The sequence below is a fragment of the Streptomyces sp. SudanB5_2050 genome, assembly GCF_964272335.1.
GTDB lineage: Bacteria > Actinomycetota > Actinomycetes > Streptomycetales > Streptomycetaceae > Streptomyces > Streptomyces rochei.
This window is the reverse complement of sequence record NZ_OZ186760.1, coordinates 1,693,630-1,750,273: the sequence shown is the minus strand read 5'-3', so window position 1 is coordinate 1,750,273 and position 56,644 is coordinate 1,693,630. Positions and strand designations below refer to the sequence as shown.

Below are 56,644 nucleotides of genomic sequence, written 5' to 3'. Positions count from 1 at the left end.
CCCCGCCGGCACAGCCCTCACAGGAGACACTCCTCGTGCAGCACCCCGCCGTTCCGGACCTGTCCCACACGCACACCCGCCCCATCCACTGGGTCGCCACCGCCACAGCGCTCGCCGCGGTGGTCGCCCTCTCCTCGGTCCTGCAGCCCGACGCCGCGACGGCGGCCCAGCCCCACGGCACCGAGTCGAAGCAGGCCCCCGCGCACGCCGCGCCGCCCGACCCGGGCGCCGTCACGTTCCCCCTCCAGTGCGGCCCCGTCGACGCCGTGGTCCAGAAGAAGGCCACCGGCGACCTCGACGGCGACGGACGGCCCGAGACGGCGGCCGTCGTCCACTGCGACGCGCCCATGGGCACCCCGCCCGACGGCGTGTACGTCCTCACCCGCGCGGACGACGGCAAGCCCCGCGTCGTCGCCACCCTCGTGGATCCGGCCGACCGCCGGACGGTCACCGACTTCGCCCTGCGTGACGGCGAGATCCACGCCACGCTCCTCGGCTACTCCTCGGCCGACGTGCCCAGTTGCTGCCCCGACGTCACCGACGAGGTGAAGTGGCAGTGGAAGAACGGCACGTTCGTCCGCGACACACCCTCCCAGGCACGCACCGTCTGACCGGTGCCCCTGAGACAGATGGTGTGACCCGCCGCACACTCGTCACCGAGGGTGCGGATCGAGTCACGATTCGGTCACTCTGCGTCCGGGCCGAAGACCTCGGCCCTGTCCGAAACCCGACGTACGTGGATGCACTCGCCCGGACACTCCTTCACGGAGTCGACCACGTCCGTGAGAAGCGGCAGCGGCACGGGCGTTGCCGCCCCCGGGCTCTGCAGCAGCTCGTCGTCCGCGCCCTTCACATACGCCAGACCGTCGATGTCCAGCTCGAACACCTCCGGCGCGTACTGCGCGCAGATGCCGTCACCGGTACACAGGTCCTGGTCGATCCAGACCTCCAGGGCCTCGCCCTCGACTCCGGCCTCCTGCTGCACGCTCATGTCTTTCCTGCCGTTTCCTGCGTCGAGCCGTTCGGGAATCCGGCCAGCTCTGACGGGTGTTGAACACTTCGACCCTACCCCCGCCTGGGTTCCATCCACGTTCCGTGGGTATTCCCCTGGCGTGAGGGAGAGCGCAAGGGTGAAGATCGGACACACCCCGACAGTCTTTGTGATCTAGGGGTTTCAATCGACACCCACCCAGGTAGGGTCTGGAAGCGTCCAGCTCCCCTTGGAGGAGGTGAGGACCGTGGCAGCCCACGACGACGACATGAACCGCGGCATCCGCCCGGGACGCGGGTCCGACGACCCGGCCGGGCAGGTGGCCTACCTTGAGCAGGAGATCGCCGTCCTGCGACGCAAGCTCGCCGAATCTCCGCGACACACGAGAATTCTCGAAGAGCGGATCGTCGAACTGCAGACCAATCTGGCCGGCGTGTCCGCCCAGAACGAGCGACTCGCCAGCACCCTCCGCGAGGCCCGCGACCAGATCGTGGCCCTCAAGGAGGAAGTCGACCGGCTGGCCCAGCCACCGGCCGGCTTCGGCGTCTTCCTGCAGGCCAATGAGGACGACACCGCCGACATCTTCACCGGCGGCCGCAAACTCCGGGTGAACGTCAGCCCGAGCGTCGAGCTCGACGAGCTACGGCGCGGCCAGGAAGTGATGCTCAACGAAGCGCTCAACGTGGTCGAGGCCATGGAGTACGAGAGCGTCGGCGACATCGTCACCCTCAAGGAGATCCTGGAGGACGGCGAGCGAGCCCTCGTGCTCGGGCACACCGACGAAGAGCGCGTGGTACGACTCGCCGAGCCCCTGCTCGGCGTCACCATCCGCCCCGGCGACGCCCTCCTGCTCGAGCCCCGCTCCGGATACGTCTACGAGGTCGTCCCCAAGAGCGAGGTCGAGGAACTCGTCCTCGAAGAGGTTCCCGACATCGGCTACGAGCAGATCGGCGGCCTCGGCGGACAGATCGAGATGATCCGCGACGCGGTCGAGCTCCCCTATCTCTACCCCGACCTCTTCAAGGAGCACGAGCTGCGCCCGCCCAAGGGCGTCCTGCTCTACGGCCCCCCCGGATGCGGCAAGACACTCATCGCCAAGGCGGTCGCCAACTCGCTGGCCAAGAAGGTCGCCGAGGTCACCGGCCAGGCCGCCGGCAAGAGCTTCTTCCTCAACATCAAGGGACCCGAGCTCCTCAACAAGTACGTCGGCGAGACCGAGCGGCAGATCCGCCTCGTCTTCCAGCGAGCCCGCGAGAAGGCCAGCGAGGGCACCCCCGTCATCGTCTTCTTCGACGAGATGGAATCCCTCTTCCGCACCCGCGGCTCCGGCGTCAGCTCGGACGTGGAGAACACCATCGTCCCGCAGCTGCTCGCCGAGATCGACGGCGTCGAGGGCCTGCAGAACGTGGTGGTCATCGGTGCCTCCAACCGCGAGGACATGATCGACCCCGCCATCCTGCGCCCCGGCCGGCTCGACGTGAAGATCAAGATCGAACGTCCGGACGCCGAGGCGGCCAAGGACATCTTCGGCAAGTACCTCACCGAGCGCCTCCCGCTCCACGTCGACGACCTCGCCGAGCACGACAAGGACAAGGCGGCCACCGTCCAGAGCATGATCCAGACGGCGGTGGAACAGATGTACGCCGAATCCGAGGAGAATCGCTTCCTGGAAGTCACCTACGCCAACGGCGACAAGGAAGTCCTTTACTTCAAGGACTTCAATTCCGGCGCCATGATCGAGAACATCGTGGGCCGCGCCAAGAAGATGGCGATCAAGGACTTCCTCGAGAAGAACCAGAAGGGCCTCCGCGTCTCCCACCTCCTCCAGGCCTGCGTGGACGAGTTCAAGGAGAACGAGGACCTGCCCAACACCACCAACCCGGACGACTGGGCCCGCATCTCCGGAAAGAAGGGCGAACGGATCGTGTACATCCGTACGCTCGTCACCGGAAAGCAGGGCGCCGACACCGGACGCTCCATCGACACGGTGGCGAACACCGGACAATACCTGTAAAAGGCGGGGCGGCTGCGGGTGCCCTCGATGGGTACCCGCAGCCGACTGTTTTCCGGAGCCCCGACTGGAGCAAGGCAATGCCGCAAATGATCTCCCCACCAGCGCAAAGGCGTTCTAGGCTCTTCCGTACCGCCGAGTCGCGCAGTGCGGGGACGGGCACCGCACACGCATCGGAGCGCCAGCGGTACTTGAGCGGCGCCCACCACGGGCACCGCCGGGCAAGGAGGGCCGCATGACCGTACGGCGAGTAATGGGCATCGAGACCGAGTACGGGATCTCCGTCCCCGGCCACCCCAACGCCAATGCCATGCTCACCTCGTCCCAGATCGTCAACGCCTACGCGGCGGCGATGCACCGGGCCCGCCGGGCCCGCTGGGACTTCGAGGAGGAGAATCCGCTGCGGGACGCGCGAGGCTTCGACCTCGCCCGGGAGGCCGCCGACTCCAGCCAGCTCACCGACGAGGACATCGGCCTCGCCAACGTCATCCTCACCAACGGAGCACGGCTCTACGTCGACCACGCCCACCCCGAGTACAGCGCCCCCGAGGTCACCAACCCCCGCGACGCCGTCCTCTGGGACAAGGCCGGCGAACGGATCATGGCCGAGGCCGCGGAACGGGCCGCCCAGCTGCCCGGCGCCCAGCCCATCCACCTCTACAAGAACAACACCGACAACAAGGGCGCCTCCTACGGCACGCACGAGAACTACCTGATGAAGCGGGAGACCGCCTTCTCGGACATCGTGCGCCACCTGACGCCCTTCTTCGTCTCCCGCCAGGTCTTCACCGGCGCCGGCCGCGTCGGCATCGGCCAGGACGGCCACGAACACGGCTTCCAGATCAGTCAGCGCGCCGACTACTTCGAGGTCGAGGTCGGCCTCGAGACCACGCTCAAGCGGCCCATCATCAACACCCGCGACGAGCCCCACGCCGACGCCGAGAAGTACCGGCGCCTCCACGTGATCATCGGCGACGCCAACCTGTCGGAGATCTCCACCTACCTGAAACTGGGCACGACCGCCCTGGTCCTCTCCATGATCGAGGACGGCTTCATCGCCGTCGACCTCGCCGTCGACCAGCCCGTACGCACCCTCCACCAGGTCTCCCACGACCCGTCCCTGAAGCGCCTGGTCACCCTCCGCAGCGGCCGCACGCTCACCGCGGTACAGCTCCAGATGGAGTACTACGAGCTGGCCCGCAAATACGTGGAGGAACGCTACGGCGCCGACGTCGACGACCAGACCAAGGACGTCCTCGGCCGCTGGGAGGACACCCTCAACCGGCTCGAGAACGACCCGATGAGCCTCGCCGGCGAACTCGACTGGGTCGCCAAACGGGAACTCATGGAGGGCTACCGGCGCCGCGACGACCTCGACTGGGACGCCGCCCGGCTGCACCTCGTCGACCTCCAGTACGCCGACGTACGGCCCGACAAGGGCCTCTACAACCGACTGGTGGAGCGGGGCCGCATCAAGCGGCTCCTGGACGAGACCGAGGTCGAGCGGGCCCGCACCAAGCCGCCGGAGGACACCCGCGCCTACTTCCGCGGACGCTGCCTGGAGCAGTACGCGGACGACGTCGCGGCGGCCTCCTGGGACTCGGTGATCTTCGATCTGCCGGGCCGGGACTCCCTCCAGCGGGTCCCAACCCTGGAACCGCTTCGCGGAACGCGTAATCACGTCAAGGAGCTGCTGGACCGCTGCCGCACCGCGGAAGACCTGGTCAGGGTCCTGACCGGCGGGTGAGCGCGCGGAACGGGTACACGAACGAGATCGTCGGACGGGGTGGAAACCCACCCCGTCCGGGAACCATCGAGATGGCCCCCGTTCGTTGGAGAAACGCGGGGCCGATGTCGGACCCGGCTTGTAGGGTCTGATCTTGACCGAGCAACTGTGTCGGGCGAACCGAGCGGGGTGAGGGTTATGGCGACCAAGGACACCGGCGGCGGGCAGCAGAAGGCCACCCGGTCCAACGAGGAGGTCGAGGAGCAGGCGCAGGACGCGCAGGCTTCCGAGGACCTCAAGGAACGCCAGGAGAAGCTGAACGACGACGTGGACTCCGTCCTGGACGAGATCGACGATGTCTTGGAAGAGAACGCCGAGGACTTCGTGCGTTCCTTCGTGCAAAAGGGCGGCCAGTAGGCCGCGTCCGCCTTCGCGACGAAGGACGACTGTGGGGGTCAGTAGGGGAGGGGCACGTGGAGAAGCGCTGCTCGCGGTGGGGAGAGGTCACACCGCGGGCGGCCTTCGCCGCCGACCGAGCCGCGTGACGACCCGCGGACCCGCTGCCGCGCTCGCGTGGCTCGGTCCCGCGGCCCCCGCCGCACATGTGGATCACTGCCACGGGACGGGTAGGGTCCGTGGCGTACTGTGCTTCAGCTGCAACGCAGCCCTGGGGCAGTTCAAGGATCGGCCCGATGCCATAAGGCGGGCTGCAGCTTACGTGGAAGGAATCGCGTGGAAGCCAACACTCGTAGCACCGGGCGTCTACCAGCTGCCTTCCTGACGCCTGGGTCCTCCTCCTTCATGGACTTCCTCGGTGAGCACCAGCCCGAGCTGCTCCCGGGCAACCGGCAGCTGCCGCCGGTGCAGGGCGTCGTCGAGGCGCCGCACGGGACGACGATCGTGGCGGTGACGTTCCCCGGAGGCGTGGTCCTCGCCGGTGACCGGCGGGCCACGATGGGCAACATGATCGCCCAGCGGGACATCGAGAAGGTCTTCCCGGCCGACGAGTACTCGGCGGTGGGCATCGCCGGCACGGCGGGTCTGGCCGTGGAGATGGTGAAGCTGTTCCAGCTGGAGCTGGAGCACTTCGAGAAGGTCGAGGGCGCCCAGCTGTCCCTGGAGGGCAAGGCGAACCGTCTGTCGACGATGATCCGTTCGAATCTGGGCATGGCGATGCAGGGGCTGGCCGTGGTGCCGCTGTTCGCCGGTTACGACGTGGACCGCGGCCGGGGTCGCATCTTCTCGTACGACGTGACGGGCGGGCGGTCGGAGGAGCAGAGCTACGCGGCCACCGGGTCGGGGTCGATCTTCGCCCGTGGCGCTATGAAGAAGCTCTACCGGGACGACCTGACCGAGGAGCAGGCCACGACGCTCGTGGTGCAGGCGCTGTACGACGCGGCGGACGACGACTCGGCGACCGGTGGTCCCGATGTCGCGCGCCGGATCTACCCGATCATCACTGTGATCACCGAGGACGGCTTCCGCCGGCTGAGTGAGGACGAGGCTTCGGGACTCGCCCGCTCGGTGCTGGAGCGGCGGCTGGAGCAGCCCGACGGCCCGCGGGCCGCGTTGCTGTAGCGGGCGCGGTCGGTCGTGTTGTCAGGTGGTTCAGTGACTTCTCCAGAAAGGGACGGATAACCGGTGTCGACGCCGTTCTATGTCTCACCCCAGCAGGCGATGGCGGACCGGGCGGAGTACGCCCGCAAGGGCATCGCCCGTGGCCGCAGCCTGGTCGTGCTGCAGTACGCCGACGGCATCGTGTTCGTCGGCGAGAACCCGTCCCGTGCGCTGCACAAGTTCAGCGAGATCTATGACCGGATCGGCTTCGCGGCCGCCGGTAAGTACAACGAGTACGAGAATCTGCGGATCGGCGGTGTGCGCTACGCCGACCTGCGGGGTTACACCTATGACCGGGACGATGTGACGGCTCGCGGTCTGGCCAACGTCTACGCGCAGACGCTGGGCACGATCTTCTCCAGTCAGGCCGAGAAGCCGTACGAGGTGGAGCTGGTCGTCGCCGAGGTCGGTGACACCGCCGACGGGGACCAGATCTACCGGCTGCCGCACGACGGTTCGATCGTGGACGAGCACGGTTCGGTCGCGGTCGGGGGCAACGCCGAGCAGATCAGCGGCTACCTGGATCAGCGGCACCGTGACGACATGACGCTGGCCGAGGCGCTGAAGCTGGCGGTGCAGGCGCTGTCGCGGGACACGAACGGCAGTGAGCGGGAGATTCCGGCGGAGCGGCTGGAGGTCGCGGTGCTGGACCGTACGCGGCCGCAGAAGCGGAAGTTCAAGCGGATCGTGGGCGCGCAGCTGTCGCGGCTGCTGGACTCGGGTGCCGGTACGGAAGATCTGTCGCTGCCGGACGAGGACGAGGACGAGGACGGCGGCAAGGCCGAGGAGTAGCGGGAGCCGCTGGGTGAGGGCTTCGAGCGGCGTCGGGTGCCAGGGGTGCCCGGCGCCGCTCAGTCGTGCGGTGGCGGTGCGGTGGAGCCTCGTACGACCAGGTGGACGGGGATGTCGCCTTCCTCGGGCGTCTGCCCCTCCATGACGGCGAGCAGGGCGCGCATGCCGCGTTCGCCGAAGAGTTCCGCGTCGAGGCGGACGGTCGTCAGTTCGGGGTCGATGGCGGTGGCGAGGCCGAGGTCGTCGAGGCCGGTGACGGAGAGGTCGTCGGGGACGCGGAGTCCGGCGCGCCGGGCGGCCTTGTAGGCGCCGACGGCCAGTTTGTCGTCGTCGCAGACGAGTGCGGTGGGCCGGGGGCCGGGGGCGGCGAGCGCGGTCTCGGTGGCGGCCAGGGCGCCGTCGACGGAGATGGGGGCGCGGGCGGTGCGCAGGGTGGTGCCGGGGGTGTCCGCCAGTCGTGCGGCCAGTGCGCGGGCGCGGATCTCGAAGGTCCAGGAGGGGACGTCGGCCGCGAGGTGCAGGAAGCGGCGGTGGCCGAGGGCGAGCAGGTGTTCGGCGACCTGGCGGATGCCGTCGGTGATGTCGAGGTTGACGGTCGCGGCGCCGAGGCTGCCTTCGGGGTCGCTGTCCAGCATGACCAGGGGGAGCTGGTCGCCGCGGATGGCGGTGAGGGCGTCGGCGGCCATGGAGGAGGCGATGACGCCGTCGAGGGCGGCCTGGGCGGAGGCGAAGGGGTCTCTGGCGGGGCCGACGCCTTCGGGGGAGGGGTAGAGGACCACTCCGAAGCCGTGCTGGGCGGCGACGCGTGCGGCGCCGGTGTAGACCTCCGCGAAGAACTCCGTGGTGAGGGCGGGGACGACCAGCAGGACGGTGCGGGTGCGGCCGAGGCGGAGGTTGCGGGCGGCGAGGTTGGGGCGGTAGCCGAGCCGGCGGGCGGCGTCGCGGACCCGTTGTGCGGTGGGTTCCGAGACCCGGCCGCGCCACTTGTCGCCGAGGACCAGGGAGACGGCGGCCTGGGAGACGCCGGCGGCCTGGGCGACGTCCCGGCTGGTGGGGCGGGTGCTGCCTCGTGCCACCGTTCGCCTGCGCTTTCGTCTGGACTCGTGAACAGGCGCCATGGTACGTATGACGGAGCACGTTATACGTAAAACTTGATGGGGTTCGTCGGGAAGGGGCTGGTCGTGGTCGCCGGGTACCTGGACATTCTTCGGGCGCGGCACGCCGTCCGGCTGCTGGTCGGCACGCTCGTGGGGCGGCTGCCCAACGCGACGGCCGCGATCGCGATCGTGCTGTTCGTGCGCGCGGAGGGCGGTTCGTACAGCCTCGCGGGCGCGCTCGCCGCGGTGTACGGCGTCGCCAACGCGGTGGGCCAGCCGGTGCTGGGGCGGCTGGTGGACCTGTACGGGCAGCCGCGGGTGCAGTTGCCGGCCGCGGTGCTGTCGGCGCTGGCCATGGGCGTCTTCGCCCTCGCCGGGACCGATCCGGTGGCCGTGGCGTACCTCTCGGTGGGGGCCGCCGGCCTGTTCACGCCGCCGCTGGAGGGCGGCCTGCGGGCGCTGTGGCCCAGTGTGCTCCGCGAGGAGGACCAGGTGCACACGGCGTACGCGATGGACGCGGTGGCCCAGGAGGTCATGTTCACGGTCGGGCCGCTGCTGGTGACGGTGTGCGTGTCGCTGTGGTCGCCGCAGGCGGCGCTGCTGGTGCTGAACGCGGTGGGTGTCCTCGGGGCGCTGTCCGTGGTGGTGTCGCCGCCTTCGCGGGCGTGGCGGTCGGCGCCGCGGGAGGCGCACTGGCTGGGTGCTCTGCGGGCGCCGGGGCTGCTGGCGCTGCTGGGGGCCTTCCTGTTCATCGGGATGGCGCTCGGCTCCATCACCGTGGCGGCGGTGCCGTACGCGGACGAGCACGGTGGTGACGCCGTCTACGGCTGGCTGATGGCCGCTCTGGGGCTGGGCGCGCTGGTGGGCGGGGTCGTGTACGGGGCGCGGCGGTGGACCGGCGATCCGGCGCGGCGGCTGCGGCTGCTGGTGGCGCTTCTGGCGGTGTGCTACCTGCCGTTGACGCTGACGCCGGGGGTGGTGGCGATGGTGGCGCTCACCGTGGTCGCGGGGGTCTTCCTCGCGCCGTGCATCGCCTGTGCGTTCGTCCTCGTCGATCTGCACGCGCCGCGGGGGACGGTGACGGAGGCGTTCTCGTGGCTGGTGACGACCTTCACGGTGGGGGCCTCGGTGGGGACGGGCGTGGCGGGGCCGGTGGTGGAGCACGGCGGGGTGCTGTGGGGGTTCGCCGTGCCGGGCGCGGCGGGCGTCGTCTCCCTGCTCGTCCTGGCCGGTACCGGGCGGGTCCTCGCAGCTCCCGTGCGGGGGGCGGTGGTTGCGGCTTCATCGGAAAATGATCCGAACCGTGCCGTCGAACCCCGTTTCAGTTCGGGTCATCAGGCGTAATGTTCAGTCATGGACCGCCGCATTTTCGGGCTGGAGAACGAGTACGGCGTCACGTGCACGTTCAGGGGACAGCGCCGCCTGTCGCCTGACGAGGTGGCGCGGTACCTCTTCCGCCGTGTCGTGTCATGGGGCCGCAGCAGCAATGTCTTTCTGCGCAACGGGGCCCGCCTCTATCTCGACGTGGGATCGCATCCGGAATACGCCACACCCGAATGCGACAACGTGATCGAACTCGTCACCCACGACAAGGCGGGCGAGCGCATTCTCGAAGGACTCCTGGTGGACGCCGAACGACGCCTGCACGAGGAGGGAATCGCGGGCGACGTCTACCTCTTCAAGAACAACACCGACTCCGCCGGCAACTCCTACGGCTGTCACGAGAATTACCTCGTGGCCCGGCACGGGGAGTTCTCGCGGCTCGCGGACATCCTCATCCCGTTCCTGGTGACCAGGCAGCTGCTGTGCGGCGCGGGCAAGGTGCTGCAGACGCCGCGGGGTGCCGTGTACTGCGTCAGTCAGCGGGCCGAGCACATCTGGGAGGGGGTCTCCTCGGCGACCACCCGCTCGCGGCCCATCATCAACACGCGTGACGAGCCGCACGCGGACGCGGAGCGCTACCGGCGCCTGCACGTCATCGTGGGCGACTCGAACATGTCCGAGACGACCATGCTGCTGAAGGTCGGCGCCACCGATCTGGTGCTGCGCATGATCGAGGCGGGCACGGTGATGCGCGACCTGACCCTGGAGAACCCGATCCGGGCGATCCGCGAGGTCAGCCACGACATCACCGGTCGGCGGAAGGTGCGGCTGGCCAGCGGACGCGAGGCGTCCGCCCTGGAGGTGCAGCGGGAGTACTACGAGAAGGCGGTGGACTTCTGCGAGCGCCGCGGCATCCGCACCGGCACGGTGGAGCGGGTGCTGGAGCTGTGGGGCCGCACGCTGGAGGCGATCGAGAACGAGGACCTCGACCGCATCGACACCGAGATCGACTGGGTCATGAAGTACAAGCTCCTGGAGCGGTACCGGGCCAAGCACAACATGACCATGTCGCACCCGAGGGTCGCGCAGATAGACCTCGCCTACCACGACATCCACCGTCGTCGTGGTCTCTACTACCTGCTGGAGAAGAAGGGCCAGGCCGCCCGGGTCGCCAACGACCTGAAGATCTTCGAGGGCAAGTCCGTGCCGCCGCAGACCACCCGGGCGCGGCTGCGCGGCGACTTCATCCGGCGTGCGCAGGAGCAGCGGCGGGACTTCACCGTCGACTGGGTCCACCTCAAGCTCAACGACCAGGCGCAGCGCACCGTGTTGTGCAAGGACCCGTTCCGTTCGGTGGACGACCGGGTGGAGAAGCTGATCGCCGGGATGTGACCCCGGCACACGAGTGAGTCGGACGTTTCCCGGTGGAAAGGGCGGAACGTCACAGGGGCACCGTACGTTAGCCGTACGGTGCCCTTCTCACGCCGTAGAGTTGCGCGCACGCTCCTGACATGAACACCGACCGACACCGATACGAGGCCCCCACCGTGCGCCGACGCTCACTCCTCATCGCCGTACCCGCCGGACTGGTCACCCTCGCCGCCTGCGGCGACGAAGACTCCGGCTCGAGCAGCGCCGGCGACAGCGCGACGCCGGAGGCGTCGGCCACCTCGGCGGCCCCGTCGCCGAAGATCGTGGACGGGCCGCTGCCCGCGATCACGGCCGGGACGAAGTTCGACGAGAAGCCGACCGTCGCCAAGGGCAGCGGAGAGCCCTCCAAGGATCTCGCGGTGAAGACGGTCATCGCCGGCAGCGGCAGGACCGTCGCGGAGAACGACTTCGTCTCGGCGAACTACCTGGGCCAGGTCTGGGCGAGCGCGAAGGTCTTCGACAACTCCTACGACCGCGAGACCCCGCTGGTGATCCAGCTCGCCCAGGGCAGCATCATCGACGGCTGGCGGTACGCGCTCGCGGGCAAGAAGACGGGCAGCCGCGTCCAGTTCTCCGTCCCGCCCACCTGGGGGTACGGCGAGCAGGGCAATGAGCAGGCGGGTATCAAGGGCGACGACACGCTGGTCTTCGTCGTGGACGTGCGGGACACGTTCAACGCCAAGAGCTCGGCCCAGGGGAAGAAGGTCCCCCAGGACGACGCGGCGCTGCCGAAGGTCGGTACCGGCACGGACGGCAAGGCCCCCTCCATCGAGGTGCCGAAGGCCGACGCGCCGAAGAAGCTGGTCGCCGAGTACGTGCTGGAGGGCGACGGCGCGGAGGTGGGCGCCGAGGACAGCGTGCTCGTGCAGTACAAGGGCGTGACCTGGGACGGCGGCAAGGAGTTCGACTCGACGTACGGCAGGAAGCAGCTGACGTCGTTCTCGTTGCAGCAGGTCGTCAAGGGGTGGGCGCAGGGTCTGACCGGCAAGAAGGTCGGCAGCCGGGTCCTCATCGTCATCCCGCCGGACCTGGGCTACGGCGACAACCCGCCGCAGGGCAGCGGTATCGAGAAGGACTCCACGCTGGTGTTCTCGGTGGACATCCTCGCGAAGATGTGACGTCCCGGAGATGTAAGACTTGGGCCGTTGCCTTTCCGCAGACAAGCAGGAGCTGAACACGTGAGCATCGACAAGCCCGAGGTCGACTTCCCGGGCGGCGAGCCCCCGGCGGACCTCGAGATCAAGGACATCTGGGAGGGTGACGGCCCGGTTGCCGAGGCCGGTCAGACCGTGACCGTCCACTACGTGGGCGTGGCCTTCAGCACGGGCGAGGAGTTCGACGCCAGCTGGAACCGCGGTACGCCGTTCCGCTTCCCGCTCGGCGGCGGCCGCGTCATCGCGGGCTGGGACAAGGGCGTGCAGGGCATGAAGGTCGGCGGCCGTCGCCAGCTGACCATCCCCGCGCACCTGGCCTACGGCAACCAGAGCCCGACCCCGGCGATCAAGCCCGGCGAGACGCTGATCTTCGTGGTCGACCTTCTCGGAGTCTGAGCGGGGCCCGCACCCGATCGACGTCCGAAGTCCGATCACACTCCGAGCGGAGAGTGATCAGACCCGGTCACCTGGGGTCCATGCCCGTCCGGGCATGGACCCTCGGCTTTTGCCCCGCCACCGCGGGGCGGTACGGTCATCCGTCGTAAGCACCATAGGGAGAAGGGCGTCGATGGCCATTGCCAAGGCCGAGCGGCTGATGAACCTGGCGCTGTGTCTGCTCGGGACGCGGCGGCCGCTCAGCAAGCGTGAGCTGCGCCAGTCCATCGAGGCCTACCTGGAGGCGGGCTCCGACGACTCCTTCAACCGCATGTTCGAGCGGGACAAGGACGACCTGAGGGAACTCGGGCTCGTCATCGAGACGGTCGAGAGCCTGGACGGCGAGGTGGGCTATCTCGCCCGCCGTGACAGCAACCGGCTGCCGCCGATCACCCTGGACGCCGAGGAGGCAGCCGCGCTGGGGCTCGCCGCCAAGGTGTGGCAGCAGGCCCGGCTCGCCGGTGCCGCCAGCGGCGCGCTGCAGAAGCTGCGCGCGGCCGGGCTGCCCGAGGAGGTCGACCCGTACGAGCCGCACAGCGCGCTGGAGCCCCGCATCCCGGTGCACGAGGCGGCCTTCGAGCCGCTGATGCTGGCCTGCCGCGACCGCCGGCCGGTCGTCTTCGACTACCGCAAGGCGAACGCCGCGCAGCCCGAGGCCCGGCATGTGGAGCCCTGGGCGCTGGAGTGCTGGCGCGGCCACTGGTACCTGGCCGGGTTCGACCGCGACCGTGGTGCGGAGCGGGTCTTCCGGCTGTCGCGGATCACCGGCAAGGTGCGTTCGCGCGGGGCGCGGTTCACCGCCCCCGTGCCCGACGTGGTCACCGTCCGTGAGACGGTCGCGAGCTGGGCGGGGGAGACCGCCGACCGCTCCGCGCTGATCCGCCTGCGTACGGGCGCGGGTTACCCCCTCCGGGCGAAGGCCACCGCCGTGCGGGAACTCGGCGACGGCTGGGACGAGTTGGAGATTCCGTACGGGCACGGGCTGGACGCCTGGCTGGTGGAGTTCGGGCCGGACGTGGTGGTGCTGGAGCCGGCGGAGTTGCGCGCGGACGTGGTGGACCGGCTGCGTGCCGTGGCCAAGGGCTGAGGGGGAGCGGACAACACAGTGGCAGGCAAACCGGTCAGGCCCGTGAACGCCATCGACCAGACCCGGCGGATGCTGTCCTTGGTGACGTATCTGCGCGAGCGCCCCGGCGCCCGGGTCGAGGACGTGGCGCGCGCCTTCGGCATCACCGAGGACGAGCTGGTCTCCGACCTCGACGTGCTGCCCATGTGCGGCACCAGCTTCCGCGGCGGCGACCTCCTTGACATCGACACCGACGGCGAGCGCATCTGGTGGCACAACCCGGCCGCCCTGGGCGCGGACGCCGCCGAGCCGCTGCGGCTGGCCGCCGACGAGGCGACCGCGCTGCTGGTGGCCGCCCGCGCCGTCGCGACCCTGCCCGGGCTGCGCGAGAGCGACCGGCAGGCGCTGCTGCGGGCCACCGCCAAGGTGGAGACCGCGGCGGGCGAAGCCGCGGGAGCCAGTGCGCGCCTGTCCGTCACCTTCGAGTCCGAGGGCGGTGTCTTCGCCGACGTCGACCGGGCGATCTCGGAGCGCCGCCGGCTGTGGATCCGCTACTACTCGCCGGCCCGCGACGAGGTCACCGAGCGCGAGATCGACCCCATCCGCCTGGTCAGCGTCGGGCACACCTATGTGGAGGCATGGTGCCGCCGCTCCGAGGCCCGGCGCACCTTCCGGCTGGACCGGGTCGCCGAGATCCGCATCCTGGACGAGCCGTCGGCGCCGCCCGAGGTGGAGCTGCGGGACCTGTCGGAGGGGCTGGTGCAGCCCGCCGCCGAGGACCCCGAGGTCGTCGTCGAGGTCGGTCCCGGCGGACGCTGGGTCGCCGAGTACTACCCGCACGACAGCGCCGACGAACTCCCCGACGGCGGCCTGCGCATCAGCCTGCGCACCCCCGACCCGGCGTCCCTGCGGCGGCTGGCGCTGCGGCTGGGGCGCGACGGCCGGATCGTGTCCCCGCCCGAGCTGGCCGACAGCGCCCGCCGCGCGGCCCGCGAGGCCCTGGCGGCGTACGACGGGGTCGAGGCGGCCGGGACACCGCGCGGGCCGGGCGAGTCCGAGCGCGCGCACGACAGGCAGGAGCGAGGACTGTGAGCGAGTCCGGGGCGCCGGGTGCGCCGGGCGGCATGACGGCGGCGGTCGCGTTCGCCGGCATGAGACGTGTCTCACCGGTCGTCTTCAAGGCCGGCTGCCCGGACTGCCGCGGCCGCTTCGAACTCGCCGCGAGCGCCCTGCGCCTGGCCATCGGCGCCACGAGCCGCACCACCTTCTACTCCTTCACCTGCCCCGAATGCGGTTCCGCCGTCCGCAAACCGGCGGGGGAGCGGGTCGTGGAGCTGCTCACCGGCGGCGGGGTCAGGACGCTCCGGCTGCACTCCACCGTCTAGGCTCGGCGTCATGTTCTGGCCGATGTTCGCGGTTGCCGTGGGTTTCCTGGGTCTCGCCGTCCTCGCGGTGCTCGCCGTGAAGGTGTTCGTGGAGGCCCAGCGCCTGGGACGGCAGGTGACGGAGTCGGCCCGCCGGATCAACCGGGCCGCGGAGGACCTGGAACGCGCGACCGAGAGCGCCGCCCGCGCCGTGGACGCGCTCTGAGTTGCGATTTGGGGCACTTCGCCCTGTCACCTCGCAGGTCCCTGAAGGTACGCTGCTGGTCGCGGTCCGGAAAACGAGGCCCGGCCGCGGACGGGAGTACGCACGGGGATTGCCTCACGTTTACCCCCGAGCGTTACGATCGCTGCACAAGACGATCGATCGGACGCATGTCCGACCGGTCGGACAGCACCCCCACCCAGCCGCCTCGGTGAGAAGGTAAAGACTTATGTTCGGAAGGCTCGGCGCCCCCGAGATCATTCTCATCCTCGTCGTCATCATCCTGCTGTTCGGCGCGAAGAAGCTTCCGGACATGGCGCGGTCGCTCGGCAAGTCCGCCCGCATCCTCAAGAGCGAGGCCAAGGCGATGAAGAACGAGAGCAAGACCGACGACTCCGCCCCCGCCGACCCGCCGAGCCCCGAGCAGGCCGCGGCGCAGCGCACCATCCAGGCCGCCCCCGGCGACGTGACCAGCTCCCGGCCGGTCACCGAGCCGACGGACACGACCAAGCGCTGACGCAGGGCCGGTGACCTCCGGCCCGCCGCACGAGATGGGAACGTGGGTTGCTGAAGTCTGCCCGCAACAAGGAGAGGGACCCCGAGGGGCGGATGCCCCTCGCGGAGCACCTTCGTGAGCTCCGCAACCGGCTCGCGAAGGCGCTGCTGGCCATCGTCGTGGTCACGGTCGCGGCCGCCTTCTTCTACCAGGAGATCATCAACGTCCTCACCGAGCCGATCCTCGAGTCGGTCGGCTGTGACAAGTCGTTCGCGGAGCTGGCCCGGGCCGAGTCCGGCGCGGAGCCCTGCGCGCAGATCACCCTCAACGGTCTGCTCGGCCCCTTCACCCTGGCCCTGAAGGTGTCCCTGACGGCCGGCATCGTGCTGGCCTCCCCGGTCTGGCTGTACCAGCTGTGGGCGTTCGTCGCCCCGGGCCTGCACAAGAGCGAGAAGAAGTACGCCTACGCGTTCGTCGCGACCGGTGCGCCGCTCTTCCTCGTCGGTGCCTACTTCGCCTACGCGGTGCTGCCCACCTCGGCGAAGGTGCTGATCGAGTTCACGCCGAGCAACGTCGACAACCTGCTGCCGCTGGACGAGCTGCTCGACCTCGTCACCCGCATGGTGATCGTCTTCGGCCTCTCCTTCGAGCTTCCCCTGCTGCTGGTCATGCTCAACCTCACCGGAGTGCTGACCGGCAAGCGGATGCTCGGCTGGTGGCGCGCCATGATCATGGGCATCACGCTCTTCGCGGCCATCGCCACGCCGAGCACCGACCCCCTGACGATGATCATGCTGGCGGGGCCGATCTGGGTGCTGTACTTCGCCGCGGTCACCATCTCCCTGCTGAACGACCGCCGCAGGGCCCGTCGCGAGGCCCTGGAGCCCGACGACGACGAGGCGTCCGAGCTGGACCTCACGCCCGAGGACATCGGCGAGATCGAGCCCGTGACCACCGCCCGCGCCCTGCCCGAGCAGGCCACGAAGGACCGGGTCAACGGCTACGACGACGTGACCTGAGGCACACCGGGGCGGTGACGGCGCGCGTCGCCGCCCCCGGCAAGGGCCTCACGGAGCCTCGGCGCGGGCCCCGCGGAGCCGATCGCGATAATGATCGTCCTGTTGTCAGTGCGGCCCGGTACGCTCGAAAGCACGATGACAGAGGATCTCTCTCCGGCCGAGCGGTATGCGGCAGCGCGGCGGCGCGCTGCCGAGCAGGCCACCGCACTCGCCTCTTTCCGCGAGATGTACGACTTCGGCCTCGACCCCTTCCAGATCGAGGCCTGCCAGGCGCTCGAGGCCGGCAAGGGCGTGCTGGTGGCCGCGCCCACCGGCTCCGGCAAGACGATCGTCGGCGAGTTCGCCGTCCACCTCGCCCTCCAGCAGGGCAAGAAGTGCTTCTACACGACACCCATCAAGGCCCTGTCGAACCAGAAGTACGCCGACCTGTGCCGCCGCTACGGCGCGGACCGGGTGGGCCTGCTCACCGGCGACAACAGCGTGAACTCCGACGCCCCGGTGGTCGTGATGACCACCGAGGTCCTGCGGAACATGCTGTACGCGGGCTCGCAGACCCTCCTCGGCCTCGGATACGTGGTCATGGACGAGGTGCACTACCTCTCCGACCGGTTCCGCGGAGCCGTCTGGGAAGAGGTGATCATCCACCTCCCCGAGTCCGTGACCCTGGTGTCGCTCTCGGCCACCGTGTCCAACGCGGAGGAGTTCGGCGACTGGCTGGACACCGTGCGCGGCGACACCCAGGTGATCGTCTCCGAGCACCGGCCCGTGCCGCTGTTCCAGCACGTGCTGGCCGGGCGCCGGATGTACGACCTGTTCGAGGAGGGCGAGGGCCACAAGAAGGCCGTCAACCCGGACCTCACACGCATGGCCCGTCTGGAGGCCAGCCGCCCGTCGTACCAGGACCGGCGGCGCGGCCGGCACATGCGTGAGGCGGACCGGGAGCGGGAGCGCCGGCAGCGCTCGCGCATGTGGACGCCCGGCCGCCCCGAGGTCATAGAGCGGCTCGACGCCGAGGGCCTGCTGCCCGCGATCACCTTCATCTTCAGCCGGGCCGCCTGCGAGTCCGCGGTCCAGCAGTGCCTGTACGCGGGACTGCGGCTCAACGACGAGGAGGCGCGGCACAAGGTGCGCGCCCTGGTCGAGGAGCGCACCGCCTCCATCCCCGCCGAGGATTTGCACGTCCTGGGCTACTACGAGTGGCTGGAGGGCCTGGAGCGGGGCATCGCCGCCCACCACGCGGGCATGCTGCCGACCTTCAAGGAGGTCGTCGAGGAGCTGTTCGTCCGCGGACTGGTCAAGGCCGTGTTCGCCACCGAGACCCTCGCCCTCGGCATCAACATGCCCGCCCGCTCGGTCGTGCTGGAGAAGCTCGTCAAGTGGAACGGGGAGCAGCACGCCGACATCACCCCGGGCGAGTACACGCAGCTCACCGGCCGAGCGGGACGGCGCGGCATCGACGTGGAGGGCCACGCCGTAGTGCTGTGGCAGCGGGGCATGAACCCCGAGCACCTCGCGGGCCTGGCCGGCACCCGCACCTACCCGCTGCGCTCCAGCTTCCGGCCGTCGTACAACATGGCGGTCAATCTGGTCGAGCAGTTCGGCCGGCACCGCTCGCGGGAGCTGCTGGAGACGTCCTTCGCGCAGTTCCAGGCGGACAAGTCGGTCGTCGGCATCTCCCGGCAGGTGCAGCGCAACGAGGAGGGGCTGGAGGGCTACAAGGCCTCCATGACCTGCCACCTCGGCGACTTCGAGGAGTACGCGCGACTGCGCCGCGAGCTGAAGGACCGGGAGACGGAGCTGGCCCGGCAGGGCGCCAACCAGCGGCGCGCCGAGGCCGCCGTGGCGCTGGAGAAGCTGAAGCCCGGCGACGTCATCCACGTGCCGACGGGCAAGTACGCGGGCCTCGCGCTGGTGCTGGACCCGGGTCTGCCGGCCGGGCGGTCCAACGGCCACCGGGGCTTCGAGCACCACGACGGGCCCCGCCCGCTGGTGCTGACCGCCGAGCGCCAGGTCAAGCGGCTGGCGTCGATGGACTTCCCGGTGCCGGTGGAGGCGCTGGACCGGATGCGCATCCCGAAGTCCTTCAACCCGCGCTCGCCCCAGTCCCGCCGCGACCTCGCCTCCGCGCTGCGGACCAAGGCCGGGCACATCCCGCCGGAGCGGGCCCGCAAGAAGCGCTCCCAGGCCGCCGACGACCGGGAGATCGCCCGGTTGCGCAAGGCGCTGCGCGCGCACCCCTGCCACGGCTGCGAGGACCGCGAGGACCACGCCCGCTGGGCCGAGCGGTACCACCGGCTGCTGCGCGACACCTCGCAGCTGGAGCGGCGCATCGAGGGCCGGACGAACACCATCGCCCGCACCTTCGACCGGATCGTGGCGCTGCTGACGGAGATGGACTACCTGCGCGGCGACGAGGTCACCGAGCACGGCAAGCGCCTCGCGCGGCTCTACGGGGAGCTGGACCTGCTCGCCAGCGAGTGCCTGCGCGAGGGGGTCTGGGAGGGGCTGTCCCCGGCCGAGCTGGCCGCCTGCGTCTCGGCGCTGGTGTACGAGTCGCGGGCCGCCGACGACGCGATGGCGCCGAAGGTGCCCTCGGGCAAGGCCAAGGCCGCGCTCGGCGAGACCGTCCGCATCTGGGGCCGGCTCGACGCCCTGGAGGAGGAGTTCCGGATCAGCCAGACCGAGGGCGTGGGGCAGCGCGAGCCCGACCTCGGCTTCGCCTGGGCCGCGTACATGTGGGCCTCCGGCAAGGGACTCGACGAGGTGCTGCGCGAGGCGGAGATGCCGGCCGGCGACTTCGTGCGCTGGTGCAAGCAGGTCATCGACGTCCTCGGCCAGATCGCGGCGGCCGCGCCCGGCGAGGGCTCGACGGTCCCGAAGAACGCGCGCAAGGCGGTCGAGGGGCTGCTGCGCGGGGTGGTCGCCTACTCGTCCGTGGGCTAGCGCCCGGCCCCCGTCGGCCACGCGCCGTCCCTACGACCTGATCCGAACGACAAGACCGAGGCCCGGCGGTTCCACCGCCGGGCCTCGGTGTGTCGGAGCGTGTCGGGGCGCAGGGCAAGGGCGAGGGCCTCGCCTCGCTTTCCCTCCTCACGGTGAGTGAGATCCGCACGCCCGCATGCGCTTACCAAGCGTGTTCGAATGGTGTCCGAGCGTGTAAATGTTCCGAGGGTACTCCAGTCCTCGCGCCCGTTTCAGGCGCTTGCTGAATATGACACGGCGATGATCCGCTCGGACTAAGCTCGCCCGCAGCGCACCGAGTTGGGGTGAAATCGCGCGTTTGTTCCCAACGTGCCGAACATCCCGACAACTCCCAGAGATACCCCACCGCAAGCTCCCCCATCCCCGCCGATTCGTTTTCAGAGGGCCTACATGGTGAGTGTTGATTCCCCTCCAGGGCGCCGCGAACTTCCCTACGCGCGCACGCTGTTGCTGCCGGCCATACTGATGGCCGCGGCCACCGGGGCCGCCGTCGCCCTCGTGACGGAACCGGCCCGGCTCGCCGTCGGCCTGTGCGGCGCCCTCGCCACGCTGCTGGTGAGCCTCGCGGGCGCCCAAGTGGTGCGCCGCGGCCGTGAGATGCGGGTCATGCGCGAGGAGCACGCCCGTAACAGCGCGTATCTGGAGCGCCGGGCCGCGAGCCACTACGAGGAGATGGTCCGGCTCGGCGGCGAAGTCATCCCCAACGTCCTGCACTTCATGCGCCGGGGGAACACGCCCCACGAGGTGATGCGGCGCATCGGCGAGGTCGACCCCTCCTACACCGAACTCGGCGAACCCCAGCGCAAGCTGATCCGGATGGTCTGCGACATCGTCGACCACGAGGACTCCATGCGCGAGTCGGCCGAGCGCTCCTTCGTCGACATCGCCCGCCGCGTCCAGGCCATCGTCCACCAGCAGAACAAGGAACTCCGCGAGATGGAGGAGGACCACGGGCGCAACCCCGAGGTCTTCGACGACCTGCTGCGCATCGACCACGGCACCGCGCTGATCGGCCGCCTCGCCGACTCGATCTCCGTCATCGGCGGCGGCCGGCCCGGCCGCCAGTGGCCCGAACCGGTCGCCCTCTACAGCGTGCTGCGCGGCGCCATGTCCCGCATCCTCCAGTACGGCCGGATCAACCTGGCCTCCATCGCCAAGGTCAACGTCAAGGGGACCGCGGTGGAGCCGGTCATCCACGCCGCGGCCGAACTCCTCGACAACGCCACCCGCTACTCGCCTCCCGGGTCCAAGGTGCACGTCACCGCGACCGAGGTGCAGAGCGGCGTCTGCATCGAGATCGAGGACGCCGGGGTCAGCCTCAGCGAGGAGTCCCGCGCCCGCATCGAGGGCCTGCTCGAGGACGCCAAGCGCGGCACCGACGTGCAGGACCTCGCCCAGCACCCGCGCCTGGGCCTGTCCGTGGTCGGCCGGCTGTGCACCCAGTTCGGCATGGACGTCTCCCTGCGCGCCTCCGCGTACGGCGGAGTCCGGGCCATCCTCATCGTGCCCAGCAAGATGCTGACCACCGAGCCCGGCGTCGGACTCGCCCACGGCATCGGCGCCACCGCCATCGTCACCCCCGGCCCGGACGCCCTGCCCGGCCCCGAGCGCAAGCCCAAGAAGCGCCGTCCCACCAGCCCGCGCATCCCGGCGGGCGTCTCCTTCGAGGACGACGTGCCGGAGGTCACCGAATGGACGGCGGGCGGCCTTCCGCAGCGCCGCAGCCGGGTCAAGATGCCGCTCAGCCAGCGCCTGGCGGAACAGGCGAAGTGGGAGCGGGAGGACGCCGAGCGCGAGGCGCGCCTCGCCGCCGAGCGGGCCCGCAACGGCATCCCGGCCCCCGCCCCGGAACCCGAACCGGAGAAGACCGAGGAACTCCCGCCGGGTCACTGGATCGGCGCCTTCTGGGAGGGCCTCAAGCAGCACCCGGGCATCACCCAGGCCCACCAGCAGTCCAGCAGCAGCGAGCCGGCCCACGCCCCGGCCGACGACGAGGGGAACCTCAAGTGATCGAGCAGCAAGGCAAGTTCGACTGGATGCTCAAGGATCTCTACGACGGTGTACCGGGCATCGAGATGATCGTGGTGCTGTCCGCCGACGGCCTGCGCATCGCCCGCTACTCCGGTGACCCGGACGCCGCCGACCGGGTCGCCGCGGCCTGCGCGGGCCTGCAGAGCCTCGCCGGCGCGGTCGCCCAGGAGATCCCGACCAGCGACGGCGACATGAAGATGGTCCTGATCGAGATGAACGGGGGCTACTTCTACCTGATGGCCGCCGGCCCCAACGCCTACCTCGCCGTGCTCTCCGACGTCACCTGCGAGCCCGGCCGGATGGGCCTGAGCATGGCGGACCTGGTCGCCCGGATCGGGCCCCACCTGACGAGTCCCGCCAGGCGCACCGGGCAGACCGTATGACTCCTCCGCAGCGCCAGCGGCGATCCCCCGGGCAGCCCTCCGCCCCGTTACCCGCCTCCGGCCCGGCCAAGGAGGGCGAGAACCGCAACCCCGAGCGGCTGTTCGTCATCGGCGGGGACGAGGCCGGCGAGCGTGCCGACATCGACCTGGTGACGCTGATCGTCGCCCGCGCCGAACCTCCGGTGTCCGCCACCCCGGAACAGGCGGCCGTCCTGCGGCTGTGCGTCGCGCCCCTGTCCGCGGCCGAGCTGTCGGCCTATCTGAGCCTGCCGTTCAGCGTGCTGACCGTGCTGCTCACCGACCTGCTGGCGAAGGAACTGGTGCAGGCCCGCGCCCCCATCGTCCGCCAGAAGGTCGCCGACCGAAACCTCCTCGAAGCGGTGATGCATGGACTTCAAAAGCTCTGACACGATCCCGGGCCCGCGGACGGAGGACCGGCTGCCGCACACGGCCGAGGCCGCCGTGAAGATCGTCATCGTGGGCGGCTTCGGGGTCGGCAAGACCACCATGGTCGGCTCGGTCAGCGAGATCAGACCGCTGACCACCGAGGAGACGATGACCCAGGCGGGCATCGGCGTCGACGACAACTACGGCTCCGCCTCCAAGACCGCCACCACGGTGGCCATGGACTTCGGCCGCATCAGCATCACCGACGAACTCGTGCTGTACCTCTTCGGCACACCCGGTCAGGAACGCTTCTGGTTCCTGTGGAACGGGCTGTTCGAAGGGGCTCTCGGCGCGGTCGTGCTCGTCGACACCCGCCGCCTGGAGGTCAGCTTCGACGTCATGGGCCGCCTGGAGGAGCGCGGCGTGCCCTTCGTCGTCGCCGTCAACTCCTTCCCCGACGCGCCCCGTTACCCGATCGCGGAGCTGCGGACCGCGCTCGACCTGTCCGAGGAGATCCCCATCCTCGACTGCGACGTACGGCGCCGCGCCTCCAGCCGAGACGTGCTGCTCACCCTGATGCGCTTCCTGCACTCCCTCGCCATGAAGGGCGCGCTCACCTGACCCGGCGAGGCCGGCCCACCCCCGACCCACACCCCTTTCTCGCGGAGCGACACTGTGACGCCTGAACGCCACGCCCCCACCCGAACGGGCGAGCCCCTGCTCGAACCACCACCCGGCTGCCCCGCGCACGGCCTCGGGCCCGGCGGCCTGCGCCGGCTGCACGAGGCGGACGACCTGGAGGAGCTGTACGAGACGCTGCGCGAGCAGCACGGGCCGGTGGCACCGGCGCTGCTCCACGACGACGTACCGGTCTGGGTGGTCCTCGGCCACGCCGAGAACCTGCACATGGTGAGCACCCCGGCCCAGTTCTGCCGGGACAGCCGCATCTGGACGCCGCTCAACGAAGGCATGGTCAAGCCGGACCACCCGCTCATGCCGCACATCGCCTGGCAGCCCATCTGCTCGCACGCCGAGGGCGACGAGCACAAGCGGCTGCGCGGCGCGGTCACCAGCGCCATGTCCGACATCGACTACCGGGATCTGCGCCGCCACATCAAGCGCTACACCCAGCGCCTGGTCAACAGGTTCTGCGAGGAGGGCCGCGCCGACCTCGTCGGCCAGTTCGCCGAGCATCTGCCGATGGGCGTGATGTGCCACCTCCTGGGCATGCCCGACGAGTACAACGACCGGATGGTGGAAGCCGCGCGGGACGCCCTCAAGGGCACCGAGACCGCGCTCGCCAGCCACGCCTACCTCATGGAGGTCCTGGGACGGCTCGCCCTCGAGCGCCGGGCCCGTCCCGAGGACGACATCGCCGGCCGGCTCGTCACGCACCCGGCCGCACTCACCGACGACGAGGTCAGGGAGCACCTGCGGCTGGTCCTCCTCGCCGCCTACGAGGCGACCGTCAACCTCATCAGCAACGTGCTGCGCGTGGTGCTCACCCACCCGGGTTTCCGCGCCCAGCTCAGCGGTGGACAGATGCCGGTGTTCGAGGCGGTCGAGCAGTCCCTGTGGGACGAGCCGCCGTTCAGCACCGTCTTCGCGTACTTCGCCAAGCAGGACACCGAGCTGGGCGGTCAGCGCATCCGCGCGGGCGACGGTCTGCTGCTCGGCATCGCGCCCGGCAACGTCGACCCGCGCATCCGCCCCGACCTGGACGCGAGCATGCGGGGCAACCGCGCCCACCTCGCCTTCGGCGGCGGCCCGCACGAGTGCCCCGGCCAGGACATCGGACGCGCCATCGCCGACGCCGGCATCGACGCGCTGCTGATGCGGCTGCCCGATGTGCAGCTCGCCTGCGACGAGGACGACCTGCGGTGGCGGTCGTCGATCGCGTCCCGGCATCTGGTGGAGCTGCCGGTGCGCTTCGAGCCCAAGGCCCAGCAGGACATCAGGCAGCAGCCGAGCCACGCCCCGGCCCCGGCGCCCCGGCCCACCTGGCACATCGGCCTGCCCCGCCAGGAGGAGCGACCCGAGCCGACGGTACCGGCGCGCCCGCCGGAGCCGGTGGCCCCGGCGGCGGCGCAGCCCCAGCCGGGACCCGGGGAGCCGCCCCGTCCGCGCGGTGCCTGGCAGCGCTTCCTGCTCTGGTGGCGCGGCTACTGACGGCCGGACCCGTCCGCGGCGTACGCGGCCCAGTCCTCGTACGCCGCCCAGGCCTCCAGGGACCGGGTGCTGCGGAACCGGTGCTCGCGCCCCGTGACCGGATCGGTGAACGCCAGCTCCCGCGCCAGCAGTTGCAGCGGGCGCCGGAAGTCGCCGGCCGGCACGGGCGGGGCGACCTCGGGGTAGAGGGGGTCGCCGAGGATCGGCAGGCCCAGCGCGTTCATGTGGACGCGCAGTTGGTGGGTCTGTCCGGTGCGGGGGACCAGCCGGTACCGGCCCAGCCCGCGGTCGGGGCCGGGGCCGTCGGCCGGGCGGTGCCCGATCAGCTCGACACGGCTCACGGCGTTCGGCTCGCCCTCGACCTCCCGCGCGGCCAGCACCCCGCGCTCCTTCACGATCCGGCTGCGCACGGTCCGGGGCAGGGCGAGCGCGGGATCGTACGGGGCGACGGCCTCGTACGCCTTGTGCACCAGCCGGTCGCGGAACAGGCCCTGGTACGCGCCGCGTTCCTCGGGACGCACCGTGAACAGGACCAGTCCCGCGGTGAGCCGGTCCAGGCGGTGCGCCGCGCCGAGCGAGGGGACGCCCAGCTCGCGGCGGAGCCGGGCGAGCGCGGTCTCGGTGACGTGGCCGCCGCGCGGGGTGGTGGCCAGGAAGTGCGGCTTGTCGACGACGACGATGTGCTCGTCCCGGTACACGGTCCGAAGCGGGAAGGGCACCGGGACCTCGGCGGGCAGCTCCCGGTGGAACCACACGTACAGCCCGGGCTCGTACGGGGCGTCGCCCGGCACCGGCCGCCCGTCCGCGCCCACGACCGCCCCGGCCTCGAACATGCCCTCGACGACGCCCGGCCCCGCGCCGGACAGCCGCTGCGTCAGGTGCTCCCGCACCGTGGACCACGAACCGGTGGCGGGCAGTCGCACGCGCACCGCGTCGATCCCGTCGCGCTGGGGGAGGGGTGAGGGCGGGGGAGGTGTGCGGCGTCTCATCGCTGCCAGCGTACGAGGCGACGGGCCGGGCCCGGGCAACGACGGGCGGGCCGGGGAAAACCGCTGGGTCGCCGGGCGGCCCGGTTGGCAGGATGCGGTGCATGCCCTATCTGACACGCCCGGTCCTTCCCGCGGGCACCCTCTCCCGTTCCCCGCAGCCCACGATCCCCACCGGCGACGGCCTGCTGCTGCGCCCGTGGCGCGCCGAGGACGCATCCGCCGTCCACGCGGCCTTCCAGGACCCGGTGATGCACCAGTGGCACATCCGCGCCGCGGACTCCGAGGAGGAGGTGCGCGGCTGGATCAGCGAGTGGCAGCGGGGCTGGGAAGCGGAGCGGGACGTGCAGTGGGCCGTCGTCGACGCGACCGACGACCGGCTGCTCGGCCGGGTGGCGCTGCGGCAGGTGCAGTTGGGCGACGGAGTGGCCGAGGTCGCCTACTGGACCACGGCGGCGGCCCGCGGCCGGGGCGTCGCCGCCCGCGCCACCGGCGCGCTGTCGCGGTGGGCGCTGGACGGCATCGGCTTCCAGCGCCTGGAGCTGACCCACGCCGTGGCCAACGAGGCGTCCTGCCGGGTCGCGGCCAAGGCCGGTTTCGCCCTGGAGGGGACCAAGCGCCGCGCCCTGCTGCACCCCGACGGCTGGCACGACATGCACCTGCACGGACGGGTGCGCGGCGACTGAGCCGCCCGGGGCGCCGTCGCCGGCCGGCGACGCGGGGCGCTACGCGGCCGGCGCCGCGCCCTCCTGCTCCGCCTCGATGCGGGCGTTCCAGTCCCGCTTCGACGCCTGCCAGCCGTCCTCGTTGTGGCCGAGGCGCCAGTAGCCGGAGATGGAGAGGTCCTCGCGGGGGATCTCGCGCTCCACCCGCAGGAACCTGCGCAGCTCCTTCACGCAGCCCGCCTCGCCGTGCACGAACGCGTGCACCCGTCCCTCGGGGAAGTCCAGGCCGCGCACGGCCTCGACCAGGGCCCGGCCCACCGGACGGTCGCCGCGGTGCAGCCAGACCACCTCGACGTCGGAGTCGATCTTCTGCTCCTCCTGGGGCCCGTCGACCTCGATGAAGGCGAAGGCGCGGGCGCCGTCGGGCAGCGCCTCCAGGGACCGGGCGATCGCGGGCAGTGCGCTCTCGTCACCGGCGAGCAGGTGCCAGTCGGCGGCGGGGTCGGGCGCGTAGGCGCCGCCGGGGCCCATGAAGCGGACGGTCTCACCGGGCCGGACGCGCCTGGCCCACGGTCCCGCCAGGCCCTCGTCGCCGTGGATGACGAAGTCCAGCGTCAGCTCGCGGTGCTCGGCGTCCCACTGACGCACCGTGTACGTCCGGGTCACCGGCCAGTGCTCGCGCGGGAACTCCTCGCGGATGCGTTCCATGTCGAAGGGTTCCGGGTAGGTCACGCCCTCGGCCGGGAAGAGCAGCTTCACATAGTGGTCGGTGCAGGTGTCCGCCGAGAAGGCGGACAGCTCCTCGCCGCCGAGCACCACGCGCTGCATGTGCGGGGTGAGCCGCTCGGTGCGCACGACCCGCGCGGTGTGCGGCTTGCGTGGCTTGCGTCCCGGACGGTCTGCCATGGCGGCCTCCCTGCTCCCTGCGTGCGGTCCCTGAGTTAGGTAAACCTAAGTTAGCACCCGTGGCCCGCTCGTCGCTCCATGACGCCGGGCCGCACGGCACTCCCGCGCGCAGAGTACGGTTTCCCCTCCCCGGAACTCCGATGCACCGCCCGTGCCGCGCCCGGTCGCCACGGCACGGCACGGAACGGCCCCGCCTCAGGCGCCGAGCGTCGTCAGCAGCCGCTGCAGCGACCCGCCCAGTCCCCAGCGCGTCGCCAGTCCCTCCAGTGCCGCGGCGTCGCGCGGCGCACGCGGCAGCGTCATGTCCACGTCGGGCAGCGGGACGTCGTCGGCCACCCGGACCACCTTCGGGGCGACCGCGAGATACGGCGCGGCCTCGGTCAGGCGCTTGCGCTGGGTGGGGGTGAGCCGGGCCCGGGGGTCGTCGACGGCCGCCCGGATGCCGGCCAGGTCCCCGAACTCGGCGAGCAGCTTGGCGGCGGTCTTCTCGCCGATGCCCGCCACGCCGGGCAGGCCGTCGCTCGGGTCGCCGCGCAGCAGCGCCAGGTCGGCGTACCCGCGCCCGTCGACGCCGTACTTCTCCCGCAGTGCGGCCTCGTCGGTGAGGGCCAGGGTGCCGACGCCCTTGAGCGGATACAGCACCCGTACGCCCCGGGCGTCGTCCACCAACTGGTAGAGGTCGCGGTCGCCGGTGACGATGTCGACCGGGCCCGTCGCCCGCGCGGTGTACGTGCCGATGACGTCGTCCGCCTCGTAGCCGGCCACGCCCACCCGGGCGATGCCCAGCGCGTCGAGGACGGCCTCGATCACCGGGACCTGCGGCGAGAGCGTGTCGGGGACCTCCTCGGTGTCGGGGCCCGACGCCTGTTCCTCGGCGACGCGGTGCGCCTTGTAGGTGGGGATCAGCTCCACCCGCCACGCCGGACGCCAGTCGGCGTCCATGCAGGCGACCAGGTGGTCGGGCCGGTGGTCCTTCACCAGGCGGTCGATGAAGTCGAGGAGTCCGCGCACGGCGTTCACGGGGGTGCCGTCGGGTGCCTTCACGGAGTCCGGCACGCCGAAGTAGGCGCGGAAGTAGAGGGAGGCGGTGTCGAGGAGCATCAGTCGTCCGGTCACGCCTCGCATCATGCCGCAGGGAGTGCGGACGGGAGGCGGCGGGCGTGTGAGCTGGATCACTCATATGTTTGGGTCATAAGGATCGGGGCAGGCGCGCACCCGGGCCGAAGCTGGTTGATGCATTCAACTGTTAGCGAGACTTCGTATCTGACTCCGGGTCATTCTCCGTGTCAGTCCGCGCGTCACTTCTCGTGTCAGTCCTCGCGTCGACCGGACCTCGCGCCCCTGCCCCTGCCCCCGATCCAAGAGGTAAGCGTGTCAGCCAGGCTAGAGGCCGAGAACCTGTACAAGGTCTTCGGCAGAAAACCGGACCAGGCGGTCGAACGACTGCGCAAGGGAGCCGACCGGGAGGAACTGCGCGCGGACGGCACCACGGCCGCCGTCATCGACGCGTCCTTCACCGTGGAGCCCGGAGAGATCTTCGTGGTCATGGGGCTGTCCGGATCCGGTAAGTCCACGCTGCTGCGCATGCTCAACGGCCTGCTGGAGCCGACCGCCGGACACGTCCGCTTCGGCGGCCAGGACCTCACCGAGATCAGCGGGCGGCAGCTGCGCGAGGTCCGCTCCAAGAAGATCAGCATGGTCTTCCAGCACTTCGCGCTCTTCCCGCACCGCAGCGTCCGTGACAACGCTGCCTACGGCCTTGAAGTGCAGGGCGTGCCCCGCGCCGAGCGCGAACGCCGCGCCGACGAGGCGCTCGCCCTGTGCGGCCTGGCCGGCTGGGAGAAGTCCTGGCCGGACGAGCTGTCCGGCGGCATGCAGCAGCGCGTCGGCCTGGCCCGCGCGCTCGCCACCGACGCCGACCTGCTGCTGATGGACGAGTCCTTCAGCGCCCTCGACCCGCTGATCCGCCGCGACATGCAGGACCAGCTGATCGAGCTGCAGAAGACCCTGAAGAAGACCATCGTCTTCATCACCCACGACCTCAACGAGGCCATGCGCCTGGGTGACCGCATCGCCGTCATGCGGGACGGCGAGATCGTGCAGATAGGCACGGCGCAGGACATCCTCATACGCCCCGCCAACGACTACGTCGCCTCCTTCACCCAGGACGTCGACCGGTCCCGCGTGCTCACCGCCGGTGCCGTCATGGAGACCGACCTGCGCGGCGACGAGGCCGACTGCGGCTGCGAGACGGCGACGCCCGAGACGCCGTTCACCGAGCTGTGCGCGATCAGCGCGCGTGTGCCGCACGCCGTCGCGGTCGTGGACGGCGAAGGCGACCTCGTGGGCGTGGTCCCCTCACGCCGTCTCATCGGCTTCCTGGGCGACGAGCAGGCCGAGGCCGGCACCTGCGACTCCCCGCGCGACAAGGGCCCCGAGAAGGTGATGGCCCGTGCCTAGGATTCCGCTCGGCGACTGGGTCAACAACGCCGTCGACTGGCTGCTCGAACACGTCGCGTGGCTCTTCGACTTCCTCAAGACCGTCTTCACGGGCACCTACGACGGCATCAACGCCGTCCTCCAGGCGCCCGAACCGCTCCTCCTCGTCGGCATCTTCGCGGTCATCGCCTTCTGGCTGCGCGGCACGCTCGCCGGTGTTCTCACCTTCCTCGGATTCGCGTTCATCGTCTCCATGGAGCTGTGGGAGAACGCGATGATCACCCTGGCGCTGGTGCTCGTCGCGACCCTCATCGCGCTGGTCGTCGCGGTACCCGTCGGCATCTGGGCGGCCCGCTCCGACCGGGTCAGCGGCATCGTCCGGCCGGTGCTGGACTTCATGCAGACGCTGCCCGCGATGATCTACCTCATCCCGGCCATCCTGTTCTTCGGCACCGGCGCCTCCGCGGGCATCGTCGCCACCCTGATCTTCGCGCTCGCCCCGGGCGTGCGCATGACCGAGCTGGGCATCCGCCAGGTCGACAAGGAGCTGGTCGAGGCCGCCGAGGCGTTCGGCACCACTCCCCGCAACACCCTGCTGCGCGTCCAGCTGCCGCTGGCCCTGCCGACGGTGATGGCGGGCGTCAACCAGGTGATCATGCTCGGCCTGTCCATGGCCGCGATCGCCGGCATGGTCGGCACCGGCGGCCTCGGCGGCGACGTCAACGAGGCCATCGGCCAGCTCAACGTCGGCCTCGGCTCCGAGTCGGGCGTGGCCATCGTGATCCTCGCGATCTACCTGGACCGCATGACCAGCGCCCTGGGCACCCAGGTCTCGCCGCTCGGCCGCCGTGCCGCCGCCAAGGCCCGCAGCCTGGGCGGCATGAAGATCTGGTCCTACCGGCCCCGCCCGCAGGTCGCCGTCATCGGCGTCGTCATCCTCGGCCTGGTGGCCGGCGGCATGGGCGTGTTCGGCGGCTCGGGCGACTCCGAGTCCGTCGCGAGCGGCAAGAACGTCGGCCAGGGCAAGAAGATCACCCTCGGCTACGTGCCCTGGGACGAGGGCGTCGCCTCCACCTTCCTGTGGAAGGAGATCCTCGAGCAGCGCGGCTACGAGGCGGAGGCCAAGCAGTTCGACGCCGGACCGCTCTACACCTCCCTGGCGCAGGGCGACATCGACATCGTCACCAACGCGTGGCTGCCGACCACCCACGAGCAGTACTGGAAGAAGTACGGCGACCGCCTCGACGACCTCGGCTCCTGGTACGACGAGACGTCGCTGGAGCTGACCGTCCCCGCCTACATGAAGGACGTCAACACGCTGGCGGACCTCAAGGGCAAGGCCGACCTCTTCAAGGGCAGGATCACCGGCATCGAGTCCAGCGCCGGTGAGATGGCCCTGCTCAAGAGCAAGGTCATGGGCGCCTACGGCCTGGAGGACGAGTACAAGGTCGTCGACAGCTCCACCCCGGCGATGCTGGCCGAGCTGAAGCGGGCGATGAGCAAGAAGGAGCCCATCGTCGTCACGCTCTGGTCCCCGCACTGGGCGTACAACGACTACGACCTGAAGAAGCTGAAGGACCCCGAGGGCGCCTGGGGCAAGGGCGACGGCGTGCACACGCTCTCCCGCAAGGGCTTCGCCGCCGACGACCCCACCGCCGCCCGGTGGATGAAGGACTTCGAGCTCACCGAGAAGCAGCTCACCAGCCTCGAGGCCGAGATCAACAAGTCCGGCAAGGGCAAGCAGCAGGAGGCCGTGCGCACCTGGCTGAAGGCCAACCCGGGCCTCGTCGACAAGCTCGCCCCGGTCGAGGGCGGCTCCGGCGCCACCCCGGCCGAGGCCAAGCGTCCGCTGGACGTCGCCTGGTTCCCGTGGGAGGAGGACGTCGCCGTCACCTACCTGTGGAAGAACGTCCTGGAGCGGCGCGGCTACAAGCTGAACCTGAAGCAGATGGACGTCGGCCCGGTCTACACCGGCCTGGCCACCGGCGACCTGGACCTCAACTTCGACGCCTGGCTGCCCCACGCCCAGAAGAACTACTGGGAGAAGAACAAGGACGACCTGACCGACCTGGGCACCTGGTACGAACCGACCTCACTGGAGATCGCCGTCCCCTCGTACGTGAAGGACGTCAAGTCCCTCGCGGACCTGAAGGGCAAGGCCGACCTCTTCGACGGGAAGATCATCGGCATCGAGCCCGGCACCGGTCAGATGCAGCTGGTCAAGAACGACGTCCTGCCGGCCTACGGTCTGGAGGACGAGTACGAGGTCGTCGACGGCTCCACGCCGGCGATGCTGGCCGAGCTGAAGCGCGCGCTGGCCAAGAAGGAGCCGGTCGCGGTCACGCTCTGGTCCCCGCACTGGGCGTACAGCGAGTACGAGCTGACCAAGCTGAAGGACCCGAAGAAGTCCTTCGGCGAGAACAACACGATCCACACCATCTCCAGCAAGGCGTTCCCCGAGCAGTACCCGCAGCTCACCGAGTGGATCAAGAACTTCCGCATGAGCGAGGACGAGCTGGGCACGCTGGAGGCCGAGATCAAGGACCGCGGGCAGGGGCACGAGGAGGAAGCCGTGGCCGCGTGGCTCGAGGAGCACCCGGACATGGTGGGCCGGATGACCCCGCAGTAGGACGACCGTGACGGTCCGGCACGCCACACCGTGCCGGCCGCCCGAGGGGTGGGCCCGGGACGCGCCTTCGCGACGAAGCGCGCCCCGGGCCCACCCTTTTGACGTGTGCGCCCGGCGCACGGTAAGGATTCGGTCAACCACGGAGCGCCAACCCCCCGCCCGAGCCTGACTCCACCGGGGCGGGAGAGGCTGGCGGGAACACGCGGGACCGTCCCACCCTTGAAGCGGTAGGGCGTCCGGTACCGCGCGCACCCGGCGCGGGCCGTGGCGAGAACTGTGAGGTCGCGGCCACCGCACCGTGACGTCGATGTGACGGCCGCATGAAACGGTTTGCCGAACATGCGTAGGGTGCAGAGAACTCATCAGGGAGGCGGCGCCCGCACCGGGGCACCGCGGCGGTGACGACGACGGGCGAAGGAGGGAGCCGGAGCGATGGGCGACCACAAAGACCAGCACCTTCGGGTGGGCGCGGCCGTGCGGCGACGGCGCCGGGCCCTGGAGCTCACCCTCGCCGTCGTGGCCGAGCGCAGCGGCCTGTCCGTGCCCTTCCTGAGCCAGATCGAGAACGACCGGGCGCGGCCCAGCCAGAGTTCCCTGGAGAAGGTGGCCGACGCCCTGCGCACCACCGCCGTCGAGCTGCTGGCCGCCGCCGACCCCGCGTGCAGCGTGGACGTGGTCCGGGCCGAGGACCCCGACCCCGGGCTGGCCCCCAGGGTGCGCTCGCTGGTGCGGGGACACCACCAGATGCACGCCTCGGAGTTCACCGGCGACCACGACGCGGGCCGCGAACTCCAGTACCGCAACGACCAGTTGATGTTCGTCACCGAGGGCGCCGTGGAGATCGAGGCCGAGGGCCGCGCCTACCGGCTCGGGCGCGGGGACACCCTGTACCTCACCGGTGGTGTGCGGCACCGCTGGCGCGCGACGGTGCCCGACACCCGGCTGATCGTGGTCGCCGTCGCCGAGCACATCGAGGCGGTGCGGGAGGGGCCTCGCCGGTGAGGGTGGTCTCCCTGGTGCCGTCGCTGACCGAGGCCGTGGCCCGCACGGTCCCCGGCGCCCTGGTCGGCGCCACCGACTGGTGCACCCACCCGGCGGACCTGGACGTCGTGCGGGTCGGCGGGACCAAGAACCCGAAGACGGACCGCGTCCTCTCCCTCGCCCCCGACCTGGTGATCGCCAACGAGGAGGAGAACCGCGCCCCCGACCTGGACGTCCTGCGCGCGGCCGGCGTGGAGGTGCTGGTGACCGAGGTGCGCACGGTGGCCCGGGCCTTCGCCGAACTGACCCGCGTGCTCACCGCCTGCGGGGCGCCGGACCGGCCCCGGTGGCTGGACGAGGCGGAGGCCGCCTGGTCCTCCGTGCCCCGCCCCGAGCGGCGCACCACTGCCGTCGTACCGATCTGGCGCAGGCCCTGGATGGTCCTGGGCCGGGACACGTTCGCGGGCGACGTACTGGCCCGCCTGGGCGTCGACCACCTGTACGCCTCCCACCCCGAGCGCTACCCGAAGGTCCCCGTCGAGGAACTGCGGGCGGCCCGCCCCGGCCTCGTCGTCCTGCCGGACGAGCCGTACCGCTTCACCCCCGGCGACGGCCCGGAGGCGTTCCCCGGCCTGCCCTGCGCCCTCGTGGACGGGCGGTACCTCACCTGGTACGGGCCGTCGCTGACCGAGGCGCCCCGGGCGCTGGGCGCGGCCCTGCGAGCAGCGCTCCGCTGACCAGGCCCCGCGCGGTGTGCGCGGCGGCGACGGCCCAGGCGGTGACGAGGCCGGCGTACAGGACGACGCTCAGCCCGTCGTAGACGGCCAGCCCGGTGTGCCGGGCGAGCGCCTCGGCGCCGGTGACACAGGTGCCCACCGGGAAGGTGAACGACCACCACGTCATCGAGAAGCCCATGCCCTCCCGGCGCGCCCGCACGACGTGCGCGACGGCCAGACACAGCCACAGCAGCGCGAAGCCCATCACGGGCACGCCGTACAGGACGGCGAGCACCTCGAAACCCCCGGCGTACGGGGCCGGGACGACGCCCGGGGCGACGTCCGCGAACTTGCCCACGGCGGTCGTCGACTGCCCCAGCGGACCCAGCACCAGGAACAGCGACGGGGTCAGCGCGAGCGGCAGCGGACCGCCGGTGAGCAGCCGGCCGAAGATCAGCGGCAGTGTCGCCAGGGTGGCCAGCAGGCTCACCCCGAACAGCGCGACGCAGGCCAGGAGCAGCGTCTCGCGGGGCTGTCCCGCGGGGAGGTGCGGCACGAGCAGCGGCCCCACGGCCGCGGACACCATCGGCGCGACCAGCGGCAGCAGCCACACCGGACTGGCCTGCTCCGGTGCCGTCCGGTGCCGTACGGCCATCAGGTACGGCACGGCGACCGCCGCCGCCAGCCCGACGACCGTGCCGACGGTGAACAGCACGGCGTCCAGCGCCACCGCCGCCGGGGTGCCGAGCCAGTCCCGGCCGACGGTCAGGGCGCCGCCGCCGACGGCCAGCAGGGCCATCGACAGACAGCCGTAGAAGGGGGCCGCCGTCGGGTCCAGCAGATGGGCACGGGCCTGGTCGCGGTGGTGCCGCCAGTGCAGGGACCGGGCCACCAGCAGGACCGCCAGCAGCGCGAGCGACAGGGCCCAGACGGCGGTGCAGACGGCCCGCAGCCCGGACGCCTGCCAGGGGAGCGCGGCCCCCGCGGTGCCGACGATGGCGGTGCCCATGACGCAGGCGTACCAGTTGGGGCCGAGGTGACGGACGGCCGGGAGGCGCCGGGCGGGGGCGGTGGCGGGTGACAGGGGCTGGGCTGCGGTGACCATGCCTCCACCGTGCCCGGGGCCGAATCCGCTGACCAGGGACCATGTTCCTATGACGGCATAAGCTGGAGTTATGAGCAGGAGTGCGGGTGGTACGGGCGGCACGGACGACACGGAGGGCGGACAGGACCCACGGGGACGGCACGTGGCGGGCTCCCTGGCACACCGGGTGCCGGATCTCGGGGCCCTGGAGCTGCTGCTCGCCGTGGCGCGCCTGGGCAGTCTCGGCGGGGCGGCGCGGGAGCTGGGGATCACCCAGCCGGCCGCCAGCAGCCGGGTCCGCTCGATGGAGCGGCAGCTGGGGGTCGCCCTGGTGGACCGCTCACCGCGCGGCTCCCGGCTCACCGACGCCGGCGCGCTGGTCACGGACTGGGCGCGCCGGATCGTGGAGGCGGCCGAGGCCTTCGACGCGGGAGCCCAGGCGCTGCGGGACCGACGGGACTCCCGGCTGACGGTGGCGGCGAGCATGACGATCGCCGAGTACCTGCTGCCGGGCTGGCTGGTCGCGCTGCGCTCGCAACTGCCGGACACCGCGGTGTCCCTGCTCGCCGGGAACTCGACGGCGGTGGCGGAGCGGCTGCTGGCCGGTGAGGCCGACCTGGGCTTCGTGGAGGGCGTGAGCGTCCCGGCGGGTCTCGACTCGGCGGTCATCGCCCACGACCGGCTGATCGTCGTGGCGGCGCCCGGCCACCCGTGGGCCCGGCGCCGGCGTCCGCTCCGGGCGGCGGAACTGGCGGCGACGCCGCTGATCCTGCGGGAGAAGGGCTCGGGCACCCGGCAGGTCCTGGACGCGGCCCTCGGCGGTCTGGCCCGCCCCCTGATCGAGCTCTCGTCGACCACCGCGGTGAAGGCCGCGGCCGTCGGCGGCGCCGGCCCCTCCGTCCTGAGCGAACTCGCCGTCGGCGAGGAGCTGAGCACCCGGCGCCTGGTGAGCGTGCCGGTCGCGGACGTCGCCCTCGCCCGCGACCTGCGCGCGGTGTGGCCGACGGGCCACCGCCCCACCGGCCCGGCCCGGCAGCTCCTGTCCCTGACGCGGGCGTAGGACGCGGGCGCGGCGTCCCGGGCGGTGACCGGCCGGCCCCTCGGCGCGGATGCCGCCGGCCGGGTCAGGCCCGCCGCGCCGCCTCCACCAGCGCCCGCATCACCCGCACGTCCTCGCCCATCTCCGGGTGCCACTGCACCCCGAGGACCCAGCCGGCGGCCGACGGCAGCTCCAGGGCCTCCACCGTGCCGTCCGCCGCGTGGGCGGAGGGGACCAGACCCGTCCCCAGGCGGTCCACCGCCTGGTGGTGGTAGGTCGGGACGAACATCTCCTCCGGCACCACACCCGCGTACAGGGTCCCCGGCACCGGTGTGACCGGATGCCCGCCGAAGACGCCCACCACCTCGGCGTGGCCCTCGATGTGCTGGACGAGGGTGCCGCCGAGCGCCACGTTGAGCAGCTGCATGCCCCGGCAGACGCCCAGCAGCGGGACGCGCGCGGCCAGGGCCGCCTCGATGAGCGCCAGTTCCCAGGCGTCCCGGGCGCGGGCGGGAGGGCCGGTGCGCGCGTCGGGCGCGGCGCCGTAGCGCACCGGCTCCACGTCCGGGCCGCCCGCGATCACCAGGCCGTCGACGCGGGCCACGGCCGCGGCCGCGTGCTCCGGAGCGTCCGGCGGGAGCATCGCGGCCAGCCCGCCCGCCCGCTGCACCAGCCGCGGATACCCGGCCGGCAGCAGCGCCGCCTCCAGCTCCCACACACCCCAGCGCGCCCCGTGCTCCAGATACGTACTGACGCCGATCAGCGGCGTGCCCGCCATCCGACCTCCCGCGGCCTGTCCGCAATGGACCGTACTCATACCTTTGCCGGGTCACGCTCCCACGGCAAGACGCCCGCCCGCGCTCACGCCAGGAAGCCGCGCAGCAGCGCCGCCGTCCCCGCGCAGTGCTCCCGCGTGATCTCCCGGGCCCCGTCCGCGTCCCCGTCGAGCACCGCCTCCACCAGCGCGGTGTGCTGGCGCTGGGAGTGCTCCAGGTTGCGCACCAGCAGCGGGATGCAGTCCAGCAGGTCGTTCAGGGTGGCCCGGACAGCCGCGTACTGGGCGGCCAGGGCCGGTGAACCGCACAGCTCCGCCAGGGTGAGATGCAGCCGCGTGTCCAGCCGCCGGTACTCCGCCAGCGGCGCCTCGTGCGTGCCGGCCAGCGCCGCCCGCAGCCGCGCCGCCTGCGCGCCGGTCAGCCCGTGCGCCGCGCACAGCCCGGCCGCGCCCACCTCCAGCACCTCCCGGAAGCGCAGCACGTCCTCGATGTCGACCCCGGCGACCCGACGCCGCAGTTCGTCCTCGCCGGCCGCGTCCGTGCGCGGCAGCACGAACGTTCCGCCGTACCGACCGCGCCGTGCCTGGACCAGCCCCTGGTCCTGGAGCACCCGCAGCACCTCGCGCAGCGTCACCCGGCTGATCCCCAGCCGCTCCGCCAGCTCCCGCTCGGCCGGCAGCCGCTCGCCGCCGGACACCAGGCCCAACCTGACGACCTGGAGGATCTGTTCGAGCGCCTCCTCGAAACCGTTGCCCGCCCGGACCGGCCGCAGCACCGGGGCGAGCCGGTCCGCCACGCTCCCCGGGGATTCCTCCGGCATGCGGCCGCGCCCCCTTTCCAAGCAATGGTTCCCGGCAATACCTTATGGCTCCCGGCCGAAGGAGGCTCCCCCCGTGGCAGACCGCACACCCCCGCTCGGGGTCGAGGAACTGCACGCCCTCGTCGCCGCCGGTGACGTCGACACCGTCGTCCTGGCCTTCCCGGACATGCAGGGACGTCTCCAGGGCAAGCGCTTCGCCGCCCGCTTCTTCCTCGACGAGGTCCTGGCACACGGCACCGAGGGCTGCAACTACCTCCTCGCCGTCGACGCCGACATGAACACCGTCGACGGCTACGCGATGTCCTCCTGGGACCGCGGCTACGGCGACTTCGCCATGCACGCCGACCTGGCCACCCTGCGCCGCCTGCCGTGGCACGAGGGCACCGCGATGGTCGTCGCGGACCTCGCCTGGGAGGACGGCTCCCCGGTGCTCGCCGCGCCCCGCCAGATCCTGCGCCGGCAACTCGAACGCCTCGCGGAACACGGTCTCACCGCCCAGGTCGGCACCGAGCTGGAGTTCATCGTCTTCCGCGACACCTACGAACAGGCCTGGGACGCGGACTACCGCGGGCTGACCCCGGCCAACCAGTACAACGTCGACTACTCGGTCCTCGGCACCGGCCGGGTCGAACCCCTCCTGCGCCGCATCCGCAACGAGATGGCGGGCGCGGGCCTGACCGTCGAGTCCGCCAAGGGCGAATGCAACCCCGGCCAGCACGAGATCGCCTTCCGCTACGACGAGGCCCTGGTCACCTGCGACCAGCACGCCGTCTACAAGACCGGTGCCAAGGAGATCGCCGCCCAGGAGGGCATGTCCCTCACCTTCATGGCCAAGTACAACGAACGCGAGGGCAACTCCTGTCACATCCACCTCTCCCTCGCCGAAGCCGGTGCCGGTGCCGGTACCGATGCCGGCGCCGGCGCCGGCTCCGGCGGCACCAGCGTCATGGCCGGTGACGGGGAGCGCGGCATGTCCGAGACGATGCGCCACTTCCTCGCCGGACAACTGGCGGCCCTGCGCGAGTTCTCCCTCCTCTACGCCCCGCACATCAACTCCTACAAGCGCTTCCAGCCCGGCTCCTTCGCCCCCACCGCCGTCGCCTGGGGCCACGACAACCGGACCTGCGCCCTGCGCGTCGTCGGCCACGGCCGCTCGCTGCGCTTCGAGAACCGGCTCCCCGGCGGCGACGTCAACCCGTACCTCGCGGTGGCGGGCATGGTGGCGGCGGGACTGCACGGCCTGGAGCAGAGGCTGGAACTGCCCGGGCCCTGCGCGGGCAACGCCTACGCCGCCGACTTCGAGCACGTCCCGACCACCCTGCGCGAGGCCGCCGAGCTGTGGGAGAACAGCACCCTCGCCAAGGCCGCCTTCGGGGACGAGGTCGTCGCCCACTACCGCAACATGGCGCGCGTCGAACTCGACGCCTACGACGCCGCCGTCACGGACTGGGAACTGCGCCGCTCCTTCGAACGCATGTGAGGCACCGATTGTCCGAGGCACGGGAACTCCCCGACGAGCCACCCGCACTCCGCGTACTGAACCCCGCCACCGAAGAGGTCGTCGCCACCGTCCCCGCCGCCTCCGCGGCCGACGTGGACGCCGCCGTCGCACGGGCCGCGCGGGCGCAGACCGCCTGGGCCGCCCTCGCCCCCGGCGACCGCGCCCGGCTGCTGCGCCGCTTCGCCGCCGCCGTCGACGACCACCTGGACGAGCTGGCCCGGCTGGAGGTCACGGAGGCCGGCCACACCCTCGGCAACGCCCGCTGGGAGGCCGGCAACGTCCGCGACCTGCTCGACTACGCCGCCGGGGGAGTGGAGCGCCTCACCGGGCGGCAGATCCCGGTCGCCGGCGGCCTGGACGTGACGCTCCTCGAACCGCTCGGCGTGGTCGGCGTCATCGCCCCCTGGAACTTCCCGATGCCCATCGCGGCCTGGGGCGCCGCACCGGCGCTGGCCGCGGGCAACGCGGTCCTCCTCAAGCCCGCCGAGACCACCCCGCTGACGTCCCTGCGGCTGGCCGGACTGGCCCTGGAGGCGGGTCTTCCGGAGGGACTGTTCCAGGTCCTGCCGGGGCACGGACCGGTCGCGGGCGACGCGCTCGTGGAGCACCCGGGCGTGGCGAAGATCGTCTTCACCGGGTCGACGGCCGTGGGCCGGCGGGTGGCCGCCAAGGGCGCCGCCCTCCTCAAGCCCGTCACCCTCGAACTCGGCGGCAAGAGCCCCAACATCGTCTTCGCCGACGCCGACCTGGAGGCCGCCGCGGCCGTCACGCCCATGTCCTTCCTGGACAACTCCGGCCAGGACTGCTGCGCCCGCACCCGCATCCTCGTCCAGCGCCGGGTGTACGACCGCTTCCTGGGCCTGCTGGCCCCGGCGATCGAGGCCGTGCGGGTCGGCGACCCGGCCGACGAGGGCACCCAGATGGGCCCGCTGATCTCCCGCGCCCAGGTGGACCGCGTCCGCTCCTACGTCCCCGACGGCGCCGACGGTATCCGCGGCAAGGCACCCGAGGGGCCGGGCTTCTGGTTCCCGCCGACCGTCCTCACGGGCGTCGACGCGCGGGCCCGCGTGGCCGTCGAGGAGGTCTTCGGCCCGGTCGCCGTCGTCCTGCCCTTCGAGGACGAGGCCGACGCGGTGCGCCTGGCCAACGCCACCGACTACGGACTGTCCGGCTCGCTGTGGACCCGGGACGTCGGCCGCGCCCTGCGCGTGTCGGCAGCGGTGCGCGCCGGGAACCTGTCGGTCAACTCCCACTCCAGCGTGCGCTACTGGACCCCGTTCGGTGGCTTCAAGCAGTCCGGTCTCGGCCGTGAACTCGGCCCGGACGCGCTCACCGCCTTCACCGAGACCAAGAACGTCTTCATCAGCACGGAGGCATAGCCACACATGACCGAGGACATCATCTGCCGCCGCCTGGCCGGCCGCACCGCCGTCGTGACCGGGGCCGGCAGCGGCATCGGCCTCGCCTCCGCCCGCCGGCTCGCCTCCGAGGGCGCCCACGTCGTCTGCGGGGACGTGGACGAGAGCCGGGGCAAGGCGGCGGCCGAGGAGACCGGCGGCACCTTCGTGCGGGCCGACGTCACCGACCCGGAGCAGGTCGAGACCCTGTTCGAGACCGCGTACGACACCTACGGCAGCGTCGACATCGCCTTCAACAACGCCGGTATCTCGCCCCCCGACGACGACTCCATCCTGGAGACCGGTCTGGAGGCGTGGAAGCGTGTCCAGGAGGTCAACCTCACCTCCGTCTACCTGTGCTGCAAGGTGGCGATCCCCTACATGCGGCGCCAGGGCAGGGGCTCCATCATCAACACCGCGTCCTTCGTCGCGCGGATGGGCGCCGCCACCAGCCAGATCTCGTACACCGCCTCCAAGGGCGGCGTCCTCGCCATGTCCCGGGAACTCGGCGTGCAGTTCGCCCGCGAGGGGATCCGGGTCAACGCGCTGTGCCCCGGCCCGGTCAACACGCCGCTGCTGCGGGAGCTGTTCGCCAAGGACCCCGAGCGGGCCGCGCGCCGCCTGGTCCACATCCCGGTCGGGCGGTTCGCCGAGGCCGAGGAGATCGCCGCCGCCGTCGCCTTCCTGGCCAGCGACGACTCCTCCTTCGTCAACGCCACCGACTTCCTGGTGGACGGCGGCATTTCCGGGGCGTACGTCACACCGCTGTAGACCGGGGCGTGCGGCGTCCTACAGTGCCCGGATGAGCATGACGCCGCCGCCCGGCTGGTACCCCGATCCGTCGGCCCCGCACCAGGAACGCTGGTGGGACGGCACGGCCTGGACCGAGCACCGGCGCGCGCCCTGGGCCGCCCCTCCCGAGGTCCCGCAGCCTCCGCGGTCGTCGACCGTCCCGCTGTTCACGGGTGCCCCGGGACAGGGGCGGGAGGCGGGCGGCGGCGGTCGCGCGAAGGCGGTCGCCCTCACCACCGCCGCGGCCGTGCTGGTCGCGGCGATCGTCACCGGCGCCCTCCTCCTCGGCGACGAGGGCGACGAGGGCGACGGCGGCGCGCCCGCCGCCCGGACCCCGCCGGCCACCACCACCGGCCCGGCGCCGACGAGCGCGCCACCGTCCCCGTCACCGACCGCCTCCGAGCCCGCCGCGGACGACCCGGCCGTGGTCGAGGACCCGCTCAACGGCATCACCTTCCGGCTGCCGGACGGCTGGGTACGACCCCAGTACGTCAGCGAGGACGACGTCATGATGACCACCGACGGCACCTACGACTGCCCCGGCGACGGCGGCGTCTGCCGGCACGGCCTGGTCATCTCCCGCACCGTCACGGGCAACGCCGAGTCCTCCCCGAAGACCCTCGCCGAACAGGACATCGAGGACGCGGCCGACGACGCCTACGACCGCGACCCGGCCGGCGGCATGCCCTACGGCGGCATCGAGTCGCACGAGCAGGTCGGCGCCGGGCCGGTCGCGGTCGCCGGACGCGCCGGGTACTACGTGCGCTGGCGGGTGACGACGGCGAAGGGCCCCGGCGGCTACGTGCAGTCGCTGGTCTTCCCCTCCACCGTCGGCACCGAGTCCCCGATCCTCGTCCGCTACGTCTTCGACGCCGGCGAGGACGGACCGCCGCTCACCGTGATGGACGAGATCACCGACGGCATCCGGCCGGCCGGCGACGCGGACACGGGCGGCGGCGTGGGCAGCGGCATCGGCCCGACGGACTGAGCCGCCGGGCGGCCGGTCACAGGAAGGTGTGCCCCTCGCCCCGGTACGTCGGCACGGTCGCCGTCACCGTGTCCCCCTCCACCAGGTGCAGGGTGTCGAACCGCTCGCACAGCTCACCGGCCTTGGCGTGCCGGAACCACACCTTGTCGCCGATCAGCAGGTCGTCGGCGGGCGTGCCGAGCAGCGGCGTCTGCACCTCGCCGGGTCCCTCCTGGGGGTCGTAGCGCAGCCCCTCCGGCAGGTAGGGGACGGGCAGCCGGTCCTTCCCGGCCGCGCCGGAGGCCGGGTAGCCCCCGCCGAGCACGGTCACCACCCCGACCCCGGGGCGCCGCACGACGGGCTGGGCGAACAGGGCCGCCGGACGGCCCCGGAAGGACGTGTAGTTGTCGAACAGCCGCGGCACGTACAGCCCCGACCCGGCGGCGATCTCCGTCACCGCGTCCTCCGCGGCGGTGTGCTGCACGCTGCCCGTGCCGCCGCCGTTGACGAACTCCAGGCCGGGCGCCACGGCCCGGACCGCCCGCACCACCGCGGCGCGCCGCTCGGCCAGTTCCCGGCGGGCGGCGGCCTGCATCAGCCGCACCGCACGCGACCGCAGCGGCCGTCCCGCCACCGCGTCCCCGACCCCGGCCACATGCCCCTCGTACGCCATGACGCCGACGACCTCGAAGCCGGGCCTGCGGGCCACCGCGCGGGCCAGATCAGCGACCTCGGCCGGGGAGTGCAGCGGCGAGCGCCGGGCCCCGACCCGCACCCGTCCCCCGAACAGCTTCAGCGAGGTGTCCAACTCCAGGCAGACCCGCACGACTTCCCGGCCGCCGTCCCGCGCCGCGTCGACGAGGTCCAGCTGCGCCACGTCGTCGATCATCACGGTGACGGCGGAGGCGAGCTTGGGATCGGCGGTCAGCTCGGCGTACCGGGCACGGTCCGCCGAGGGGTAGGCGAGCAGCACGTCCTCGAAACCGGAGCGCGCCAGCCACAGGGACTCGGCCAGCGTGAACGACATGACGCCCGCGAAACCGTCCCTGGCCAGGACCCGTTCGAGCAGCGCACGGCAGCGTACGGACTTGCTGGCGACCCGGATCGGCTTCCCGCCGGCCCGGCGGAGCAGGTCGTCGGCGTTCGCGTCGAACGCCTCCAGGTCCACGATCGCCACGGGGGCGTCCAGATGGGCGGTGGCCCGGTCGTAGCGGGCCCGGTCGGCGGCGCGTGCGGTCATGACCGCAGCCTGCCAGACAGGATTACCGCAGGGTAGGGGGACGTTCCGGGCCAATGCCGCGGGCGCGCGGACTGGTTCCCCGCCGGGCGGGGTCACGCCGTAGAGTGACGCGCACGCACGGCGGAGACCCCGGCGGCCGGGGCTCCGGGCTCCGCGCCGGGATGGCGGCCCTCCCGTGCGGGTATGCGTGCCCGGGACGGAACGTTCCGCGCCGGGCCGGGGCAGGAGACCACATCACCGGCCCGCGCCGGAGAGCGGCCGGGCCCGAGGAAACGGGGGGTGCATGAGCACGGAAGCGCGCCGCACCTCCCTCCCGCCGCACCCGGACACCCCGCCCCGCCCCACGGCCCCGCCCCGCCCGACCACTCCACCGGCCCCTGGCGCGTCACCGCACCCAGGCGCGTCACCGGCCCCGGGCACGTCATCGGCGTCGGAGGGCCCGTCGCGCCCGGGTGGGGCGCCCCGCCCGGACACGCCGCCGGACCCGGGTGGTGCGCCGAGTCGGGCGGTTTCGTCGGGCCCGGAGCGTTCGCCGCGTCCGAACACGCCACCGCTCCCGGGCGCTTCGCCCCGCCCGGACACCCCGCCGCGTCCCGCGACTCCGCCGGCGGCGGAGGCGGCCCCGCCGCCTCGGGCCTCCGCCCGCTTCCCGGACGTCCCGCCGACCGTCGGCCGGGAGACGGGCGGCCGAGGCAGCGCGGGCGCCCGGGGCGTCGGCCGGGACGCCCCGGGCGAGAGCGCCACGCCGCGGCCGGAGCGCCCGGCGTCGCCCGCGTCCGCCCGCACCGGCGCGTCCTCGGCCCACGGACCCGGCGCTCCCGGAGCCCGCCCCTTCGCACCCGACGCTCCCGCACCCGGCACGTCCGGACTCGGCACGTCCGGACTCGGCACGTCCGGACCCGGTACCTCTGGACCCGGCGCCTCTGGACCCGGCAGCAACCCCGGCCCCGACGCCCCCGCCCGGCCCCCGCGGACGCCCGCCGTGTCCGGGACGGCGCCCCGCTTCCCCGCCGTGCCCGTGGAGAGCGCGTCCGAGACGACCAGGCGGCTCCGGCCGATCCCGGCGGAACCGGAACCGGAGCCGGAGCCCGGGCCCGAGAGGGCATCGGCGGCGGTACCGGCGACCGCGGCAGGGTCACACCCGGCGGGCGCCGGACCCGACCCCGCGCTGTCCTGGACGGCCCCGGCCGCCCCGACCGTGTCGGGCGACGGACGGCCCCGGGTGTCGTTCGGGGAGCCCGAGGGGTACGACGGGTACGCCAGGCCCCGCGCGCTCGGCGGGCGGCGGCGCCCGCAGGCCGTCGCCGCGGGCGTCTGCCTGGTGCTCGGGCTGGGCCTGGTCACCGGAGCCGTCACCGGCAGCTGGCTCGCCGGGGACTCCGGGGACGACGGCGCGCGCAGCGCCTTCACCGCGGCCGGGGACCTCTGGCACAGCGTGCCGGTCGACCAGCTCTTCCCGCCCACCGTCCAGGGCCGGGGAGCCGGCCCCGGCGGCGCCGACCGCACCTGGACCCGGGTCGCCGTCGCCCCGGACGGCGACTGCGCCGGTGCCTTCGACCCGCTGCTCGCCAAGGTCCTCGACCCGGTCGGGTGCACCCGCCTGCTGCGCGCCACCTACACCGACGCCACCCAGAGCCACGTCACCACCGTCGGCCTGCTCTTCGCCAAGGCCGACGCCGCCGCCATGACCGCGCTGGCCGGCCGGTTCGAGAAGGAGGACCTGGGCCGCCGCACCGACCTCATGCCGCTGCCGTACGCGGCGAAGGACACCGTCGCCGCCGGGTTCGGCGCGCCGCAGCGTGCCTCGTGGACGGTCTCGGTCCTCACCGACGCGCCCGTCGTCGTCTACGCCGTCTCCGGCTGGGCCGACGGCCGCACCGTCGACGAGCCCGAGCCCGCCGAGGAGGCCATGGAGACCGGCGCCGGCTCGGCCCCCGCCCAGGCCGGCCTCGGCCACGAGGCGCAGGGCCTCGCCGACCGCGTCGAACGCGCCCTGCGCAAGAACGTCGGCCCCGCCACGGAGCACCCCTCGTGAACCCCAACGGACCCCGTACGACGGGAGCCCTGAGCCTCCTCCTCGCCGCCGCGCTCGTCCTCGTCCCGGCGCCCGCCGCCCACGCCGACGGCATCCGCGCCCAGCAGTGGGCCCTGGACGCCATGCACACCCAGGAGGCGTGGCGCACCACCAAGGGCGCCGGCGTCACCGTCGCCGTCCTGGACACCGGCGTCGAGGCCGACCACCCGGACCTGGCCGGCAATGTCCTCGAAGGCAAGGACCTCGTCGGCTTCGGCGCGAGCGAGGGCGACCGCGCCTGGGCCCGGCACGGCACCGCCATGGCCGGGATCATCGCCGGACACGGCCACGGGCCCGGCAACTCCGAGGGCGTCATGGGCGTCGCCCCGGAGGCCAAGATCCTCCCCCTGCGCGTCATCCTGGAGGACGGCGACCCCTCCCGCACCCGGGCCCGCAAGACCCGCGGCAACGCCCTCGCCGACGGCATCCGCTGGGCCGCCGACCACGGTGCCGACGTCATCAACCTCTCCCTCGGCGACGACTCCGCCTCGGCCCACTCCGAACCCGCCGAGGACGAGGCCATCCAGTACGCCCTGAAGAAGGGCGTGGTCGTCGTCGCCTCGGCCGGCAACGGCGGCGAGAAGGGCGACCACGTCTCCTACCCGGCCGCCTACCCGGGCGTCATCGCCGCGACCGCCGTCGACCGCTACGGCACCCGCGCTTCCTTCTCCACCCGCCGCTGGTACGCCACCGTCAGCGCCCCCGGCGTCGACGTGATCATCGCCGACCCCGATCACCGCTACTACGAGGGCTGGGGCACCAGCGCCGCCTCCGCCTTCGTCTCCGGGGCCGCCGCCCTGGTGAAGTCGGCCCGCCCCGACCTCACCCCGGCCCAGGTCAAGAGCCTCCTGGAGGACACGGCCCGCAACGCCCCCGCCGACGGCCGCGACGACTCGCGCGGCTACGGCTTCGTCGACCCCGCCGCCGCGATCGAGGCGGCCGGACGGCTGAAGCCGCAGGGCCTGAAGTCGGCGGCGTACGGCGAGGAGTACTTCGGCCCGGGCCCGGACGCCCCCGCCTCCGACGACGGGACGTCGGCCTGGGCGGCGCCCCTGGCGGGCAGCGCGGGCGGCGTCCTGATCGTCGCGGCCGTCGTCCTGTGGCGGGGCCGCCGCGAACGCCCCGAGGACTACTGAGCGGCGCCGGACCCGTCCGTCCGCGCGAACACGGACACCGCCGCCCTCGCCGCCGCCTCGGTCAGCGCGATCCCCTCCTCCCGTGTCGCGCTGCCCCGCGACACGACCGCCACCAGACGCTCCCGGCCGTCGGCCGAGACCCGTCCGATGCTGTTGACCACCCACAGCCCCGTGGTGCCGCGGCGCAGCCAGCCGTTCTTCAGCGCCCACGCCGAACCGTCCGCGCCGCCGTCGGCCGCCGCCGACACACCCCACCGCTGCCCGTCCACGACGGACTCCATCAGCTCCCGCACCCAGGCGCGTGCGGACGCGCCCAGTGCCGAACCGTCCGCCACGAACACCTGCCGCAGCAGCGCGATCTGATCGGCGGCCGTGGTCCGCGTCAGCCCCCACAGCGGCCCCTCACCGCCCGAGGTCTCCGTGAGCCCGAGGCGCTCGTTCGCCGTGTCCAGCCCGTCGGCCTCCCCGATCGTCCGCCACAGCGCCGACGTCGCGTCGTTGTCGCTCTGCCCGATCATGGCGGCGGCGTACGCCCTCTCCGCGGCGGTCAGTGACCGGCCCGCGTCCTCGGCCTGGAGCAGCAGCGCCGCCAGCACGTCGACCTTGACGATGCTCGCCGTGTCGAACAAGCCGGTGCCGTACGCGGCCGCCCCGCCGGTCCCGGTGTCGAGCACCGCGACCGACACCTCGGCACCGTCCGGCACGGTCACCGACGCCATGGCGCCGGCCAGCAGCGCGTCCCGGTCCACGACCGGCTCGACCGTCTCCACCGATGCCTCCCGCCCACGGGTGCCGAGGCCGACGACGATACGGCGCCCCCGGGCCGGAGGGCGCGCGTGCCCCTGCCCGCACCCGGCCCCGGCCAACGCCTCTCGGAGTTCCCCGAGAGGCAGATGAAAGGCGTCCCGCGACCCCCGATAGGCTCAGGGACCGTGGCGAACAAGAACATCCCGGACTCCGCCTTCTCCGACGACGACGGCTCCGCCGACCCCCGGCTGAGCGCGGCGCTCGCCGCCTGGGCCGAGGACCGCACCGCCCTGGCACCCGTGCTGGAGGCGCTGAAGGGCGCCCGGCTGCTCGTGCCGGTGGTGGCCGTCCTCGGCGAAGTCGAGGAGGACGAGAACGGGCTGCGCCGCGAGAAGACCAGCGACATGGCCGTACCGACGCTGAAGGCGGGCGGCCGGACCGCCCTGCCCGCCTTCACCTCCACCGACTCGCTCGCCCGGTGGGACCCGCGGGCCCGCCCCGTCGCCGTACCCGTGCACCAGGCGCTCCAGGCCGCCGCGCACGAGAAGGCGGACACGGTCGTCCTCGACCTGGCCGGACCGGTCCCGTTCGAACTGACCGGCCGCGTGCTGCTGGCGCTGGCCGAGGGCCGCACGACGACCGACCCGCTCACCGACCCGGCCGTCGCCGAGGCGGTACGCGCCGCCCTGGCCGCCGAGCCCGCCGTGCTGCGCGCGCACCTCGGTCCGGGCCGGGCGGACGGCACCCTCGCGCTGCTCCTGGACCCCGGCGCCGAACCGGCGCGGGCCGCCCGCGCCGTGGCCGAGCGGCTGGCCGCCGACGAGACACTGAGGGCCCGCCTGGTGCGCGGCCTCGACCTGGCACTGCTGCCGGCCGGGGCGACGCCGCCGGGCGAGCCCTTGTACGTGCGGGGGTAACTCCGGGACGACCGGGGCCGGTCAGCTGTAGACCGGACCGGTGTACTTCTCGCCCGGACCCTGGCCCGGCTCGTCCGGGACCAGCGACGCCTCGCGGAAGGCCAGCTGGAGCGACTTCAGACCGTCGCGCAGCGGCGCCGCGTGGAAGGAGCTGATCTCGGTCGCCGTGGCGTCCAGCAGACCGGCCAGCGCGTGCACCAGCTTGCGGGCCTCGTCCAGGTCCTTGTGCGCCTCGCCCTCCTCGGTCAGTCCGAGCTTCACGGCGGCGGCGCTCATCAGGTTGACGGCGACCGTCACGATCACCTCGACCGCCGGTACCTCGGCGATGTCGCGGGTCATGGCGTCGAAGTCGGGATTCGCCGAGGATTCGGCAGGGGTCTCACTCATGCCGCTCACGATAGGCGCAGGACGGCCGGCCGCCCCACTCGGTCTCGGTTAGCCGTTCCCCCGCCGAGCTGCTAACCTTGTGTAACGACCGGTCGGACACGCGCGCCCCACGGCAGCGAGCCCGGCCCACAAGTGGAGGCTCCGCACTCCCACCTGGCCGTCCTCAGGACGGCGGGTCACCGGTCAGGCGGTCCCGTCCCAGCGGCGGCGACCAGCCCGAAATCGCGCCCCGCGATCACATCGCGGCGGTGCTCCGGTAGTAATGAGGAGCCCCGCCTGTGATCGTCCGGGGCATTTTTGTTGCACCGGCGCGGTTAGGTCTATCGAACACAGACGTAACGCGGCTGTCCGCCAGACCGTCGCGTGGTGCTACCGAGGAGGATCCATCAGCGCCGAGCCCCGCATCAACGACCGGATTCGCGTTCCCGAGGTGCGACTTGTCGGTCCCAGCGGCGAGCAGGTCGGGATTGTCCCGCTTGCCAAGGCCCTGGAGCTTGCGCAGGAGTACGACCTCGACCTCGTCGAGGTCGCGGCGAACGCCCGTCCGCCCGTGTGCAAGCTCATGGACTACGGGAAGTTCAAGTACGAGTCGGCCATGAAGGCCCGTGAGGCGCGCAAGAACCAGGCGCACACGGTCATCAAGGAGATGAAGCTCCGGCCGAAGATCGACCCGCACGACTATGACACCAAGAAGGGTCACGTCGTCCGGTTCCTCAAGCAGGGCGACAAGGTCAAGATCACGATCATGTTCCGTGGTCGCGAGCAGTCCCGGCCGGAGCTCGGCTACCGACTGCTGCAGCGTCTCGCGGAGGACGTCCAGGACCTCGGCTTCGTGGAGTCGAACCCGAAGCAGGACGGCCGCAACATGATCATGGTCCTCGGTCCGCACAAGAAGAAGACCGAGGCGATGGCCGAGGCTCGCCAGGCGCAGGAAGCCCGCAAGGCTGAGGCGAAGGCCAACCCCGGCAAGTCGCAGAACGCCGCGGACACCGAGGCCGCGGACGCCGAGGCTCCGGCCGAGGCTCCCGCCGAGGCGTGACTCCGGGGGACTCCGGTCCCCAGGACGTAACCGATACAAGAGCGACGCTCCACCGTGCCCGGTTTCACGACCGGGCATCGGAGCGCCACCGACGAGGAGAGAACGGCGCTATGCCGAAGAACAAGTCGCACAGCGGTGCCAGCAAGCGCTTCAAGATCACCGGCTCCGGCAAGGTGCTCCGTGAGCGCGCCGGCAAGCGCCACCTGCTCGAGCACAAGTCGTCCCGCGTGACGCGTCGCCTCACCGGCAACGCCGAGATGGCCCCGGGCGACGCCGCGAAGATCAAGAAGCTTCTCGGCAAGTGACGTACGGGCGCCACTGAGCGCCGTACGGCAGGACCGGGACCCATTCGATACCGGGCCGCGTGAGGACCACCGCGGCCCCGCTACAAGGAGTTAACAAGTGGCACGCGTCAAGCGGGCAGTCAACGCCCACAAGAAGCGCCGGGCGATCCTCGAGCAGGCCTCCGGCTACCGCGGTCAGCGTTCGCGCCTGTACCGCAAGGCCAAGGAGCAGGTCACCCACTCGCTGGTCTACAACTACAACGACCGCAAGAAGCGCAAGGGTGACTTCCGCCAGCTGTGGATCCAGCGCATCAACGCCGCTGCCCGCGCCAACGGCATCACGTACAACCGCTTCATCCAGGGTCTGAAGGCCGCCAACATCGAGGTGGACCGCAAGATCCTGGCCGAGCTGGCCGTCAACGACGCCGGCGCGTTCGCCGCGCTGGTCGAGGTCGCGCAGAAGGCGCTGCCGAGCGACGTCAACGCGCCGAAGGCCGCGTGACGCTGCGCCGGCTCTAGCCGACGTCGAAGGACCCGCAGGCTCTGAGCCTGCGGGTCCTTCGGTTGCCTGCCACCCGTCCTGTCGCTGTTCGGGTGCGGGTTCGTCGCGGCCGGTCGCGCGGTTCCCCGCCCCTGGGGCGTCGCTCCTTGCGGCGAGACAGTCGCACCCCGCGTTGAGACATTTGTGAAGGTGATGGAACACATGGCGCCCGCCACCCCCGAGCTGATCTCCCCCCGTTCCCCCCGTGTCCTCGCCGCGCGGCGGCTGGCCAAGCGGAACTTCCGGGGGAAGGAGCGGCTGTTCCTGGCCGAGGGGCCGCAGGCCGTGCGGGAGGCCGCGGGGTACGGGCAGACGCTGGTCGAACTGTTCGCCACCGTCGAGGCCGCCGAGCGGTACGCCGACATCGTCGGGGCCGCCCGGGAGGCCGGAGCCCGTGTCCACCTCGCCGCCGAGACGGTGATCGAGGACATCTCCACCACCGTCACCCCGCAGGGGCTCGTCGGGGTCTGCCGGTTCCTGGACACGCCGTTCGAGCAGATCCTCGCCGCCCGCCCCAAGCTGGTCGCCGTACTCGCGCACGTGCGGGACCCCGGCAACGCCGGCACCGTGCTGCGCTGCGCCGACGCCGCCGGCGCCGAGGCGGTCGTGCTCACCGACGCCTCCGTCGACCTGTACAACCCCAAGGCCGTACGCGCCTCCGTCGGCTCGCTGTTCCACCTGCCGGTGGCCGTCGGCGTCCCCGTCGATCGGGCCGTCGCCGGACTGCGCGAGGCCGGGGTGCGGGTCCTCGCCGCCGACGGGGCGGGCGAACACGACCTCGACTCCGAACTGGACGCGGGCACCATGGGCGGCCCCACCGCCTGGGTCTTCGGCAACGAGGCGTGGGGACTCCCGGAGGAGACCCGGGCCCTCGCCGACGCCGTCCTGCGCGTCCCGATCCACGGCAAGGCCGAGAGCCTGAACCTCGCCACCGCCGCCGCCGTATGTCTCTACGCGTCGGCGCGTGCACAGCGCGCCGCCACAGGGTGCCGCTCCGTCACCGACGCCTAGTAAGGTGACCAGCTCAGGGCCCCCGCAAAGCTGAGAGGTGGGGTACGGGGATGAGCGTCGGCACGAGCAGCGCACCGGGGACACGGGAGGCGCCGCGCCCGCCCGCGCCCCGCACGCCCGGTGATCTCGCCGATCTCGGCATCGACCCCGACCAGCTGCCCGACGGCCTCGTCGTCGCCGACGAGCACGGCCGCGTCGTCTGCTTCAACGCCGCCGCCGCACGGATCACCGCCGTGGCCGCCGCCGACGCCCTCGGACGACCGCTGGAGCAGGCGCTGCCCCTCGAGGACCTGGAGGGCCGGCGCTGGTGGCAGCTCACCGACCCCTACGGCGGCCTCGCCATCCGCGTCCGCCAGCCCGAGCGCAACCTCCTGCTGCCCGGCGGACGGGAAGTCCTCGTCACCGCCCGCTATGTGCGCACCGAACGCCTCGGCCCCGTCCACCGCGTCGTCGTCACCCTGCGCGACACCGAGGCCCGGCGCCGCACCGAGCGCAGCCACGCCGAGCTGATCGCCACCGTCGCCCACGAGCTGCGCTCCCCCCTCACCTCCGTGAAGGGCTTCACGGCGACGCTGCTGGCCAAGTGGGAGCGGTTCACCGACGACCAGAAGCGGCTGATGCTGGAGACCGTCGACGCCGACGCCGACCGCGTCACCCGGCTCATCGCCGAGCTGCTCGACATCTCCCGCATCGACTCGGGCCGGCTGGAGGTCCGCCGCCAGCCCGTCGACATCGGCGCCGCCGTCGGCCGCCACATCCAGGCGTACGTCGCCGCCGGTCAGGAGGCCGACCGCTTCCTGCTGCGCGTCGCCCAGCCGCTGCCCGACCTGTGGGCCGACCCCGACAAGATCGACCAGGTGCTCAGCAACCTGCTGGAAAATGCCGTGCGGCACGGCGAGGGAACCGTCACCATTGACGTCACGCCCACGGCGTCCCCCCGGGAAGGGGAGGACGTCGGCACGTCGGTCACGGTGAGCGACGAGGGGGCGGGCATCCCGGAGGAGTCCATGAACCGCGTCTTCACCCGCTTCTGGCGGGGCAGCAAGCGCGGCGGTACCGGCCTCGGGCTGTACATCGTCAAGGGCATCGTCGAGGCCCACGGCGGCACCATCACGGTCGGCCGCGCCCCCGGCGGCGGCGCCGAGTTCCGATTTACGTTGCCCGTGGCGGCACCGGCGTACCTCACCTGAGAAGCACCAGAGGCGGCCGACGACCCCCACGGGCGTAATCAGCGTTCCACAGCCCCGTTAGACTCGGTCTTTGGCACCTTTGCGTCCAGTTCCGCGGACGAAGCGTCTCCCGCTCCGTCTCCGGACCGTAGACGGGGCGTTCCAGCCAGCCAATCGGAAGCACGGGAAGAGATGTCGGCACCGAATAAGTCGTACGACCCTGTCGAGGTCGAGGCGTTGAAACCGGAAGAGATCGAGCGCATGCGGGACGAGGCGCTCGCCGCCTTCGCCGCCGCGGACTCCCTCGACGCGCTCCAGGAGGCCAAGGTCGCCCACACCGGCGGCACCTCCCCGCTGTCGCTGGCCAACCGCGAGATCGGCGCCCTGCCCCCGCACGCCAAGGCCGAGGCCGGCAAGCGCGTCGGCATGGCCCGCGGCGCCGTGAACAAGGCGCTGACCGCACGCCAGGAGGAGCTGGAGGCCGAGCGCGACGCGCGCGTCCTGGTCGAGGAGGCCGTGGACGTCACGCTGCCCCACGACCGCGTCCCGGCCGGCGCCCGCCACCCGCTCACCACGCTCTCCGAGCGCATCGAGGACGTCTTCGTGGCCATGGGCTACGAGGTCGCCGAGGGCCCCGAGGTCGAGGCCGAGTGGTTCAACTTCGACGCCCTCAACATCGGCCCGGACCACCCCGCCCGCGGCGAGGCCGACACCTTCTTCGTGCAGGGCCCCGAGGGCGGCACCGAGGCCGGCGTCGTGCTGCGCACCCACACCTCGCCCGTGCAGATCCGCTCCCTGCTCGACCGCGAGCTGCCGGTCTACGTGATCTGCCCCGGCCGGGTGTACCGCACCGACGAGCTGGACGCCACGCACACCCCCGTCTTCCACCAGGTCGAGCTGCTCGCCATCGACGAGGGCCTGACCATGGCGGACCTCAAGGGCACCCTGGACCACATGGTCCAGTCGCTGTTCGGCGCGGAGATGAAGACCCGGCTCCGGCCGAACTTCTTCCCCTTCACCGAGCCGTCCGCCGAGATGGACATGCTCTGCTACGTCTGCAAGGGCGCGTCCGTCGGCAACCCCGACCGCCCCTGCCGCACCTGCTCCAGCGAGGGCTGGATCGAGCTGGGCGGCTGCGGCATGGTCAACCCGCGGGTGCTCACCGCCTGCGGCGTCGACCCCGAGAAGTACAGCGGCTTCGCCTTCGGGTTCGGCATCGAGCGGATGCTGATGTTCCGCCACAACGTCGAGGACATGCGAGACATGGTCGAGGGTGACGTCCGGTTCACCCGGCCGTTCGGGATGGAGATCTGATGCGGGTCCCGCTTTCTTGGCTGCGGGAGTACGTCGACCTGCCGGCCACCGAGACCGGCCGCGACGTGCAGGCCAAGCTGATTTCGGCCGGCCTGGAGGTCGAGACCGTCGAGCACCTGGGCGCCGACCTCAAGGGTCCGCTCGTCGTCGGCCAGGTGCTGACCATCGAGGAGCTGGAGGGCTTCAAGAAGCCGATCCGCTTCTGCACCGTGGACGTCGGCCAGGCCAACGGCACCGGTGAGCCTCAGGAGATCGTCTGCGGCGCCCGGAACTTCTCCGTCGGCGACAAGGTCGTCGTGGTCCTGCCCGGCGCCACCCTGCCCGGCGGCTTCTCCATCAGCGCCCGCAAGACCTACGGCAAGACGTCCCACGGCATGATCTGCTCCAGCGACGAGCTGGGCATGGGCGACGACGGCACCCACGGCATCATCGTGCTGCCGCCGGAGACCGAGGTCGGCAAGGACGCCATCGAGCTGCTGGAGCTGGTCGACGAGGTCCTGGACATCGCCGTCACCGCCAACCGCGGCGACTGCCTGTCCATCCGCGGCGTGGCCCGCGAGACCGCCATCGCCTACGGCCTGCCGCTGCGCGACCCGGCCCTGCTGGACGTGCCCGCGCCGAACGCCTACGGCTACCCGGTGAAGATCGCCGACCCGAGCGGCTGCGACCGCTTCACCGCCCGCACGGTGACCGGCCTCAGCGCCGAGGCACGCTCCCCGATCTGGCTCCAGCGCCGGCTCCAGAAGGTCGGCATGCGCCCGATCTCCCTCGCCGTCGACGTCACGAACTACGTGATGATGGAGCTGGGCCAGCCCCTGCACGCCTACGACCGCTCCCTGGTCCAGGGCACCATCGGCGTCCGCCGCGCCGAGGAGGGCGAGAAGATCGTCACCCTCGACGGAGTCGAGCGGAAGCTGCACGCCGAGGACCTGGTCATCACCGACGACCGCGGTCCCATCGGCCTCGCCGGCGTCATGGGCGGCGCCAACACCGAGATCGCCGACCACTCCGACACCGAGAACGCGACGAGTGACGTCGTCATCGAGGCAGCCCACTTCGACCAGGTGGCCATCGCCCGCACCGCCCGCCGGCACAAGCTGTCCTCCGAGGCGTCCCGCCGCTTCGAGCGCGGCGTCGACCCGCAGGCCGCCGCCGCTGCCGCGCAGCGCACCGTCGACCTGCTGGTGCTGCTCGCGGGCGGCACCGCCGAAGCCGGCGTCACCGAGATCAGCGCCCCGCCCGTGCCGCACACCATCACCGTGGCGGCCGACCACCCGGACAAGGTCGCGGGTGTGACCTACGGCCGCGAGACCGTCGTACGGCGCCTCCAGGAGGTCGGCTGCGACGTGTACGGCCAGGACGAGCTGATCGTCACCGCGCCGTCCTGGCGGCCCGACCTCACCGACCCGAACGACCTGGCCGAAGAGGTCATCCGCCTGGAGGGCTACGAGAACCTGCCCTCCACGCTGCCCCGCCCGCCGGCGGGCCGCGGCCTCACCGCCCGTCAGCGGCTGCGCCGCCGGGTCGGCCGTGCCCTGGCCGGTGCCGGTTACGTCGAGGCGCCGAACTACCCGTTCGTCAGCGAGCAGGTCTTCGACCAGCTCGGCCTGGACGCCGACGACCCGGACCGCCGCGTCGTCAAGCTGGTCAACCCGCTCAGCGACGAGGAGCCCGCGCTGCGGACCTCGCTGCTGCCGGGCCTGCTCGGCGCCCTGCGCCGCAACGACGGCCGCGGCTCGCACGACCTGGCCCTCTTCGAGACGGGCCTGGTCTTCCACCCGCGCGACGAGCAGCGCATCGCCGCCGACCTGCCCGTGGACCGTCGTCCCAGCCAGGACGACCTCGCCGCGCTGGACGCCGCGCTGCCCGACCAGCCGCGGCACGTCGCCGTCGTCCTGGCCGGCGCCCGCGAGCAGGCCGGCTGGTGGGGCAAGGGCCGTCCGGCCGACTGGGCCGACGCGGTCGAGTCCGCCCGGACGGTGGCCCGCGAGGCCGGTGCCGAACTGGGCGTCCGCAAGGGTCAGTACGGGCCCTGGCACCCGGGCCGCTGCGCCGAGCTGTTCGTCACGGTGGACGGCGAGGAGCGCGTCGTCGGACACGCCGGTGAGCTGCACCCGCGCGTCGTGAAGACGCTGGGTCTGCCCGCGCGCACCTGCGCGATGGAGCTGGACCTCGACGCGGTGGCGGGCGTCGGCGACGGCACCCCGCAGGCGCCGGGCATCTCCACGTTCCCGGTCGCCACGCAGGACGTCGCCCTGGTGGTCGACGCGTTCGTCCCGGCGAGCGAGGTCGAGGCGGCGCTGCGCGAGGGCGCGGGCGAACTGCTGGAGTCCATCCGGCTGTTCGACGTCTACGACAACGCGGAGCAGCTGGGTGAGGGGCGCAAGTCC

The 56,644-nt window shown here is 72.2% G+C and carries 53 protein-coding genes and 1 pseudogene (1 of these 54 cut by a window edge); 43 read left to right on the top strand and 11 right to left on the bottom strand.

Features of this window, described 5'->3' with window-relative positions; all coding sequences use genetic code 11:
• Window positions 1-35: 35 nt before the first annotated feature.
• Window positions 36-611, top strand: a complete 576-nt coding sequence (locus tag ACFZP7_RS07765) for a hypothetical protein (RefSeq protein ID WP_019325233.1) — start codon at window positions 36-38, stop codon at window positions 609-611.
• 74 nt (window positions 612-685) lie between these two features.
• On the opposite strand, the gene ACFZP7_RS07760 is transcribed toward ACFZP7_RS07765, so the two are convergent.
• A complete protein-coding gene (locus ACFZP7_RS07760; protein ID WP_019325232.1) occupies window positions 686-991 on the bottom strand; it encodes a ferredoxin in 306 nt (101 codons plus the stop codon).
• A 247-nt stretch (window positions 992-1,238) separates the two neighbouring features.
• Here ACFZP7_RS07760 and arc point away from each other — a divergent pair, with 247 nt between their 5' ends.
• The 6 genes and pseudogenes from arc to prcA all read left to right on the top strand — a co-directional run bounded on the left by arc (window position 1,239) and on the right by prcA (window position 7,137).
• Window positions 1,239-3,005 carry a proteasome ATPase gene (gene arc / locus ACFZP7_RS07755; RefSeq protein ID WP_019325231.1) on the top strand — a complete coding sequence of 589 codons (1,767 nt, stop codon included), beginning with the start codon at window positions 1,239-1,241 and terminating at the stop codon, window positions 3,003-3,005.
• 232 nt (window positions 3,006-3,237) lie between these two features.
• Window positions 3,238-4,749 (top strand): depupylase/deamidase Dop, encoded by a 1,512-nt coding sequence (dop, locus tag ACFZP7_RS07750; RefSeq protein WP_175437946.1) that lies wholly within the window; start codon window positions 3,238-3,240, stop codon window positions 4,747-4,749.
• 177 nt (window positions 4,750-4,926) lie between these two features.
• Entirely contained in the window at window positions 4,927-5,145 is a 219-nt protein-coding gene (locus ACFZP7_RS07745) for a ubiquitin-like protein Pup (RefSeq protein ID WP_019325229.1), read from the top strand.
• A 169-nt stretch (window positions 5,146-5,314) separates the two neighbouring features.
• Window positions 5,315-5,509, top strand: a pseudogene (locus ACFZP7_RS07740) (endonuclease VII domain-containing protein); the annotation flags it as partial.
• Window positions 5,461-6,306 (top strand): proteasome subunit beta, encoded by an 846-nt coding sequence (prcB, locus tag ACFZP7_RS07735; protein WP_031016651.1) that lies wholly within the window; start codon window positions 5,461-5,463, stop codon window positions 6,304-6,306. The pseudogene ACFZP7_RS07740 and the gene prcB, both read left to right, overlap by 49 nt.
• 63 nt (window positions 6,307-6,369) lie before the next feature.
• Complete coding sequence (gene prcA, locus ACFZP7_RS07730) at window positions 6,370-7,137, top strand: proteasome subunit alpha (RefSeq protein ID WP_385634124.1); 768 nt, start codon at window positions 6,370-6,372, stop codon at window positions 7,135-7,137.
• Between the two features lie 59 nt (window positions 7,138-7,196).
• Here the strand turns inward: prcA and ACFZP7_RS07725 are convergent, their stop codons facing one another.
• A complete protein-coding gene (locus tag ACFZP7_RS07725) occupies window positions 7,197-8,213 on the bottom strand; it encodes a LacI family DNA-binding transcriptional regulator (protein WP_385634123.1) in 1,017 nt (338 codons plus the stop codon).
• Window positions 8,214-8,318: 105 nt separating this feature from the next.
• Here ACFZP7_RS07725 and ACFZP7_RS07720 point away from each other — a divergent pair, with 105 nt between their 5' ends.
• From ACFZP7_RS07720 to ACFZP7_RS07645, 16 genes are all read left to right on the top strand, one after another.
• Window positions 8,319-9,578, top strand: coding sequence for an MFS transporter (locus tag ACFZP7_RS07720; RefSeq protein ID WP_029393204.1), 1,260 nt, complete (start codon window positions 8,319-8,321; stop codon window positions 9,576-9,578).
• A 9-nt stretch (window positions 9,579-9,587) separates the two neighbouring features.
• Window positions 9,588-10,949, top strand: a complete 1,362-nt coding sequence (gene pafA / locus ACFZP7_RS07715) for a Pup--protein ligase (RefSeq protein WP_019325224.1) — start codon at window positions 9,588-9,590, stop codon at window positions 10,947-10,949.
• Between the two features lie 155 nt (window positions 10,950-11,104).
• Complete coding sequence (locus ACFZP7_RS07710; protein WP_030978867.1) at window positions 11,105-12,106, top strand: FKBP-type peptidyl-prolyl cis-trans isomerase; 1,002 nt, start codon at window positions 11,105-11,107, stop codon at window positions 12,104-12,106.
• 60 nt (window positions 12,107-12,166) lie between these two features.
• Window positions 12,167-12,538, top strand: a complete 372-nt coding sequence (locus ACFZP7_RS07705; protein ID WP_019325222.1) for an FKBP-type peptidyl-prolyl cis-trans isomerase — start codon at window positions 12,167-12,169, stop codon at window positions 12,536-12,538.
• A gap of 172 nt (window positions 12,539-12,710) precedes the next feature.
• Window positions 12,711-13,664: a YafY family protein gene (locus tag ACFZP7_RS07700; RefSeq protein ID WP_127432599.1), complete on the top strand. Its 954-nt coding sequence runs from the start codon at window positions 12,711-12,713 to the stop codon at window positions 13,662-13,664.
• Between the two features lie 18 nt (window positions 13,665-13,682).
• Window positions 13,683-14,735: a helix-turn-helix transcriptional regulator gene (locus ACFZP7_RS07695; RefSeq protein WP_385634122.1), complete on the top strand. Its 1,053-nt coding sequence runs from the start codon at window positions 13,683-13,685 to the stop codon at window positions 14,733-14,735.
• 32 nt (window positions 14,736-14,767) lie between these two features.
• Window positions 14,768-15,028 (top strand): hypothetical protein, encoded by a 261-nt coding sequence (locus ACFZP7_RS07690; protein WP_030870814.1) that lies wholly within the window; start codon window positions 14,768-14,770, stop codon window positions 15,026-15,028.
• A 10-nt stretch (window positions 15,029-15,038) separates the two neighbouring features.
• Window positions 15,039-15,233 carry a hypothetical protein gene (locus tag ACFZP7_RS07685; RefSeq protein ID WP_029393201.1) on the top strand — a complete coding sequence of 65 codons (195 nt, stop codon included), beginning with the start codon at window positions 15,039-15,041 and terminating at the stop codon, window positions 15,231-15,233.
• A gap of 226 nt (window positions 15,234-15,459) precedes the next feature.
• A complete protein-coding gene (gene tatA, locus ACFZP7_RS07680) occupies window positions 15,460-15,747 on the top strand; it encodes a Sec-independent protein translocase subunit TatA (protein WP_019325217.1) in 288 nt (95 codons plus the stop codon).
• A gap of 47 nt (window positions 15,748-15,794) precedes the next feature.
• Entirely contained in the window at window positions 15,795-16,745 is a 951-nt protein-coding gene (gene tatC / locus ACFZP7_RS07675; protein ID WP_029393200.1) for a twin-arginine translocase subunit TatC, read from the top strand.
• 90 nt (window positions 16,746-16,835) lie between these two features.
• Window positions 16,836-19,688 (top strand): RNA helicase, encoded by a 2,853-nt coding sequence (locus tag ACFZP7_RS07670; RefSeq protein WP_078494835.1) that lies wholly within the window; start codon window positions 16,836-16,838, stop codon window positions 19,686-19,688.
• A gap of 429 nt (window positions 19,689-20,117) precedes the next feature.
• Window positions 20,118-21,737: a sensor histidine kinase KdpD gene (locus ACFZP7_RS07665; RefSeq protein WP_109203266.1), complete on the top strand. Its 1,620-nt coding sequence runs from the start codon at window positions 20,118-20,120 to the stop codon at window positions 21,735-21,737.
• Window positions 21,738-21,763: 26 nt separating this feature from the next.
• A complete protein-coding gene (locus ACFZP7_RS07660) occupies window positions 21,764-22,141 on the top strand; it encodes a roadblock/LC7 domain-containing protein (protein ID WP_203613347.1) in 378 nt (125 codons plus the stop codon).
• Window positions 22,138-22,548, top strand: coding sequence for a DUF742 domain-containing protein (locus ACFZP7_RS07655; protein WP_019325211.1), 411 nt, complete (start codon window positions 22,138-22,140; stop codon window positions 22,546-22,548). The genes ACFZP7_RS07660 and ACFZP7_RS07655 overlap by 4 nt, the downstream gene beginning before the upstream one ends.
• Complete coding sequence (locus ACFZP7_RS07650; RefSeq protein ID WP_019325210.1) at window positions 22,529-23,149, top strand: ATP/GTP-binding protein; 621 nt, start codon at window positions 22,529-22,531, stop codon at window positions 23,147-23,149. Before ACFZP7_RS07655 ends, ACFZP7_RS07650 begins: the two co-directional genes overlap by 20 nt.
• A gap of 54 nt (window positions 23,150-23,203) precedes the next feature.
• Window positions 23,204-24,697: a cytochrome P450 gene (locus ACFZP7_RS07645; RefSeq protein ID WP_220671075.1), complete on the top strand. Its 1,494-nt coding sequence runs from the start codon at window positions 23,204-23,206 to the stop codon at window positions 24,695-24,697.
• Here the strand turns inward: ACFZP7_RS07645 and ACFZP7_RS07640 are convergent.
• Window positions 24,691-25,686: an RluA family pseudouridine synthase gene (locus ACFZP7_RS07640; RefSeq protein ID WP_127443024.1), complete on the bottom strand. Its 996-nt coding sequence runs from the start codon at window positions 25,684-25,686 to the stop codon at window positions 24,691-24,693. The genes ACFZP7_RS07645 and ACFZP7_RS07640 overlap by 7 nt on opposite strands.
• Window positions 25,687-25,787: 101 nt before the next feature.
• Here ACFZP7_RS07640 and ACFZP7_RS07635 point away from each other — a divergent pair, with 101 nt between their 5' ends.
• Window positions 25,788-26,369 (top strand): GNAT family N-acetyltransferase, encoded by a 582-nt coding sequence (locus ACFZP7_RS07635; protein ID WP_385634121.1) that lies wholly within the window; start codon window positions 25,788-25,790, stop codon window positions 26,367-26,369.
• 39 nt (window positions 26,370-26,408) lie between these two features.
• On the opposite strand, the gene ACFZP7_RS07630 is transcribed toward ACFZP7_RS07635, so the two are convergent.
• Window positions 26,409-27,254, bottom strand: a complete 846-nt coding sequence (locus tag ACFZP7_RS07630; protein ID WP_019325206.1) for a siderophore-interacting protein — start codon at window positions 27,252-27,254, stop codon at window positions 26,409-26,411.
• A gap of 195 nt (window positions 27,255-27,449) precedes the next feature.
• Window positions 27,450-28,355, bottom strand: coding sequence for a 5'-3' exonuclease H3TH domain-containing protein (locus ACFZP7_RS07625; RefSeq protein ID WP_385638376.1), 906 nt, complete (start codon window positions 28,353-28,355; stop codon window positions 27,450-27,452).
• A gap of 270 nt (window positions 28,356-28,625) precedes the next feature.
• Between ACFZP7_RS07625 and ACFZP7_RS07620 the strand changes: the two genes are divergently transcribed.
• The 4 genes from ACFZP7_RS07620 to ACFZP7_RS07605 all read left to right on the top strand — a co-directional run bounded on the left by ACFZP7_RS07620 (window position 28,626) and on the right by ACFZP7_RS07605 (window position 34,040).
• The gene (locus ACFZP7_RS07620; protein ID WP_385634120.1) at window positions 28,626-29,714 is read left to right on the top strand and encodes a glycine betaine/L-proline ABC transporter ATP-binding protein; all 1,089 of its coding nucleotides are present in this window, start codon (window positions 28,626-28,628) and stop codon (window positions 29,712-29,714) included.
• Entirely contained in the window at window positions 29,707-32,322 is a 2,616-nt protein-coding gene (locus ACFZP7_RS07615; protein ID WP_030973339.1) for an ABC transporter permease/substrate binding protein, read from the top strand. Before ACFZP7_RS07620 ends, ACFZP7_RS07615 begins: the two co-directional genes overlap by 8 nt.
• A gap of 432 nt (window positions 32,323-32,754) precedes the next feature.
• Window positions 32,755-33,324, top strand: a complete 570-nt coding sequence (locus ACFZP7_RS07610; RefSeq protein WP_030973336.1) for a helix-turn-helix domain-containing protein — start codon at window positions 32,755-32,757, stop codon at window positions 33,322-33,324.
• The gene (locus tag ACFZP7_RS07605) at window positions 33,321-34,040 is read left to right on the top strand and encodes a helical backbone metal receptor (RefSeq protein WP_385634119.1); all 720 of its coding nucleotides are present in this window, start codon (window positions 33,321-33,323) and stop codon (window positions 34,038-34,040) included. Before ACFZP7_RS07610 ends, ACFZP7_RS07605 begins: the two co-directional genes overlap by 4 nt.
• On the opposite strand, the gene ACFZP7_RS07600 is transcribed toward ACFZP7_RS07605, so the two are convergent.
• Window positions 33,967-35,124 carry a TDT family transporter gene (locus ACFZP7_RS07600; RefSeq protein ID WP_385634118.1) on the bottom strand — a complete coding sequence of 386 codons (1,158 nt, stop codon included), beginning with the start codon at window positions 35,122-35,124 and terminating at the stop codon, window positions 33,967-33,969. The genes ACFZP7_RS07605 and ACFZP7_RS07600 overlap by 74 nt on opposite strands.
• Before the next feature lie 70 nt (window positions 35,125-35,194).
• Here ACFZP7_RS07600 and ACFZP7_RS07595 point away from each other — a divergent pair, with 70 nt between their 5' ends.
• Entirely contained in the window at window positions 35,195-36,163 is a 969-nt protein-coding gene (locus tag ACFZP7_RS07595; RefSeq protein ID WP_385634117.1) for a LysR substrate-binding domain-containing protein, read from the top strand.
• Window positions 36,164-36,227: 64 nt separating this feature from the next.
• On the opposite strand, the gene ACFZP7_RS07590 is transcribed toward ACFZP7_RS07595, so the two are convergent.
• Together ACFZP7_RS07590 and ACFZP7_RS07585 are read right to left on the bottom strand one after the other, a co-directional pair.
• Window positions 36,228-36,920: a gamma-glutamyl-gamma-aminobutyrate hydrolase family protein gene (locus tag ACFZP7_RS07590; protein WP_062138466.1), complete on the bottom strand. Its 693-nt coding sequence runs from the start codon at window positions 36,918-36,920 to the stop codon at window positions 36,228-36,230.
• 83 nt (window positions 36,921-37,003) lie between these two features.
• Complete coding sequence (locus ACFZP7_RS07585) at window positions 37,004-37,738, bottom strand: FadR/GntR family transcriptional regulator (RefSeq protein ID WP_031016621.1); 735 nt, start codon at window positions 37,736-37,738, stop codon at window positions 37,004-37,006.
• 73 nt (window positions 37,739-37,811) lie between these two features.
• On the opposite strand from ACFZP7_RS07585, the gene ACFZP7_RS07580 reads away from it, so the two are divergent.
• From ACFZP7_RS07580 to ACFZP7_RS07565, 4 genes are read left to right on the top strand one after another with little or no spacing between them, the layout of a single operon-like run.
• On the top strand, window positions 37,812-39,218 hold the full coding sequence (locus ACFZP7_RS07580; RefSeq protein ID WP_385634116.1) for a glutamine synthetase family protein: 1,407 nt from the start codon (window positions 37,812-37,814) through the stop codon (window positions 39,216-39,218).
• Between the two features lie 8 nt (window positions 39,219-39,226).
• Window positions 39,227-40,618, top strand: a complete 1,392-nt coding sequence (locus tag ACFZP7_RS07575; RefSeq protein WP_385634115.1) for an aldehyde dehydrogenase family protein — start codon at window positions 39,227-39,229, stop codon at window positions 40,616-40,618.
• Window positions 40,619-40,624: 6 nt separating this feature from the next.
• On the top strand, window positions 40,625-41,407 hold the full coding sequence (locus tag ACFZP7_RS07570; protein WP_385634114.1) for a 3-oxoacyl-ACP reductase: 783 nt from the start codon (window positions 40,625-40,627) through the stop codon (window positions 41,405-41,407).
• Between the two features lie 37 nt (window positions 41,408-41,444).
• Window positions 41,445-42,416 carry a DUF2510 domain-containing protein gene (locus tag ACFZP7_RS07565; protein WP_385638374.1) on the top strand — a complete coding sequence of 324 codons (972 nt, stop codon included), beginning with the start codon at window positions 41,445-41,447 and terminating at the stop codon, window positions 42,414-42,416.
• Between the two features lie 16 nt (window positions 42,417-42,432).
• On the opposite strand, the gene ACFZP7_RS07560 is transcribed toward ACFZP7_RS07565, so the two are convergent.
• Window positions 42,433-43,635 carry an amino acid deaminase/aldolase gene (locus ACFZP7_RS07560; RefSeq protein ID WP_046251362.1) on the bottom strand — a complete coding sequence of 401 codons (1,203 nt, stop codon included), beginning with the start codon at window positions 43,633-43,635 and terminating at the stop codon, window positions 42,433-42,435.
• 1,222 nt (window positions 43,636-44,857) lie between these two features.
• Here ACFZP7_RS07560 and ACFZP7_RS07555 point away from each other — a divergent pair.
• Together ACFZP7_RS07555 and mycP are read left to right on the top strand one after the other, a co-directional pair.
• Window positions 44,858-45,670 carry a hypothetical protein gene (locus ACFZP7_RS07555; RefSeq protein ID WP_030973319.1) on the top strand — a complete coding sequence of 271 codons (813 nt, stop codon included), beginning with the start codon at window positions 44,858-44,860 and terminating at the stop codon, window positions 45,668-45,670.
• The gene (mycP, locus tag ACFZP7_RS07550; protein ID WP_385634113.1) at window positions 45,667-46,845 is read left to right on the top strand and encodes a type VII secretion-associated serine protease mycosin; all 1,179 of its coding nucleotides are present in this window, start codon (window positions 45,667-45,669) and stop codon (window positions 46,843-46,845) included. The genes ACFZP7_RS07555 and mycP overlap by 4 nt, the downstream gene beginning before the upstream one ends.
• Here the strand turns inward: mycP and ACFZP7_RS07545 are convergent.
• Window positions 46,839-47,615, bottom strand: a complete 777-nt coding sequence (locus ACFZP7_RS07545) for a serine hydrolase (RefSeq protein WP_385634112.1) — start codon at window positions 47,613-47,615, stop codon at window positions 46,839-46,841. The two genes, mycP and ACFZP7_RS07545, sit on opposite strands and share 7 nt — an antisense overlap.
• A 162-nt stretch (window positions 47,616-47,777) precedes the next feature.
• Between ACFZP7_RS07545 and ACFZP7_RS07540 the strand changes: the two genes are divergently transcribed.
• Window positions 47,778-48,509 carry an SseB family protein gene (locus ACFZP7_RS07540; RefSeq protein ID WP_019325187.1) on the top strand — a complete coding sequence of 244 codons (732 nt, stop codon included), beginning with the start codon at window positions 47,778-47,780 and terminating at the stop codon, window positions 48,507-48,509.
• A 21-nt stretch (window positions 48,510-48,530) separates the two neighbouring features.
• On the opposite strand, the gene ACFZP7_RS07535 is transcribed toward ACFZP7_RS07540, so the two are convergent.
• Window positions 48,531-48,896, bottom strand: coding sequence for a DUF1844 domain-containing protein (locus ACFZP7_RS07535; protein ID WP_019325186.1), 366 nt, complete (start codon window positions 48,894-48,896; stop codon window positions 48,531-48,533).
• A gap of 385 nt (window positions 48,897-49,281) precedes the next feature.
• Between ACFZP7_RS07535 and infC the strand changes: the two genes are divergently transcribed.
• The 7 genes from infC to pheT form a co-directional block, all read left to right on the top strand.
• Complete coding sequence (gene infC, locus ACFZP7_RS07530; RefSeq protein WP_078494830.1) at window positions 49,282-49,935, top strand: translation initiation factor IF-3; 654 nt, start codon at window positions 49,282-49,284, stop codon at window positions 49,933-49,935.
• Window positions 49,936-50,045: 110 nt separating this feature from the next.
• Complete coding sequence (rpmI, locus tag ACFZP7_RS07525) at window positions 50,046-50,240, top strand: 50S ribosomal protein L35 (protein ID WP_003977225.1); 195 nt, start codon at window positions 50,046-50,048, stop codon at window positions 50,238-50,240.
• Between the two features lie 97 nt (window positions 50,241-50,337).
• Window positions 50,338-50,721, top strand: a complete 384-nt coding sequence (gene rplT / locus ACFZP7_RS07520) for a 50S ribosomal protein L20 (RefSeq protein WP_019325184.1) — start codon at window positions 50,338-50,340, stop codon at window positions 50,719-50,721.
• A gap of 201 nt (window positions 50,722-50,922) precedes the next feature.
• Window positions 50,923-51,771, top strand: coding sequence for a TrmH family RNA methyltransferase (locus ACFZP7_RS07515; RefSeq protein WP_385634111.1), 849 nt, complete (start codon window positions 50,923-50,925; stop codon window positions 51,769-51,771).
• Window positions 51,772-51,821: 50 nt separating this feature from the next.
• Window positions 51,822-52,961, top strand: a complete 1,140-nt coding sequence (locus ACFZP7_RS07510) for an ATP-binding protein (protein ID WP_019325182.1) — start codon at window positions 51,822-51,824, stop codon at window positions 52,959-52,961.
• Between the two features lie 171 nt (window positions 52,962-53,132).
• A complete protein-coding gene (pheS, locus tag ACFZP7_RS07505; RefSeq protein WP_385634110.1) occupies window positions 53,133-54,254 on the top strand; it encodes a phenylalanine--tRNA ligase subunit alpha in 1,122 nt (373 codons plus the stop codon).
• Window positions 54,254-56,644 carry the 5' portion of a phenylalanine--tRNA ligase subunit beta gene (pheT, locus tag ACFZP7_RS07500; RefSeq protein ID WP_019325180.1) on the top strand. It continues 123 nt past the right edge of the window, so 2,391 of the gene's 2,514 nt are visible here — the first part of the coding sequence; the start codon lies at window positions 54,254-54,256; the stop codon falls past the right edge of the window. Before pheS ends, pheT begins: the two co-directional genes overlap by 1 nt.

Excerpts from the sequence above, each read along its gene's own strand:
- ACFZP7_RS07760 (WP_019325232.1), bottom strand. The coding sequence starts at position 991 with ATGAGCGTGCAGCAGGAGGCCGGAGTCGAGGGCGAGGCCCTGGAGGTC.
- dop (WP_175437946.1), top strand. The coding sequence starts at position 3,238 with ATGACCGTACGGCGAGTAATGGGCATCGAGACCGAGTACGGGATCTCC.
- ACFZP7_RS07745 (WP_019325229.1), top strand. The coding sequence starts at position 4,927 with ATGGCGACCAAGGACACCGGCGGCGGGCAGCAGAAGGCCACCCGGTCC.
- pafA (WP_019325224.1), top strand. The coding sequence starts at position 9,588 with ATGGACCGCCGCATTTTCGGGCTGGAGAACGAGTACGGCGTCACGTGC.
- ACFZP7_RS07700 (WP_127432599.1), top strand. The coding sequence starts at position 12,711 with ATGGCCATTGCCAAGGCCGAGCGGCTGATGAACCTGGCGCTGTGTCTG.
- ACFZP7_RS07690 (WP_030870814.1), top strand. The coding sequence starts at position 14,768 with ATGACGGCGGCGGTCGCGTTCGCCGGCATGAGACGTGTCTCACCGGTC.
- ACFZP7_RS07685 (WP_029393201.1), top strand. The coding sequence starts at position 15,039 with ATGTTCTGGCCGATGTTCGCGGTTGCCGTGGGTTTCCTGGGTCTCGCC.
- tatA (WP_019325217.1), top strand. The coding sequence starts at position 15,460 with ATGTTCGGAAGGCTCGGCGCCCCCGAGATCATTCTCATCCTCGTCGTC.
- ACFZP7_RS07670 (WP_078494835.1), top strand. The coding sequence starts at position 16,836 with ATGATCGTCCTGTTGTCAGTGCGGCCCGGTACGCTCGAAAGCACGATG.
- ACFZP7_RS07665 (WP_109203266.1), top strand. The coding sequence starts at position 20,118 with ATGGTGAGTGTTGATTCCCCTCCAGGGCGCCGCGAACTTCCCTACGCG.
- ACFZP7_RS07660 (WP_203613347.1), top strand. The coding sequence starts at position 21,764 with ATGCTCAAGGATCTCTACGACGGTGTACCGGGCATCGAGATGATCGTG.
- ACFZP7_RS07655 (WP_019325211.1), top strand. The coding sequence starts at position 22,138 with ATGACTCCTCCGCAGCGCCAGCGGCGATCCCCCGGGCAGCCCTCCGCC.
- ACFZP7_RS07650 (WP_019325210.1), top strand. The coding sequence starts at position 22,529 with ATGGACTTCAAAAGCTCTGACACGATCCCGGGCCCGCGGACGGAGGAC.
- ACFZP7_RS07640 (WP_127443024.1), bottom strand. The coding sequence starts at position 25,686 with ATGAGACGCCGCACACCTCCCCCGCCCTCACCCCTCCCCCAGCGCGAC.
- ACFZP7_RS07635 (WP_385634121.1), top strand. The coding sequence starts at position 25,788 with ATGCCCTATCTGACACGCCCGGTCCTTCCCGCGGGCACCCTCTCCCGT.
- ACFZP7_RS07630 (WP_019325206.1), bottom strand. The coding sequence starts at position 27,254 with ATGGCAGACCGTCCGGGACGCAAGCCACGCAAGCCGCACACCGCGCGG.
- ACFZP7_RS07625 (WP_385638376.1), bottom strand. The coding sequence starts at position 28,355 with ATGCTCCTCGACACCGCCTCCCTCTACTTCCGCGCCTACTTCGGCGTG.
- ACFZP7_RS07610 (WP_030973336.1), top strand. The coding sequence starts at position 32,755 with ATGGGCGACCACAAAGACCAGCACCTTCGGGTGGGCGCGGCCGTGCGG.
- ACFZP7_RS07600 (WP_385634118.1), bottom strand. The coding sequence starts at position 35,124 with ATGGTCACCGCAGCCCAGCCCCTGTCACCCGCCACCGCCCCCGCCCGG.
- ACFZP7_RS07595 (WP_385634117.1), top strand. The coding sequence starts at position 35,195 with ATGAGCAGGAGTGCGGGTGGTACGGGCGGCACGGACGACACGGAGGGC.
- ACFZP7_RS07590 (WP_062138466.1), bottom strand. The coding sequence starts at position 36,920 with ATGGCGGGCACGCCGCTGATCGGCGTCAGTACGTATCTGGAGCACGGG.
- ACFZP7_RS07585 (WP_031016621.1), bottom strand. The coding sequence starts at position 37,738 with ATGCCGGAGGAATCCCCGGGGAGCGTGGCGGACCGGCTCGCCCCGGTG.
- ACFZP7_RS07570 (WP_385634114.1), top strand. The coding sequence starts at position 40,625 with ATGACCGAGGACATCATCTGCCGCCGCCTGGCCGGCCGCACCGCCGTC.
- ACFZP7_RS07565 (WP_385638374.1), top strand. The coding sequence starts at position 41,445 with ATGACGCCGCCGCCCGGCTGGTACCCCGATCCGTCGGCCCCGCACCAG.
- ACFZP7_RS07560 (WP_046251362.1), bottom strand. The coding sequence starts at position 43,635 with ATGACCGCACGCGCCGCCGACCGGGCCCGCTACGACCGGGCCACCGCC.
- ACFZP7_RS07535 (WP_019325186.1), bottom strand. The coding sequence starts at position 48,896 with ATGAGTGAGACCCCTGCCGAATCCTCGGCGAATCCCGACTTCGACGCC.
- rpmI (WP_003977225.1), top strand. The coding sequence starts at position 50,046 with ATGCCGAAGAACAAGTCGCACAGCGGTGCCAGCAAGCGCTTCAAGATC.
- ACFZP7_RS07515 (WP_385634111.1), top strand. The coding sequence starts at position 50,923 with ATGGCGCCCGCCACCCCCGAGCTGATCTCCCCCCGTTCCCCCCGTGTC.
- ACFZP7_RS07510 (WP_019325182.1), top strand. The coding sequence starts at position 51,822 with ATGAGCGTCGGCACGAGCAGCGCACCGGGGACACGGGAGGCGCCGCGC.
- pheS (WP_385634110.1), top strand. The coding sequence starts at position 53,133 with ATGTCGGCACCGAATAAGTCGTACGACCCTGTCGAGGTCGAGGCGTTG.